The sequence below is a fragment of the Janthinobacterium sp. GW460-12-1-14-LB5 genome (assembly GCF_059423585.1).
In genome coordinates this window covers 1-57,671 of the sequence record NZ_JBWKYD010000024.1, presented here as the reverse complement: position 1 = coordinate 57,671, position 57,671 = coordinate 1, and the positions used below count along the sequence as shown (strand labels likewise).

The following is a 57,671-nucleotide window of genomic DNA, read 5'->3' as shown; positions in this document are numbered from 1 at the left end:
CCTGGGCCCCGGCCTGCGCCGCCACGCACAGCCAGACCGCGGTGACAAGCTTGCAAGCTATTTTCATCGTCATTATCCATGCATGCCAGGTTTGCAATATTTCCTTCAATATAGCAGCATTCGTGCGCGCCGGGGCGTGCGGCGAACGTTGACGGGGTCGGGTACAATACAGCCTCGACAATGTTTGGCCGCGCCCGCGCGCGCATGTTTTATCGGCGCCGCCCGGCTTGCCGCGGCCTGCATCGCCACCCCTGCCATTAACGAACATCAGGCACGCCCGGCGCGCGCCACAGACAAATATAGCCATGAAATCGACCCACTCTCTCGCACTGGCGCTGGCCATGGCCATTACCTGCGGCGGCGCCGCCGCCGCGGACACCAAGCAAAGCATGCTGTTCGATGAAATCCCCATCGGCAGCTGGAGCACTTCCGCCGAACTGGGCGCCATCACCACCTCGGGCAACACTGTCGGCACCTCCGTCACGGGCAAGATCGACGCGCGCCAGGAACTCGACGACTGGAGCAACCAGTACATCTTCAGCGGCTACTTCAAGGAAGACGAAACTACCGACGACGACGGCAAGAAGGTGCGCGAGCGCTCGGCCGAACGCTTTTCCGCCTCCGCCAAGGCCGCCTACAAGCTGATGGCCGACCATGAAAAACTGTTCGTGCTGGCCTCGCACGTGAACGACAAGTTCGGCGCCTACACCAAATACTCGACCCTGGCCGTCGGTCATGGCTCGCGCTGGTACCAGTCGAGCGACAAGAGCGTCGACGTGGAAGTCGGTCCTGGCTATTTCAGCGGCACCAACGACGCGGGCGAATCGGAACACGGCCTGACAGTGCGCGGCGCGGCCGCCATGAAGTGGAAAATCAGCCAGTCGGCCATGTTCACCCAGACGGTCAGCGTGGAACGGGGCACCTCGAACACCCACTCGATCGCCGAAACGGCCCTCAGCACGAAGATCAACGGCACCATGCAGATGAAGGCCGCCTTCAGCGCCCGCAACGACACGCGCGTACCGGACGACAAGAAGAATACGGATACGCAAACGTCGCTGACCCTGGTCTACTCGTTCTAGGCGCGGACCGGCCATGCTGATGCGGCGTCTGCGCGTATGCGCCCTCCTGTGCGCGGCGGCGCTGCTGAGCGGCTGCGCCGCCGTCACCGTCAGCGCCATTTCCCCTGCCGACTACCTGCAGCAACGGCGCGGCGACATCCTCACCACGGGCAAACTCAGCGCCTCGGCCAGCGAGGTGCTGCGCATCATCGGCAGCGACATCGCCGCCTGCGAAGCGAATACGGGCAGCTGCCGTGCCGACCTGGCCCGCTCCGAGCTGCTCAGCGACGAGCAGCGCCTGGCGACGCTCTCCGAATTATGGCTGGAAAGCGCGCTGGCGGAAGAAAAACAGGGCGGCCACCCCAGCGCCGAGCGCCTGGCCGCCTGGCTCGAATCGGCCCGCTATGCCTACGCCTACCTGTTCTACACGACGCGCACGCCGGGCCAGCGCGCCTTCGAGGAGCGCCAGACGCAAATCCGCGACTACTATAACTATGCCGTGCAAAAGGCCGTCGGCAACCTGTTCCGCCACCGCGGCGAATACAGGCCGGACGGCCATGTGATCCGCGTCGCCGGCTGGCACATCGACAGCGAACTGTCGGCCCTGCGCCTGCCCGAAGACGGCACCCTGCCCGAAGAACTGCTGCCGGCCACCTCGCTGTCGTTTTCCGGCCTGCGCAATGTGTACCGGCGCGACGGCTTCGGCGCCGACCTGGTGGCCGTCATGCCCAAGCCCCAGGCGCCGCAAGGCGAGTACGTGCCGTACCAGGAGACGCGCTTCCCCGTCGTCACGGCGCTGATCCGCTTCGACGGCAACAGCCTGCAAGAAGTACTGGCCACGCAGCAGCTGCTGGTGATGCTGGTCGACCCGACGCGCAGCGAATCGACGCGCATGGCGGGCCAGGAACTGCCCGTGGCGGCCAATTTCACGGCCGGCTATGGCCTGTGGCTGGCCCGTTCCGGCTTCGGCGTGCAGGCGCTGCGCACCCTGTTCGGCCGCGCCGACGGCATTTCGCGCCCGCAGGTGCACCTGATGCAGCCGTATGACCCGAACAAGCGCACCATCGTCATGCTGCACGGCCTGGCCAGCAGCCCGGAAGCGTGGATCAACGTGGCGAATGAACTGATGGGCGACGAACAGCTGCGCCGCCGCTACCAGATCTGGCAGGTGTACTACCCGAGCAATGCGCCGCTGGCCGCCAACAATGCCGCCATCCGCAAGGCGCTGGCCGCCACCCTGGCGCAGTTCGACCCGGCTGGCAAGGCGACGGCAGCGAACGAGATGGTCTTGATCGGCCACAGCATGGGCGGCGTGCTGGCGCGCCTGATGGTGTCCGACGCCAGCAACACCCTGCTCGACGCCATCACGGAAGAATACAATTTGAAGGGCAAGAAGGCGGAAAAAGTGCGCGCCGGACTGGCGCCCTACCTCAATTTCACGGCCATGCCGCAGGTGAACCGCGCCATCTTCATCGCCGCGCCGCACCGCGGCACCTCGTTCGCCAACCACAAGGTGGCGCGCTGGATCGCCAACCTGATCACCTTGCCCATCAACATGCTCGAGCAGCTGTCCGACGCGGCCGGCAGCCTGGCGCAGCTCGACACGGGCAGCAGCGAGCCGCTGCGCATCCCCAACAGCATCGATAACCTCAGCGACAAGGACCCGTTCGTGCGCCTGGTGGCCGACCTGCCCATCAGCCCGAAAGTGCGCTACTACTCCATCATGGGCAACGACACGCCGGACCTGCCCCTGGCGGAATCGAGCGACGGCGTGGTGCCCTACGCCAGCGCCCACCTCGACGGCGCGCTGTCGGAAAAAGTCATTCCGTCCTGGCACAGCGTGCAGGAAAGCCCGCAGGCGATTCTGGAGATACGGCGGATTTTGCGGCTGCCGGACAGCTTGCCCTGATCGGCCGCGTATATCTCGCTGTCTGATGCAGGAAACATGCACTTCTCGCTTGATAAAGTTGCGAAACATGATAATCTTGTGTGTAATACGCCTGGCGCATATACCCGAGGAGCGAACATGACAGCGCATCTGCATCACGACACCCTGGCGCCCGAGCGCCAGGAATGGACCGACAACGACCTGCGGGTAGTGGAGCAATTCTCGCAATTGGTGAGCGCACAACTCGACATAGTGGCGCAAGGTCCCGAGCGCGAGCGCCTGATCGACCTGGCCACGCGCGCGCTCGATGCGGCGCGCGCCTCGCTGCGCGCCGCCCCGCCATCGATACCGCTGCAGCTTCCCGTGGCAAAACTCAAGGTTTCCGATGTCATTGGGCAAGGATGGCTGGCACTGTCGCAAGCGTCGCTGTATCGCGCCGTGGAAAGCCAGCGGTTCTATTGCGTGACGCCCAAGGGACGCAGTATCGGCAAGGAGTTTCCGGCGTGGCAATTTGTCCAGCCCGTGCCGGAACTGATCGCGCCCGTGCTGGCCATCCTCGCCGGCCAGCCCGGTAGTGACATCCATGCCTTCTGGGTCAGCAGCGCCGACGAACTCAACGAACTGTCGCCGGCAGAGCTGCTCGCAGGCAAATCGTTCGAAACGCGGGCCGAAGTGCATCCCAGTCAGCAAACGCTGCTGGATTTGCCAGCCAGCGAGAGATTGCGCAAGGTGCTTGCGGCAGCGAAGTGGCAGCATAGGGGCATGGCCGATATCGTAGGCTAGCCCCGCATGACGCTGCAACTGAAAGATACGCCTGTCCCGCCAGAAATGACCGCGCGCCTGCCGGCGCTGGCATCGTTGCGCGCTGAATTACTGAGTCATAGCATCACCCATCCAGCAGGCCAGGTCCTGGTGCGCGCGGCATGGAACACGGCATCGATCTGGCCGTTGAAAGTCCAGCGCACCTACCGCTTCGGCCCGCCCGCCGAGCTGGCAGATGCGGCTGGCTTCCCCTATCACTGGGCGTATCTTGCGGACGATGCCTACACGGCGGCCTGGGAAGCCCAGCTTTGCCAAAACGACGTAACGCGCCCGGGCACGTTTTACATCGCACACCGGGCGGAGCAAGCCCTGATCGCGACCTTGTCATTCAGCGCCCCGCTGCAATTGCTCGACCTGACCGGGCTGGCCGCCAGCCGGCTGGGCATTTACGATCAATTGCACAGCCCCGATCACGGCTGGTGCCAGTGGCTGGGCTGGCAGCTGGACCAGATCATTGCACAGGAGGCAGGCGCGATTCACGGCTTCGTGTATCCATCGCGCCGACAACCCGGCAAACTTGCCTATGCGATTTCTTCTCGCCAGATGACAACATTGGGGACAAGCATGGCGTGCTCACAGCTGCCATTCGGCGACACTGAAGCATATCCGCGCTTGCTGGCCGACCGCCTGCGCGTGGACCCACCCTGAGCTGATGCTCCCTACGCCGGCTCGCGCCACTTGTCCTTGATTTCCAGCATGGCCGGCAAGTGTTCGATGAACAGCGCCAGCAGCAGCGGATCGAAATGCGTGCCGCTGTCGCGCTGCATGGTGGCGATCGCGTCCGGCACCGTCCAGGCGGGCTTGTAGGGGCGCTCGCTGGTGAGGGCGTCGAAGACGTCGGCGATGGCGACGATGCGGCCTTCGTGGGGAATTTCTTCGCCTTTGAGGCCTTGCGGATAGCCGCTGCCGTCCCATTTCTCGTGGTGCGTCAGGGCGATGGTGCGCGCCATTTTCAACAGGCCGCCCGCGTGCTCGCCGATGATGGCCGCACCGATTTCCGCGTGGCGGCGCATGACGTTCCATTCGTCCGCATCGAGCTTGCCCGGCTTTTGCAGGATGGCGTCGGGGATGCCGATCTTGCCCACGTCGTGCATGGGGGCCGCATTCAATAAATCTTCCGCCCTGCCCGCGCTGTAGCCGGCCGCCAGCGCCAGCTGGCGCGCGTAATAGCTCATGCGGATGACGTGCATGCCCGTCTCGTTGTCCTTGTATTCGGCCGCCTGGCCCAGGGTCTGGATCACCTGCAGGCGCGAGCGGCGCAATTCCTCGGCGTCGACCAGCGACAAGTGCGTGCGCACGCGGGCGCGCACGATGGGCGGGCTGACGGGTTTCGTGATGTAGTCGACGGCGCCCGCGTCAAAACCGTCCGCCTCGTCCTTCACGTCGCACAGGGCGGTCACAAAAATGACGGGGATGGAGGCCGTGGCCGGCATGGCTTTGAGCTGGCGGCACACCTCATAGCCCGTCATCGCGGGCATCATGATGTCGAGCAGGATCAGTTCGACGGGATTGTTCTGCGCCAGTTCCAGCGCCTTCTCGCCATCCTTGGCATACAGCAGGCGGTAATCGTCCTGCAAAATCTGGCGCAGCACCTGCAGATTCGTCGCTTCATCGTCGACCAGCAGCAGGATCGGTTTGTCTTCGTGTAAGGTCATCGTCAGTCCAATATCAGGAAAGGTCGGCAGGCGCTGGTGCTTCCAGCCACGCCAGCAGCTGGCGCAGCACGCCCGCGGCACGCGCAAATTCAAAGTCGTCGATGGCGCTGGCCAGCGCCTGCAGGCGCTGCTGCTGGCCATGCGGCGCCAGCATGGCGGCGATCCGCGCCATCAGGGCATCGTCCAGCTGCCCGCCTTCCAGGCTGGCGATGGCTTGCCGCAGCAAGGCGCCAGCGGCAGGCGCATCGAGCGGCGCGCTGGCGGCCGGCGCCTGCATGGCCACGGCGGGCATCCCAACTTCTTCCAGCTCGCCGGCCAGCGCCAGGAAGGCGGCCGCCAGCTGCAGCAGCAATTCGGTGGCCGGCAGCTGGCGCGCAATCGCCTGCTCGATGCGTCCCAGCAGGCTTTCGACCTGCACCAGGCACAAATTGCCCGCCGCGCCCTTGATACGGTGCAGCAGGTGGCCCGCCACGCTGCTGCCGCCGCGCTCCAGTTCCGCCGCCAGCATGGCGGCGCAATCGCCATTGGCCTGCACGAAACGGCCGATAGCCCGCTGCAAGGCTTCGCGGCCGCCCCACAGGGCGATGCCGCGCTGCCAGTCGACCTGGCCGTCGGCCGCACGCGCCGCCGCGCCGGTCGCCGGCGGCGGCTTGGCCACGGCGATATCGAGCAGACGGGCGATTTCCGCCGTCAGCTTGTGCATTTCCAGCGGCTTCGAGGCGAAACCGTTCATGCCGGCCGTCTGCGCGGCGCGCCGGTCCTGTTCCAGCACGCTGGCCGTCAGGGCGATGATGGGCGTCGCCTTCAAACCCTGCTCGCGCTCGAACACGCGGATCAGGCGCGTCGCTTCCAGGCCATCCATGCGCGGCATCTGCACGTCCATCAGGACGATGTCGAAGCTGCCCTTGCTGAACTCGCGCACCGCGCTCTCGCCATCGCTGGCGGCGATCACCTGGTGGCCGGCCGCGCCCAGGCTGATCAGGAGCAGCTCCACGTTCTGCGGCACGTCGTCGGCCGCCAGGATGCGCAGCGGCGGCAAGGCCACCACGGGCTGCTCGCTGCGGCGCGCCACGGCCTTGCCCGGCGCCAGCGGCAGCAGCACGTGGAACACGCTGCCCACGCCCAAGGTGCTTTCCACGGTGATGGTGCCACCCATCAGTTCGACTAGCTGCAGCGAAATCGTCGTGCCCAGGCCCGTGCCGCCAAAACGCCGGCTCATCGAGGAATCGGCTTGCGTGAATGGCGCAAAGATCTTGTCCAGGCGGTCGGCGGGGATACCGATGCCCGTGTCGTGCACGGCGATGTGGACTTGATCTCCCTGCATGTCGACGGCGACGCGCACATGGCCCACTTCCGTGAACTTGACGGCGTTGCCGATCAGATTCGTCAGCACCTGCTGCACGCGGCGCGCGTCGCCCAGGAAGAACTGGCCCATGCCGGGATCGACATCGACATGCAGCACCAGGTCGCGCGCATGCGCCGTGACGCGCAGGGACGCGGCCACGTGGTCGACCAGGTCGGGCAGCGAGAAGTCCACCAGTTCCAGCTCGGTGGCGCCCTTTTCCAGCTTGGCCGTGTCGAGGATGTCGTTGAGCAGTTCGAGCAGGGAACGGGCCGATTGGCGCACCGTGCCCAGATGGCGGCGCTGCAGGCTGTCCAGGGCCGTCCCCAGCAGCACTTCCGTAAAGCCGATGATGGCGTTCATCGGCGTGCGGATCTCATGGCTCATGTTGGCCAGGAAGCTGGTCTTCGATTCGGCGGCCAGCTCGGCGCGGTCTTTCGCCGCGCGCAGGTTTTCCTGCATGGCGCGCCGTTCGCTCACGTCGGTGGCCAGCTTGACCACCTTGAACGGCTTGCCGTCCGTGTTGAAGATCGGGTTGTACGAGGCCTGTATCCACACTTCCCTGCCATCCTTGCCGATGCGCTTGTACTCGCCCGTATTGAATTCGCCGCCCGCCAGGTGCTGCCAGAACGCGATGTAGTCGGGCGAGGTCACGTGGGCAGGTTCGCAGAAGATGCTGTGGTGCAGGCCCAGCACGTCCTCGAGCCGGTAGCCGACCAGGTCGAGGAAGTTCTGGTTCACTTCCAGGATGCGCCCCTGCAGGTCGAACTCCGCGACGGCCGTCGCGCGCGAAATGGCCGTCACCTTGCCTTCGTATTCGGCGTTGCGCAATTCGCTTTCCGTGATGTCGAGGATGACGCCGTCGATCCAGCGCACCACGCCGTCGTTGTCGAGCACGGGGCCGCTGCTTTCGCGCACCCAGCGCTCGCGCCCGTCGCGGTGGAGCATGCGGTAGACGTTCTCGAAGTCGCGCTGTTCGCCGGCCGCCTGCACGCAGGTGTCGTTGACGCGCTGGCGGTCGTCCGGATGCACGAGGTCGAACAGCCTGACCCGCCCTTCGATGAAGTCCTGCGGCATCCAGCCCGTCAGGTTGAAGACGGCGTCGCTGATGAAAATCATCTTCCATTCGGGCGCGAAGCTGCAGTGGAAGGAGACGCCCGGGATATTGCGGATCAGGGTGCGGTACTGGCGCTCGCTGTCCTTCAGCGCCTGCTCCATGCTGCGCGAAGAACGCATGTCCGTGACGAAGGCCACGAACAGGGGCTGGCCCGGCGTGTCGATCTTGCCGATCGCCACGCGCATGGGCAGCACGGCGCCATCCTTGTGGCAGCCATCGAGTTCGCGTCCGCTGTCGAGGATGCGCGAGGCGCCCGTTTCCAGGTAGTCGCGCAGATAACCCTCGTATTCGGCCGCGTCGGCCGGCTGCAGCAGCACGCTGGCGTCGCGCCCGACGATCTCCGCTTCGCGCCAGCCGAACAGGCTTTCCGCGGCGGGATTGAAGGAGCGCACCTTGCCCTGGCCATCGATGGTGATCAAGCCGTCGGCGGCCGTATCGACAATGGCGCGCAGCCGCGATTCGCTGGCACTGGCGTGGCGCAGCAGCTGACGGTAGCGCAGCAAGCCGTTCGCGGCGGCGACAAACACCGTCAGGGTGACGGTGATCAGGGCCACGGCCAGGGCCACGAACGAGGCTTGCACGGTAATCGTATTGTCGCCCGCCGTGGGCGTGCCGGAAAAGCGCGCCGCCAGCATGCCGGTGTAATGCATCCCGGAAATGGCCAGCCCCATGACGACACTGCTGGCAAACAAGGACGCCAGGGGACCCAGGCGCAAACGCATGGCGCTCAGGCCGAAGCGTATCCACAGCGCCAGCATGGCCATGACGACGGCCACCAGCAGCGACAGGGCGAACAGCCAGGGCTGGTAATGCAGGGTCAGCGAAGTCTGCATGGCGGCCATGCCGCTGTAATGCATGGAACCGATGCCCACGCCGACGAGCACGCCGCCCACCACCAGCTGGCGCCAGCTGATGCGCGGGCGCGCCAGCAAGTGCAGCGCCACCCACGAGGCCGCCACGCCTGGCAGCATGGACAGCAGGGTCAGGCCCGGTTCGAAGGACACGCGCGTGCAGATGTCGAAAGCCAGCATGCCGATGAAGTGCATCGACCAGATGCCGCCGCCCAGCGCGATGGCGCCCGTGATGATGGCCGTCTGGCGCTGGAATCCCCGCTCGCTGCTGCGCGCCATGCCGGCGATCTGCAAGGCCATGAACGAGGCGAAGATGGCGATAGCGATGGAAAACAGCACCAGCCAGACATTGTGCGTGCCATAGATATACGGCAAGGTATCGTCCGATACGGCAAAGATGGAACTCAGCATACTGTCGTGAACTCAATAGAGTGAAACGTGACGTCGCAAAACATGACGGCGCACCGCGCGCGCCGGCGCCACGCCTTTTACTAAAGCGGCAACACAGCGGAAATGACAACGGTAGCAGTCGACCAGGGCAAGGCTCGGTCATCACGCCCGCGCCTGCCGCGCGGGGGAAAGGTGCTTTTTACAGAGTGAAAAAGCGGAATGCGTACGAACTCTGGCGCGGATGTCTGGCCGCCAGCGTGACGATGATTTTTTAAAGAGCCATGAGTATAGTTGCTTTGCGAACATATTCATAGGACTTCAGCAATACAGTTATCAAAAATGATAGTTATTGCGGCGGCGATGCGACACTGGCCCGTCTGCGCCTACTCCTGCGGCCAGCGCGCGCGGATGGCCGCGGATTCCTGGCTGATCGGCCCAGCCGTCTCGCGGACAGGGATACCGGCCAGTCTACAGCGGCGGCTCAGTTCCTCCTTGATCTGGCACAGCGTCCAGCGCTGCGGCACAGGCAAGTTCAGGCCCACCACGCGGATCAGCGGACAGTCCGCGAGAGTCGTGTAGAGCAGCAGCTCCATGCGCGCCAGCGGTGCCGGGGTCCGATAGACCTGCAATGCGCCCGCATACGTGACCACGTCCAGCCGCTGCAGCTGCGCCAACTCCAGCTGCACGCTTTTATCCCAGCCGGGCAGGCGCCGCGCATGGCGCCGCAGCAACAGGCCCGCATCGCCAAGTTCCACATGAAAGAGCAAAGCGCGTCCGGGAAACAGCACCAGGCCCGCGATCCAGGCGGCCAGAGCCAGCGGACCGAACAACACTGCCTCGCCCGCGTACGGCACGTCGCGCCAGACGGCTTGCCCGACAAAGGCGAGGATCAGCGCGCAGCCGGCCAGCAGCACGCTGCGCGACAGCACGGGACGCATGTCCGCCATCAGCGCCGCCTGGGCCGCGGCATCGTCGGCTGGCGCAAAGCAGATCCATTCCGCGCGCGCCGGCTTCAGCCTGGGTCCCAGCTCCCCGCTCAAGCGGTCGGCGCCAGCATGCCGCGGAACCACGCCAGTTGCTCGCGCGTCAGGTAATTGGCGCCATCGCCATGCAGGATGACGATTTCGATCTCGGCGGGAATCGAGGCGATCAGCTGTGCGCCCGTGACGGGAATCTTGGGAAAGTTGATGCCGGCCAGGAAGGCCAGGTCTTCCGCCACCGTCACGCAGCGGCGCTCCGGGTTCGGCGACGGCACGAGGAACAGGTCGATCTGCTCGCTTTGCCCGCCGATAACGACGTGCAATTGCGCGGCCAGCAGTTCAGGCAGGATCAGCTCGATGTTATTTTCGGCGCGCGATTGCTGGAAGGCGCTTTTCAGGGGCGTAAGGACAGGGATGGCGGTCATGGCAGAGTGAAAAGATAAAGACGGCGGCAGTGTAGCAGAGGCGCCCGGCCGGGCGCGCTCTGCTGGCGCAGCCGCTACAGCTTGTAGTTCAGCGAAACCAGCACGCTGCGCGGCGCGCCGTAGCGTTCCAGCCCGCCCGACCAGGAATAGCCGAGCGCCTGGTAGTAGCGGCGGTCGAGCACGTTATCGATATTCACGCGCAACTGCAGCTGCTCGCTGATGCGGTAGCCAGCCGTCAGCCCGACGATGGCGTAGCCGCCCTGCTGCGTCAGGTAAGCCTTGTCGCGGCGCTCGATCTTGTCCTGCGCAGTCACGGAGGCGCCCAGGTTCCATTTTTCCAGGCTGCCGCGCAGCTGCACAGTCGTGTACAGCTTGAACAATTGCTTCGGCTCGTCCGTGGCGATGCGCTGGCCGACGTTGGCGGCCACGCTGTCTTTCGTGTACTTGGCCAGCACATAGGTGTAGCCGCCCGCGATCTGCCAGCCCGGCAATGGCGAGCCCGAGAGTTGCAAGTCGACGCCTTCGCTTTGCACCTGCCCGGCCGCGCGGGCGCAATAGATGGCGCCGCCCGTGGGGCAATTGACTTCATCGGTCATGGCGCGGTTGTTCTGTTTGATGCGGAACAAGGCGCCGCTGGCGTTGAGCCTGCCGCCGAAATACTCTCCCTTGACGCCCGCTTCCAGGTTGGTGCCGCTCAACGGCGGCAAGGTATTGCCTTTTACATCGAGCACGCTTTGCGGCTCGAAGATCTGCGTGCCGCTCGCATACACGGAATGGTGCCGGTCCAGGTCGTAGACGAGGCCCGCGTACGGCGTAAACTTCGCGTTTTCCGTCAGGCTGCGGCGCCACGCCGGATTGGTGGCATACCAGCCCGTGACATCCTGCGCATACCAGCCGAAGCGCCCGCCCAGCACCAGGCGCAGCGGATCGGCCAGGCTGAAGTTGCCCGCCGCATAAATCCCCTTCTCGTCCGTCTTGCGGCCCCAGTTAAAGGGCTCGAATGGCGCGCCGCGCATCGGGTAGGCATGGGGATTCCAGTGGCGCAGATCGAACACGCGCGTTTGCGCGCCTTCCCAGCTCTGGGCCGCGTCCGAATCGTCATGACGGTAGCTGGCGCCGACGATGACGTCATGCCGGCGGCCGAACCAGGTGACGGGACCGCTCAGGCGCCAGTCCGCCACCACTTGCTGCGTGTTGTACTTCCAGCCCGTTTCCGACTGTTCCAGCAAAAACGTTTCGCCAGCGACGCGGCTGTTGGTGGTATTGCGCGTGCTCGACGAGGCATCGATATGCGTGATGGCGAAGCGGCTGCGCCAGCCCTTCTCCAGCTGTGTTTCCACATCGGCGAAGACGACGTTGTTGTCGCGCTTCTGGAACGAGTCGGCATTGTTCAGGAAGGTCGAGCGGGGCAAGTCCATGTGGCGGCCATCGGCAAACGTGGGCAAGCCGACGAACACGCCGTCGGTGCGGCTGTGCTGGCGCGAAAAGCCGATGGCGGCCGTGGTCGACGGCGACAGGTCCGCCTCCAGAATCGCATACACGGTGCCGTTCTTGTTGCCCACCACGTCGACGAAGCTGTCGCTGTCGCGCAGACTGGCCGCCACGCGCCCACGCACGCTGCCCGACGCGTTCAGGGCATTGCTGGCGTCCACCGTCAACTGCCGGTCCTGCCAGCTTCCCGCGTGCACGGACGCATTCAGCAGGGGCGTGGCCGTGGGGCGCTTGCGTATCATGTTGATGCTGCCCGACGGCGCGCCCGCCCCTTCCATCAGGCCGGTGGCGCCGCGCACCACTTCCACCCTGTCATACATCAGCATGTCGGCCGAGACGTTGCGCTCATTGAAATCCGTGACATCGAGCGGCAAGCCATCGACATTGATGTGGCTCAAGGCAAAGCCGCGCGCAAAATACCGGGTTTCCTGGTCGGACACGCCCTGCGTCTTGCCATAGATACCGGGCGTGGCGCGCGCCACATCCTGCAAGGTGGTCATATCGAAATCTTCCATCTGCTGGCGCGAAATGACGCTGACCGTTTGCGGCGTGTGGCGCTGCGACAGGTTCAGGCCCGTGGCCGTCGACATATTGCGCGATGTGTACAAGCCCGTGCCTTCCGTGGCGCGATCCGCCTCCGCGCTGACGACCACGGCGGGCATGCTGGCCAGGCCGCCATCGGCCGTGCTGGTCTTGATTTTTCGCAACAGGTAGTTGCCCTTGCCGCCGTCCGCCACTTCGAGTCCGCTGCCTTGCAGCAACGTTTGCAAACCGGCCATGACGCCATGGCGGCCCTGCAAGCCCGGCGTCGCCAGGCCGTCCAGCGCCACGCCCTGCGTGGACAGGTTCACGCCGGCGGCGATGGCAAACGAGGCCAGCGCTTCGCGCAGGTTGCCGGCGGGAATGCTGTACTCGCGCACGGCGGCGGCGGGGCTGGCCTCGGCCGCCAGCGCCATTTGCGGCAAAGTGGCGCCGGCCGCGCCCATGGCGAGGAACACGGCCAGCGCGGCGCGCACGGCGCCGGTGGCGGGATGGAGCGCGGGTGGCGTCCACGGTGAAAATAAGCGGTGCTGCACAGCCATGTAAACCCTTTCGATGGTTCGGATTGTTCGTTCTCTATCTTGTATGACGAAGCAATCCGAAAAAAGGGACAGGGAAAATGCGCATGGCGGCGCTGATCGGCTTACGCCGCCTCGACACTGATCCAGTAGCGCGTGCGGCGCACCAGCCGGATCGGCAAGGCGCGCTGCAGCAAGAGCAGGATGTTGTCCGGGTCGTGCAACTGAAAGATGCCGTCCACGGGCATGGCCGCCAGCGCCGGATCGCAGCGCAGCACGCCATAGCGGTAGCGCGCCACCTGTTCCAGCACCTCGGCCAGCGGCATGCGCTCGGCGATCAGCACGCCCCGCAGCCAGGCATCCGCATGGGGTGACAGCGGCGTCAAGGCGGAAACGGCCACGTCGTCGAAACTGCCCTGCAGGCCCGCATCGACCGTGCGCAAGGCGTCGGGCGCCTGCGATGGCGCGATCTCGACGGCGCCCTCGCTGACGCTCACCTCGGTGCGCGGCGCCAGCACGCTGCCGCCCTGGCGCACGCTGAAGTGCGTGCCCAGCGCGCGCACGGCGCCATTGCTGCTGCGCACGAGGAACGGGCGCGCCGGCACGGCCCCGTCGTGCGCCGTGGCAACATGAAGTTCGCCCGCATGCAAGACCACCAGCCGCGCCGCGCCGTCAAAACGCACGTCGATGGCCGTGTCCGTATTGAGCGCCAGTTGCGTGCCGTCGGGCAAGGTCATGCGGCGGATTTCGCCCCTGGCCGTGCGGATGCCGGCGCGCCACGCTTGCCACGGTGCCGACTGGCTGGCCAGCCACAGGGCCGGTCCGGCCGCGATCAGCCCGGCCAGGCCGTAGAGCACGGCGCGCCGCTGCGGCGACTGCGGCGCCGCCTCCGCCGTCTGGCGCAGCGCGGCCGGCACGCTGGCCAGGGTGCCGCAAACGAGCTCGGCCCGCTGCCAGGCCGCTGCATGCGCGGGATCGCTGGCGCGCCAGTCCTGGAACGCTTGCTGTTCGTCAACGTTCAAGGGGCCCGCGTGCAGGCGCACCAGCCAGTGCGCCGCCGCGCGGGCGGCGCGCGCGTCGATGGCAGTGTTCACAGGATCAAGAGGATGCAGCGTTCGAAGGCCTGCACCATGTAGCGCTTGATGCTGCGCTCGCTCACGGCCAAGCGCCGGGCGATTTCCCCGTACGCCATGCCGTCGACATGGGCCAGCAAAAAAGCGCTGCGCACGAGCGGCGGCAAGCCGTCGAGCATGGCATCGATGCGCTGCAAGGCTTCCAGTACCAGCAAGCGCTCTTCCGGCGACTGCATCAGCAGATCGGGCTGCTGCGCCAGCGTTTCCAGCCACGCCTGCTCCAGCGACAGGCGCCGGTAATGGTCGATCAGCAGGCGCTGCGCCACGGTGGTCAGATAGGCGCGCGGTTCGCGCAGGCTCTGCCGGCCCTCGGGCGGCGCCGTCAGCAGGCGCACGAAGGTATCCTGCGCCAGGTCGGCCGCATGGTCGGCGCACTGCAGCTTGGCGCGCAGCCAGCGCATCAGCCAGCCATGATGATTGCTGTAGATGACTGCGACCGATTCGCCGGATTGCGCAATGTTCACTAGGACTCCGATGCGCGCAAGGCAAGGCGCGACTAATTGATAATAATTCTCATTATCACAAATCCTGGCCGCCGGCGTCAATGCCGGTGCCTGCCTATCGCAGGAAACCGTTGTTTCAGCGCGGCGCCCGGCGCCTGCTTAACGTTTTTGCGCGGGTTTCGCCGGCGCCGGCGCCGGACGCACAATGCTGGGCTTGACATACATGGCGGTATTGTCGCTGCGCATCTCGATATCGAACATGCCGCTCGCGCGCAGGACTTCGCTGAGTTTCTTGTAGCCGTAATTGATGGGTGAAAAGGAACTGGTATTGGAAACGTATTTGCCGACCTTGCTCAGGTGCGACCAGCCGTCGATCTCGGAGGTCTGGCTCACGGCGTTGAGCAACAGCTGCGTCAGGACGGGATCCTCGATCAAGGCGCTGTCACGAACGGCTTCGGCCGTGGCCTGCCCCGTCGCCGCTTGCGCCGCCGGCACCAGGTTTTCGATATAGATGAACTGCGAGCACGCCTGCACGAAGGCCGGCGGCGTTTTGCGCTCGCCGAAGCCGAAGACGGGCAAACCGCTCTCGAGGATGCGCATGGCCAGCGGCGTGAAATCGCTGTCGCTCGTCATCAGGGCGAAGCCGTCGACATTCTTGCTGTACAACAAGTCCATCGCATCGATGATCATCGCGGCGTCCGTCGCGTTCTTGCCGCTCGTGTAGGCGAACTGCTGCAAGGGGCGGATGGCGTTGGGGTGGAGTTTTTCCACCCAGCCGCTCAGATAGCTGCTCTTCCAGTCGCCGTGCGCATGCCGCACATTGACCGTGCCATGTTTGGCCAGCTCGGCAAGGACGCCCTCCACGGCGGTGCTGCTCACGTTATCGCAATCGATCAGCAAGGCGATGCGCATGTCATTGGGTTTCACGGTCACTCCCGACAAATTCATTGGACGGCATGCGCCGCCAGCCTGGCGCGCGCTCAGCGCACGCCAGCGGGCAAAATGGCTGGCGCCCGTTCCGGATTCTCCCCCTTGAGCTGAATCCAGTTATTCGCAATCAAATGGTATTCCAGCGTCTTCCGATCATGCCCCACGCCGCCGTATTCGACCGTCAGCCGGATGCAACGCTGGCCTGCGGCGCCGCCAATCAGCCTGCGCATCGGCACGCTCTGATCGAGGATGACGTCGCTCGGATTGAATTTTCCGCCAACATCGGCGATACCGGCAACACCCGGCCTGGCGCGCCCCAGCAAGTCCTGCACCTGGGCGGGAAGTGCATCGAGCGAGGTCACCGCCGTGCGGTCGTCCGCATCGCATGAAGCGTCCTGCGCCCACGCCTGGGCCGGGCAAGCCAGCATGAGCATTAATACGGCAGCATATCCGGGTTTCATCTTGACGCTTCTTTCAATTGCCAAATGGGAAAGCATCCATATTCTCACGCGGGAGCCGATAACGCCAGCCGGCCGGCCACGGGGTGTGGCAACACCGCCGCGCTGACGGCCATGATGTATGTCAAACAATGAGCAGGAAGGCGCAAGGAGGCCCAGGATGGGCAGGATGGGCAGGATCAGGGCCGGCCGCGTCCGGCAATTCGGAGCGGCCAGCGTGGCGGACGTCCGGCAGGCCGGGCGTCAGCCGGTTATCGGTCAGTGCTGGCCGATCTTCATGATTTTCAGGGCATTCGTGCCGCCGACCTTGCCCATCGGCTCGCCCCAGGTCAGCACGACGGTGTCGCCCTTGGCCACGACTTTATGTTCCAGCAGCAAGTCTTCCGCCTGCTGCAAGACCTTGTCGCGGTCGGTGCCGGACGTCAGTTCCAGCGTGCTGACGTTGCGGTACAGGGCCAGCTTGCGGCGCGTGCCCACGCTGGGGGTCAGCGCGACGATGGGGATGTCGATGTTGCAACGGCTCATCCACAGTGCCGTGGAGCCCGATTCCGTCAGCGTGGCGATCGCTTTCACGCGCAAGTGATGGGCCGTAAACAGCGCGCCGTAGGCGATCGACTGATCGATGCGCGAGAACGTGGCGTTGAGGAAATCGGCGTCCAGCTTGCAGGTATCCCACTTTTCCGCGTCCAGGCAGATGGCGGCCATCGCTTCCACCGTTTCGATCGGGTAGCGGCCCGAGGCCGTTTCCGCCGACGTCATGACGGCGTCTGTGCCGTCGAGCACGGCATTCGCCACGTCGGACACTTCCGCGCGGGTCGGGACGGCGTTGACGATCATCGATTCCATCATCTGCGTGGCCGTGATCGCCAGCTTGTTCGACGCGCGCGCCATCTTGATCATGCGCTTTTGCAAGGCCGGCACGGCCGCGTTGCCCACCTCGACGGCCAGATCGCCGCGCGCCACCATGATGCCGTCGGAAGCATCTAAAATTTCTTGCAGCGCGGGAATGGCTTCCGCGCGCTCGATCTTGGCGATCATCATCGGCTTGTGATCCCATGCTTCGCCCGCGATATTGGCCAGCTGGCGCGCCATGACCATGTCGGTGGCGTTTTTCGGGAACGAGACGGCCACGTAATCGGCCTGGAAGCTCATCGCCGTTTTGACGTCTTCCATGTCTTTCGCCGTCAGGGCCGGGGCCGACAAGCCGCCGCCCTGGCGGTTGATGCCCTTGTTGTTCGACAATTCGCCGCCAATCTTGACGGTCGTGTGGATTTCGCTGCCGACGACCTTGTCGACCGTCAAGACGATGAGGCCGTCGTTGAGCAACAATACGTCAGCGGCGCGCAAATCGCGCGGCAATTCCTTGTAGTCGAGGCCGCAGCGTTCGATGTTGCCCAGTTCGCCGTGTTCGCCCCATTTCGCGTCGAGGATGAACTTGGCGCCGTTTTCCAGGAATATCTTGCCTTCTTCAAACTTGCCGACGCGAATCTTCGGGCCTTGCAAGTCGGCCATGATGGCCACTTCACGGCCGCACAGGGCTGCCGCTTCGCGCACCATGCGGGCGCGGTCGATATGGTCTTGCGCCTTGCCATGCGAGAAGTTCAGGCGCACGACGTCGACGCCGGCCTTGAACATGCGGACCAGGGTATCGATATCGTTCGAAGCGGGGCCGATGGTGGAAACGATCTTGGTGGCGCGTTGCTGTACTTGCATGGTCATGGTGTGCTGCTTTCTATAAGGTTCGTGCTGCTGCAAGGGCCGGCCTTGTGGGCCGGCCGTCCTGGTGCGCTGGATCAGCGCTGGTTCTTCTTACTTGGCCGCCATCAGGGCGACCGTGGTGTCGAGCATGCGGTTCGAGAAGCCCCACTCGTTGTCGTACCACGACGACACTTTCACGAGGCGGCCCGACACCTTGGTCAAGGTCGCATCGAAGTTCGACGAGGCGGGGTTGTGGTTGAAGTCGATGGAAACGAGCGGTTCCGTCTGGTAAGTGAGAATGCCTTTCAGCGCGCCTTCCGACGCCGCTTTCAGCAAGGCGTTGACTTCCTCGACCGTGGTATCGCGCCTGGCGATGAAGGACAGGTCGACCAGCGAGACGTTAATCGTCGGCACGCGCACGGCGAAACCATCGAGCTTGCCATTCAGTTCCGGCAAGACGAGCCCGACGGCGGCGGCCGCACCCGTCTTGGTGGGGATCATCGAATGCGTGGCCGAGCGGGCGCGGCGCAAGTCTTCATGCATCACGTCGGAGAGTACCTGGTCGTTCGTGTAGGCGTGCACGGTGGTCATCAGGCCCGATTCGATGCCGATGGCGTCGTTGAGCGGTTTGACTAATGGCGCGAGGCAATTCGTCGTGCACGAGGCATTCGAGATGACCGTGTCCGTGGCTTTCAGCACGTGCTGGTTGACGCCAAACACGATGGTGGCATCGACATCCTTGCCGCCCGGCGCGGAAATGATGACTTTCTTTGCCCCGCCCTTCAGGTGGGCCGAGGCTTTTTCCTTGGTCGTGAAGAAACCCGTGCATTCGAGCACGACGTCGACGCCCAACTCTCCCCAAGGAATCAGGGCCGGGTCGCGCTGCGCGAAGACGCGGATGCGGTCGCCGTTGACGAGCATGTTCTCGCCATCGATGGTGACGACGCCGGGAAACTTGCCGTGCACCGTGTCGTAGCGCGTCAGATGCGCGTTCGACTTGGCGTCGCCCAGGTCATTGATGGCGACGATCTCGATATCCTGCTGCTTGCCGCCTTCATAAAACGCGCGCAAGACGTTGCGGCCGATGCGGCCATAGCCATTGATGGCAACTTTGATGGTCATGCTGTCTCCTTGATATTGTTTGAATGAATCAATTAACCGCTATTGCGAAGTCCTGCGGCGATGCCATTGATCGACAAATGAATGCCCGTGCGGGCCGCCGCATCCTGCTTGCCTTCACGAAAACGTTTCAGCAGCTCCACCTGCACGTGGTTGAGCGGGTCGATGTACGGGAAGCGGTTGCGTATCGAGCGCTGCATCAGCGGGTTGGCTTGCTGTAACTCTTCCTGGCCCGTGATCAGTTTCAAGGCGTCCAAGGTGGCCGCGTATTCGGCGCGGATGCGCGTAAAGATGGCGTCGCGCAAGGCCTTGTCCTTGACGAGTTCCGCATACTTGCCGGCGATGGCGATGTCGCTCTTGGCCAGCACCATATCCATGTTCGACAGCAATGACGTGAAGAAAGGCCAATCCGTGTACATGCCGCGCAGCACGTCCGCGCCGTCGGCGGGATGGGCGGCCAGGTAGGCTTGCACAGCGGAACCGAAACCGAACCAGCCCGGCAGCATCAAGCGGCATTGGGCCCAGCTCAAGACCCAGGGAATGGCGCGCAGATCCTCGATCGAGGTCGATTTCTTGCGCGAGGCGGGACGGCTGCCGATGTTCAGCGCGGCAATCTCGGCGATCACCGTCGATTCCCAGAAGTATTGTTCGAAACCGTCCGTGCCGTAGACGAGGTCGCGGTAAGCGTTCAGGGCCGTGCCGGACAGCTCTTCCATGGCGGCCAGGTGGCCCGCGCCGGCCGACGCCTTCGGCTGCAGCTGCGCCTGCGGCAGCAGGGTCGACTGGATGGTGGCGGCCACCAGCACTTCCAGGTTGCGGCGCCCGACTTCCGGGTTCGCATACTTGGCCGTGATGACTTCGCCCTGCTCCGTCAGGCGGATCTGGCCCTGCACGGCGCCGGCCGGCTGGGCCAGGATGGCTTCGTAGCTGGGGCCGCCGCCGCGTCCGACGGAACCGCCGCGGCCGTGGAACAGTCGCAGCTTGATCTGATATTCCTTGAACACGGTCACCAGCTCGATTTCGGCCTTGTAAAGTTCCCAGCCGGAGGTCAGAAAGCCGCCGTCCTTGTTGCTGTCGGAATAGCCGAGCATGACTTCCTGCTGGTCCGCGCGCGACGCCAGCAAGCCCCGGTAGAACGGCAAGCCGAACGCGCGCGCCATGATGGCGGGGCCGGCGCGCAAGTCGTCGATGGTTTCGAACAGGGGAATGATGTTGACGTCCACTTCGCGGCTGTCCTGGCGCAGCAAGCCCACTTCTTTCAGCAGCAAGGCCACTTCCAGCAAGTCCGACACGCTGGCCGCCTTGGAAATGATGCAGTTCGGCACCGATTCCTTGCCGTATTTGACGTGGGCTGCGCGCACGGCACGGAAAATGTCGAGTTCGGACGTCGTTTCTTCCGAATATTGCGCATACGGCGACGCCAGCAGGCGCGGCGACTCCAGCTCGGCCAGCAGCGCGGCGATGCGCTGCTCTTCATCGAGGTCGAGGTAGACGAGGCCCGGCTGGGCGCCCGCGAACAGTTCGCCCACGACGCGCTCATGCACGTCGGAATTCTGGCGCAGATCGAGCGGTGCCAGCGAAAAGCCGAACACCTTGACGGCGCGGCGCAGCTGGCGCAGCCGGCCACGCGCCAGCGCGCGCAAGCCATTGCTGACGAGCGAATGCTGGACCACGTCCAGGTCGGCCAGCAGTTCGGCGGCAGTCGCATAGGGCTGCACGCCGTCTGCCTGCTTGCCCTTGCCAGAGAGCACGACGCGCGTGCTTTCCAGGCGCGCATGGATGCCATGCAGGGCGCGGCGGTACGGCTCGTCGACGCGGTGCGGCGACGCGTCGGCCGAACGCTCGGCCAGCGCGCGCAGCGGCTCGCTGCAGGCGTTGAGGATTTGCGCCAGCGACAGTTGCGAAGCGAGCTTGCGCAATTCACCGAGGTAAAAGTCGAGCACCTTGTCCGCTTGCGTCTGCAGGGTGCTGCGCAAGATGTCGGCCGTGACGAAGGGGTTGCCGTCGCGGTCGCCGCCGATCCAGCTGCCGACCTTCATGAAATTGGGCAATTCCGCATCTTCCCAGCGGGCATCGCGCTGGGCCAGCATGGTTTCCAGCGAGGAATACAATTTCGGCAATTCGCGCAAGATCGTGTGGTCGTAGAACGACAGGCCGTTGGCCACTTCATCCATGACGGACAGCTTGCTCGTGCGCAACAAACGCGTCTGCCACAGGGTGACGATGCCGCGGCCCAGCGCTTCTTCGTTCTGCTCCGCCTCTTCCGGCGTCATTTGCACGCGGTCGCGCTCGCTCAACAGGCGGGCGATGGCCATCTGGCAATTCTGGATGCTCTTGCGCTGTACTTCCGTCGGATGCGCCGTAAAGACGGGGCTGACGAAAGCATCTTCAAAGAAAGTTTCCAGCGCATCGGCCTTGCCCGCGTCGAACACATTGCCGACGGCATGGCTGAGGCTACCCTGGCGCGGCGGCGAGCCGGCGATCAAATGGGCGCGCGTGCGGCGGATGTGATGTTGATCTTCCGCAATGTTGGCCAGCAGCGAGAAGTAGCTGAAAGCGCGCGTCAATTGCGTGGTTTCTTCCTGCGACAGCGCTTGCAGCGCATCGGACAGCTGCGCGCGCGCCGCTTCGTCATTGTCGCGGCGGAAACGGATGGCCAGCTGGCGCACGTGCTCGATGCGCTCGAAGGCGGGGTCGCCCAGGTGGTTGCGGATGGCGTCGCCCAGCAGACGGCCCAGCTGGCGGATATCGCTGCTCAGCAGCTCGTCTTTCACTTCATTCATTTGCATGGTATTCATTTCCTGGGGCGGCCACGGCGGCACCGCACAGATTGCGTAGTACGCGCTCCCCGGCCCCGGGAAACGCCCATCATCCGATTTTTGTAGTAAATTTACCTTATTGCTTCACCATCCTCTTGATTTTCATCAATAAAATCCATGCCTAAAGGGTTCAACAGGGGCTTGCGAGCTGTTTGCCAGGGCAACAATATGAAAATTTACTACGCATTTAAGCGAAAGGCAATCAACTTTTGTCTTTCGAGGCTGAAAAGTGACGGCGCCATACACAGGCAACACACAGAGGCAACACACAGGGCCGGCCCTCTCCTGTATGCTGGCGGCTGAAACAAGGATGTAATCCACATCTTATGAACGAACGCCCATGCGACTGACTGCCTACACTGACTACACCCTGCGCACCCTGATGTATCTGGGCGTGCACCGCGACCGCCTCGTCACCATCCAGGATATCGCCGACCTGCACGCGATTTCGAAGAATCATCTGATGAAGGTGGTGCACCAGCTGGGCCTGTCGGGCATCGTGGAAACCGTGCGTGGACGCAACGGCGGCCTGCGCCTGGCGCGCGACCCGGCCGAGATCAATATCGGCACCGTCGTGCGCGAAACGGAAAACGATTTTTTCATGGCGGAATGTTTTAACAAGGAAAACAATACCTGCCCGCTGACGCCCGATTGCCTGCTGAAAGCCAAGCTGGGCCAGGCCACGGCCGCCTTCCTGGCCGTGCTCGACACGGTGACCCTGGCCTCGATACTCGAAGCGACGCCGGGCGTGCCGGCGCTGGCGGCGGGCGTGATTCCCCTGCGCGTAGCCAAATAAGCGCGCGCCAAAAACAACAATGCCCGGCGAACCGGGCATTGTTTCCTGCAGTAATTACCTAAAACATCAATGCGCGCTGGCGCCTGCCGCGCCGATGCCCGTTTCCGAACGCATTTGCTGCGCTTCGTAGCCGGCACGGTCGATGCGCGCGCGCGGGCTCTTGTCGAGCACCGAGAACAGCCAGATGCCGACGAAGCCCGCCGTCATCGAGAACAGCGCCGGCGAAGCGTACGGGAACAGCGCTTCGCCATGGCCCAGCACGTCGACCCACACGGACTTCGACACCACCGTCAGCGCGACGGCCGTGGTCAAGCCCAGGAAGCCGCCGATGGTGGCGCCCCGCGTGGTGCAGTCTTTCCACAGCACCGACATGAACAGCACGGGGAAGTTGGCCGAGGCGGCAATGGCGAAAGCCAGCGAGACCATGAAGGCGATGTTCTGCTTCTCGAACGCAATACCCAGCACCACGGCGATGATGCCCAGCACGATGGTCGTCACGCGCGACACCTTCAATTCATTGGCGCCCGTGGCCTTGCCTTTCTTGATGACGGTGGCATACAGATCGTGCGACACGGCCGACGCGCCCGACAGGGTCAAGCCGGCCACAACGGCCAGGATGGTGGCAAACGCGACCGCCGACATGAAGCCGAGGAACACATTGCCGCCCACGGCCTTGGCCAGATGCACGGCCGCCATGTTGTTACCGCCCAGCAATTTACCAGCCGCATCCTTGAACTCGGGATTGGTGCTCACCAGCACGATGGCGCCAAAGCCGATGATGAAGGTCAAAATATAGAAATAGGCGATCCAGGTGGTGGCCCAGAACACGGATTTGCGCGCTTCCTTGGCGCTCGGCACCGTGAAGAAACGCATCAGGATGTGCGGCAGGCCGGCCGTGCCGAACATCAGCGCCATGCCGAAGGAGATGGCCGAAATCGGGTCCTTGATGAAGGAACCGGGGCCCATGATGGCTTCCTTGGTGGCATGCACGTCCACGGACTTGGCGAACAGCGCTTCCGGGCTGAAGTTGAATTGCGCCAGCACGGCCACGGCCATGAAGGTGGCGCCGCCCAGCAGCATCACGGCCTTGATGATCTGCACCCAGGTGGTGGCCGTCATGCCGCCGAACAGCACGTAGATCATCATCAATGTGCCGACCAGGACGACGGCGATCCAGTATTCGAGGCCGAACAGCAGCTTGATCAGCTGGCCCGCGCCCACCATCTGCGCGATCAGGTAAAAGGCCACGACGACGAGGGTGCCGGAGGCCGAGAAAATGCGGATCGGCGCCTGCTTGAAGCGGTAGGCGGCCACGTCGGCAAAGGTGTAGCGGCCCAGGTTGCGCAGGCGCTCGGCCATCAGAAAGGTGATGACGGGCCAGCCGACGAGAAAGCCGATGGCGTAGATCAGGCCATCATAGCCGTTCAAAAAGACGGCGGCGGAAATGCCGAGGAACGAGGCGGCCGACATATAGTCGCCCGCGATGGCCAGGCCGTTCTGGAAGCCCGTGATGCCGCCGCCCGCCGTGTAGAAATCGGAGGCCGACTTGGTCTTCTTGGCCGCCCACTTGGTGACGAACAGGGTGAAGATGACGAAGACGGCGAACATGATGATGGCCGTCCAGTTGGTGGGCTGCTTGACGGCCTGGCCCAGGTCGGCGCCGGCCGCCAGCACGCTGCCGCTGGCGCCCGCCAGCAAGGCCAGCGCTGCCAGGCAGGGAAGTTTGCGTTGCGTCAATACGGCGCCGTTCATGCTTGCACCCGTGCCTGGATGGCGCTGGTCAGGTCGTCGAATTGCTTGTTGGCGCGGCGCACGTAGATGCCGGTGATCAGCACGGTAAACACGATGACGAACAGACCGATCGGCATGCCCCAGGTCATCACGCCGGCGCCGGTTTTGGCGGCAAGAAATTCCTTGTCGAACGCGATCAGCAGGATGTAGCCGTAATACACCAGCATCATCAGGCCCGTCAGGGCCCAGCCGAAGCGCGAGCGCACCTTGACCAGCTGATGATAATTGGGGTCGCGCTTGATTTGTTGCACAAGATCGTCATGCATGGTGTTGCCTCCGTTATGTAAAAAACTGCTCTTTTCTTGTCGAGCTTGGCTTCACAATACGGGGCGAGCCTTACCCGCCCCTTACGGCGGCGTTTTTTTCTCGCAGGGGCAATACAAGGAGCAACACCAGGCAGACAAGGTCAGTTCAGCGCGGCTGCCGGGCCGAAGAATTCATGGTGCGTCTGCCGTTCCGGTACGCCCAGTTCACGCAGGTATTGCTTGACGGCCCGCATGAACGGCTGCGGCCCCAGGAAATACGCATCGACGTCGCGCGAGGCTGGCAGCCAGCTATTCAACTGCTCTTTATTCAGCAAGCCGACGGCGTCGGGCGCATCTTGCGCGCCGGCGTGTTCCGCGTAGCAGTAATAACGTTTCAATTGCGGGTGCTGCGCGGCCAGTTCGTCGATCTGCGCGCGGAACGCATGCACGCCGTGGTGGCGCGCCGCGTGAATGAAATGCACGGGACGCTTGCCGCGCAGGGCCGCCGCCAGCATGGCCAGGGTCGGCGTGATGCCCACGCCGCCGCTGATCAGCACCAGCGGCTTGTCGCTCTGCGTCAGCACGAAGTCGCCCGATGGCGGCGTCAGCTGCACGGTGTCGCCCGCCTGCACGTGGTCGTGGAAGAAATTCGACACCTTGCCGCCCTCTTCGCGCTTGATGCTGATGCGGTAGGTCTGGCCATTGCTGGCGGCCGACAAGGAGTACTGGCGGCGCATGGGCACGCCATCGACGGTGGCCAGCACGCCGATATACTGGCCCGGCGCAAAGTCGAGCACGGGCTGGCCATCGGCGGGCGCCATCAGGAAGGACGTGATCTCGCCGCTTTCCACGACCTTGCTCTGCACCAGAAAATCGCGCGCGCCGCTCCAGCCGCCCGGTGCGGCAGCCTGCGCCTTGTAGATGCGCCCTTCTTCGCCAGCCAAAATATCGGCCAGCTGGCCGTAGGCCGCGCCCCAGGCATCGATGACGGCGTCGCTGGCGATCTCTTCGCCCAGCACTTCGCGGATCGCTTGCAGCAGGCTGGCGCCCACCAGCGGATAGTGCTCAGCGCGGATCTGCAAGGCCACGTGCTTGTTGACGATGGTGGCCACCAGGTCGCCCAGCGCTGCAAGTTGATCGATATGTTTGGCATACATCAGCACGCCATTGGCCAGCGCGCGCTGCTGGTCACCGCTGTGCTGGTGCGCCTGGTTAAAGTACGGCAGCACTTCCGGATGGTCGCGGAACAGGTTCTTGTAGAAATGACGGGTCAGCGCCTCGCCGCCTTGCTCGAGGATGGGGACGGTGGCCGTGATGATGGCGCGTTGTTCTTGGGTCAGCATGTGGAATTCCTTTAGATATATGGGCAGGCGGTTTTCAGGCCAGTGATTCAATGGCGGGATAAAGATCGTGGTCTTCGCGCCGCATGCGCTGGAACAGCGCGTGCAGCACGGTATTGGCTTCGCTGCGGAAGGCTTCCGGCTCGGCCGCCAGGCGCACGGGCGTATTCCAGCGGCCGGCGAAATCGAGGTAGGCGCCGGCGATGCCGTGCATCTCGTTTTCGTACTGGCGGCCCAGCTGGGCCACCCTGGCCACGCCGGACGCTTGCGCGGCCGGATACAGGTAGCGCTGCTCGACGGCCAGGTGCAGCTTGATCAAGCCGCTCATGGCGATGATCTGTTCGGCGATGGCCTGCGCCTGCGCGGCGACACCGCCGCGCGCCAGCCGGCGCAAGTCATCGATGGCGGCCAGGATGGCCAGGTGCTGCTGTTTGAATTTGTCGATATTCATGGCGTGTTTCTCTTGTTGAGTGTTGCCAGTGTAGCGGAATCCGTTTAAACATGCAAATTACATGCATCTTTAAGTCAAGCATGAATGTTTCCTGCGGGAATCTTGATCGACATGCGCCACTATGTGCGGCACAGAACACAAGCTACGGCCATGCCTGCCTATAATTTATCCATCACAGCGCGTGCCCGTTTGCGGCCGTGCCGCACCCTCCACTCCAGCCAAGGATGAGCATGAAAAACAAAACGGGCACGGGCCAGGCGCAGCAACTGGCCGCCATCATCAACGAGCACCACACGGAACTGCTGGACGGCTGGATGGCCGGCCTGATCGCCCGCCTGGTGCGGCGCGACAAGATCGCCGAAAACGAGCTGCGCCAGCAGGCATCGCAATTTCTGCCGCTGCTGGCGGGCGCGCTGGAAAGCGGCGATTCGTTCGACCTCGAAGGCGGCGCCTGGGACGACACGCGCCAGCTGCTCGCGGAAATATCGCAGTCGCGCGTGCGCCAGGGCTATTCGCCGATCGACACGGCCAGCTTCATGTTCGCCCTCAAGGAACCGCTGTTCGCCTACCTGCGCAAGCAAATCACGGCGCAGCCGGAGCAGTTGGGCGACGCCATCGTCAGCACCAGCAAACTGTTCGACGAGCTGGGCCTGCTGACCATCGCCATCTACCAGAAGGCGCGCGAACAGGTGATATTGCGCCAGCAGCAGGAATTGCTGGAACTGTCCACGCCCGTGGTGCAGCTGTGGCAAAACGTGCTGGCCCTGCCCCTGATCGGCACCCTCGACAGCGCCCGCACGCAGGTGGTGATGGAAAGCCTGCTGCAAAAGATCGTCGACACGGGCGCCCTGATCGCCATCATCGACATCACGGGCGTGCCCACCGTCGACACGCTGGTGGCGCAGCATCTGCTGAAAACCATCGCCGCCGCGCGCCTGATGGGCGCCGACTGCATCATCAGCGGCATCCGCCCGCAGATCGCGCAAACCATCGTGCACCTGGGCGTCAACCTGGAAGACGTGATGACCAAGGCCACGCTGGCCGACGCCTTCGTCGTGGCCCTGAAACGCACGGGCTCCAGCATCACCTACCAGCAGCAACAACACTGAGGCGCCTATGGAAAGAATCCCCATTTTACGCATGGGCCGGCTGCTGCTGGTGACGATCCAGGTGGACATGCACGACCGCCTGGCCATGACCCTGCAGGACGACCTGACCTCCCGCATCGTGACGGACCGCGCCACGGGCGTGCTGATCGACATTTCCGCGCTCGACATCGTCGATTCCTTCATCGGCCGCATGATCAGCAACACGGCGGCGATGGCGAAAATCCTCGACGCGCGCACGGTGGTCGTCGGCATGCAGCCGGCCGTCGCCATCACCCTGGTGGAGTTGGGCCTGACCCTGGAAGGCGTGAGCACGGCGCTCAACGTGGAACGGGGGATCAAGCTGCTGGAACGGGGCGGCGCATGCGCATGACGGGGGCGCCGTGCTAGGCGCGCAGGCCCAGGAGCGGGCGCAGGCGGCGGTGCAGCAGATCCTGCCCCTGCACAGCGATGAAGACGTCGTGCGGCTGCGCAAGCAGGTGCGCGACAGTATGGTCGCCATGGGGTTTGGCCTGATCGAACAGACCAAGATCATCACGGCGGCCAGCGAACTGGCGCGCAACACCTTGCGCTACGGCGGCGGCGGCGAAGCGCGCATCGCGCGCGTCAGCGATGGCGCGCGCCAGGGCCTGGAACTGCGCTTTATCGACGCGGGACCGGGCATCGAGGATATTCCCCTGGCGCTGACCGATGGCTATACCAGCGGCGGCGGGCTGGGACTGGGGCTGGGCGGCGCCAAGCGCCTGGCCGACGCTTTTCACATCGACACGGCGCCCGGCGCGGGCACCACCGTCACCATCGCGAAATGGAAGCTGTTTTGAACCACCATGCACCACAGCCTGACATTCTCAGGCAACGCAGTTTTCCCATCGGCGAACCGAGCGAGATCGCCGCGGCCCGCCGCGCCGGCAACGAGCTGGCGCGCCGCATCGGCTTCGACGACGTGCGCACGGGCCAGCTGGCCATCCTCATCAGCGAAGCGGCCACCAACATCGTCAAGCACGCGCAGCGGGGCGAAATCCTGCTGCGCAAGGTACTGCGCGGCGGCACCAGCGGCATCGAGGTGCTGGCCATCGACAGCGGCCCCGGCATGGCCAACGTGCGCCAGCACATGCAGGATGGCCATTCCACCACGGGCACCTACGGCGTGGGGCTGGGCGCGATACGCCGCCTGAGCCAGGAATTCGACCTGTACACGGCGCCGGACAAGGGCACGGTGCTGATGATGGTGGTGTGGGGCCAGCACGCCAGCAGCGCCATCCCCGCCCGCCCGAACTGGCAGATCGGCGCCGTATGCCTGCCGCTGGCGTCGGAGCAGGTCTGCGGCGACGCCTGGAACGTGGTCTGCGAAGGCCATGAACTGAGCCTGATGGTGGCCGACGGCCTGGGCCACGGCCCGCTGGCGGCCCGGGCGTCGGAAACGGCCAGCGCGCTGCTGGAACACGATACGCCCGGCCTGCCGCCCCTGCCCGCCCCCTTCATCGAACTGGCCCACGGCGCCCTGCGCGCCACGCGCGGCGCGGCCCTGGCCGTGGCGCACATCGACAGCGCGCGCCACGAACTGCGCTATGCGGGCGTGGGCAACATCGCCGCCTGCGCCTTCGATGCGCAGCAGCGCCGGCATCTGCTGTCGCATAACGGCATCGTCGGCAGCAATCTGCGCAAGGTGCAGGAATTCTGCTATCCGTGGCAGCCGGGAACGACACTGATCATGCACAGCGACGGCCTGCATACGCGCTGGGACCTGGAACGGTATCCGGGCCTGGCGCATTGCCACCCGAGCCTGGTCGCCGCCGTGCTGTACCGCGATTTTGCGCGCGGGCGCGACGACGTCACGGTGGTGGTGCTGCGCGAGCATGAGGAGCACCGGCATGCCGGTGCGGAAAGGAACGACACGCCATGACACAACGCATATTGACGGCGCATATCGGCAGCGAACTCGATGTGGTGGGAGCGCGCCAGCGCGCGCGCCAGATCGCCGCCCTGTGCGGCTTCGGCGTGCAGGACCAGGTGCGCATCGCCACGGCCGTGTCGGAACTGGCGCGCAACGTCTACAACTACGCCGGCAGCGGCAAGGTGCATTTCGCCATCGATGGCCTGACGGCGCCGCAGGTGCTCAGCATCCGCATCGAAGACCGGGGCCCCGGCATCGCGCAGCTCGACCGCATCCTGGCCGGCACCTACCGCTCGCCCACGGGCATGGGCCTGGGCATCCTGGGCGCGCAGCGCCTGATGGACCGCTGCCATATCGACAGTGCACCGGGCGACGGCACGCGCATTACGCTGCACAAGCTGTTCCCGCGCGACGCGCCGCTGCTCGACGGGCAAAGCATCGGCACCCTGTCCGGCAGCCTGCAGGCGCTGCCGTCGGATATCACACTGTCCGAAGTGCAGCAGCAGAACCGCGAACTGCTCGCCACCCTGGCCGAACTGAAGACGCGCCAGGACGATTTATTGCAGCTGACGCGCGAGCTGGAAGACACCAACCGGGGCGTGGTGGCGCTGTTCGCGGAACTCGATGAAAAAGCCGACCACCTGCGCCGCGCCGACCAGATGAAATCGCGCTTCCTGTCGAACATGAGCCATGAATTCCGCACGCCGCTCAGCTCCATCCGCGCCCTGTCCAAGCTGCTGCTCGACCGCATCGACGGCGAGCTGTCGGAGGAGCAGGAAAAGCAGGTGCTGTTCATCCTGCAAAGCGCCGTCAGCCTGAGCGACCTGGTGAACGACTTGCTGGACCTGGCCAAGATCGAGGCGGGCAAGGTCGACGTGCACGCCAACAGTTTTCAAATAGCCGACCTGTTCAGCGCCCTGCGCGGCATGCTGCGCCCGCTGCTGGTGTCCGAATCGCTCACGCTCACCTTCATCGACCCCGACCCAGCCCTGCAGATACACACGGATGAAGGCAAGCTGTCGCAAATCCTGCGCAACTTCATCGCCAACGCCCTCAAATTCACGGAAGCGGGAGAAATCGTCGTCAGCGCCACACCCTTGCCGGAGCAGGACGCCATCCGCTTTTCCGTCTCCGACACGGGCCTGGGCATCGCCGCCGAGGACGTGCAACTGATCTTCGAGGAATTCAGCCAGGTGGAAAACCACATGCAGCGAAAGGTCAAGGGCACGGGCCTGGGACTGCCCCTGTGCCGCAACCTGGCCACCCTGCTCAATGGCACGGTGGCCGTGGAAAGCACGCCGGGCCAGGGCTCGCTGTTTTCCGTCGTCCTGCCCGCCAGCTACCATGCGCCGGAAGGCAGCCTGCCGCCGAGCGCGCCGGCCAACGACAATGGCAACGACCAGCGCATCGGCGTGCTGGTGGTGGAAGACAATCCGCCCATCCGCCTGCTGTATGAAAAATTCTTGGCCGGCAGCGAATTTCGCGTGGTTCCCGCTCGCAGCGTGCGCGAGGCGCAGGAGCGCTGGGAACAGCAGCGCCCCGCCGCCGTCATCCTCGACATCCTGCTGCACGGCGAAACGGCCTGGCACTGGCTGGCCGAGCTGAAAAACGACACGCTGCGGCGCCAGGTGCCCGTCATCGTCGCCACCGAGATCGACGACGTGCGCAAGGGCCTGGCCCTGGGCGCCGACGCCTACTACGTCAAGCCGCTGTCGCGCCAGCAATTGCTGGCGACCCTGCGCGCGCTGATCGGCAACCAACACCACCGGCAAGAGCCGGCTCCGCCGCAAGGCACAACCAACTGGGACAATGCGCATGCTACCGGATAACAACAGCGATGCTCTGATCCTGAACGTCGATGACAGCGACGGCGCCCGCTACGCCAAGTCGCGCATCCTCCAACGCGCCGGCTTCAAGGTCATCGAAGCGTCGAACGGCGGCGACGCGCTGCTGCGCGCCCGCCAGGACCGGCCCAACCTGATCCTGCTCGACGTCAAGCTGCCCGACATCAACGGCCTGGAAGTGTGCCGCCAGCTGAAGGGCGGCGCCGAAACGAACACCATCCTGGTGCTGCAGACGTCCGCTTCCTGCATCGGCACGGCCGACAAGATCCGCGCCCTCGATGGCGGCGCCGACAATTACCTGGTCGAGCCGATCGAGGCCGATGAACTGATCGCCAACGTCAAGGCGCTGCTGCGCCTGGGCCGGGTCGAGCGCGCGCTGCGCGACGTGGACCGCCGCAAGGATGAATTCCTGGCCACCCTGGCGCACGAACTGCGCAATCCGCTGGGCCCCATCCGCACGGCGCTGGCCCTGCTGTGCAAGCTCGACCCCGTCGTGCCGGCCGTGCAGGACAATGCGCGCCGCACCATCGGCCGCCACACGGACCACCTGGTGCGCCTGGTGGACGACCTGCTCGACGTGTCGCGCATTTCGCAGGGCAAGATCTCGCTGCAATGGGAAAGCGTGGGCCTGGCCAGCGTCATCCGCAGCGCGCTGGAAACGAGTTCGCACAGCATCGAGGCGCGCGGCCATGCGCTCGACGTGCATCTGCCCAAGGAAGAACTGCGGGTCTGCGGCGACGCCGTGCGCCTGTCGCAGATAGTCGCCAACCTGCTGCTCAACGCGGCCAAGTTCACGGCGCCGGGCGGGCGCATCGCCATTTCCGCCGCGCGCGAGGGCGACAATGTGCGCATCCGCCTGAGCGACAACGGCATCGGCATCGCCGCCGCCAGCATCGACAGCATCTTCGGCCTGTTCGAGCAAAGCGGGCATTCGCCCGACCGGGTGCAGGATGGCCTGGGCATCGGCCTATCGCTGGTGCGCAACCTGGTGAGCCTGCACGGCGGCCAGGTCAGCGTGCACAGCCCCGGCGTGGGGCTGGGCAGCACCTTCGAAGTCATCCTGCCCCTCGACGCCAACGTGCCCGTGCCGGCCGCCGGGCCGGCGCCACAGCCGGCCGCCAGCGGCAGCCGGCGCATCCTCGTCGTCGACGACAACTGCGATGCGGCCGACACCCTGGCCGAACTGCTGGAAATGTACGGCCACACGGTGCGCACGGCCTACACGGGCGCGCAAGCGACCGAACGCGCGCTGGAATTCAAGCCCGACATCGTCTTTCTCGACATCGGCCTGCCCGACATGAGCGGCTACGAAGTGGCCGGCAAACTGCGCCAGTTGCCGATACCGCAGCAATTCCAGCTCGTGGCGCTGACCGGCTACGGCCAGGAACACGACCGCCAGGCGGCGCTGCAGGCCGGGTTCAACGAGCACTTCGCCAAGCCTGTCGATTTTGGCAAGCTGGCCATGCTGGGGCTGCAGATCGCCCAATGAACGGGGTGGCGCCTGCCGGTTGACCCGGCCTCGGCTATAATCGGCGGCCGCCCCCACTGGAAGCATCACATGACAAGCCGCACGCCGCTGCTGCGCATCACCATGATACTGGGCGCCCTGCACGCCCTGCTGGGCTGGCTGCTGCTGCCCGCGCTGCCCGTCGGCCTGGCCGGCTGGCTGCTGGGCGGCGCCGTCTTGCTGGCATCGACCATGCTCATGCCGATGACCATCTTCGCCCGCGCCGTCACGCATGACGCGCGCCTGGCCGACCGCTTGAGCTGGGCCGGCTCGCTGTGCATGGGCTTTTTTTCTTCATTATTCGTGCTCACCGCGCTGCGCGCGCTGCTGATGCTGATTCCCGCCACCCGCCCGCACGCCCAGGCATCCGCCGTGGCGGCGCTGGCCCTGGCGCTGCTGGCCACCGTCGTCGGTTTCATCAACGCCCGCCGGGTGGCGCGCGTGCGTGAAGTCACCGTGCCGATTGCCGGCCTGCCGGCCGCCCTGCACGGTTACAGCATCGTGCAGCTGAGCGACATCCACGTGGGCGCCACCATCAAGCGCGCCTACGTGGAAGCCATCGTGGCGCGCGCCAATGGCCTGCAGGCGGACCTTATCGCCATCACGGGCGACGTCGTCGACGGCACGGTGACCCAATTGGGCGCGCATACGGCGCCGCTGGGCGAGCTGCGGGCGCGCCACGGCGTATTTCTCGTGACGGGCAACCACGAATACTATTCGGGCGCCGCGCCGTGGGTGGCGGAGTTCCGCCGCCTGGGCTTGCGCGTGCTGATGAACGAACATGCGGTGCTCGAACACGGCGGCGCGCGCCTGGCGATCGCCGGCGTCACCGATTTCAATGCCGGCGCCTTTGATCCGGATCAACGCAGCGACCCGCAGGGCGCCATCGCCGGCGCACCGGCCGACATCCCCCGCATCCTGCTGGCGCACCAGCCGCGCAGCGCGCCCGAGGCCGAAGCGGCCGGCTACGACCTGCAATTGTCGGGCCACACGCACGGCGGCCAGTTCTGGCCCTGGAATCTGTTCGTGCCGCTGCAGCAGCCCTACGTGGCGGGCCTGCACCGGCGCGGCCGCCTGTGGATTTACGTCAGCCGCGGCACGGGGTACTGGGGGCCGCCGAAACGCATCGGGGCGCCGGCGGAGATTACGAGGCTCAGGCTGGTGGCGGCGTAGAACCTAGTCGGCCCAGCTGGCCATCCATGCCTCGAAACGCGCCACCACGGCTGGCGGATTCAAACGCGCCATGGCGCCTTCCAGCGGCTCGCTGTCGCTGACCTCGAACAGCAGCACGGCTTGATCGCGCTGCGCGCCCGTGCCGAATACCCGTTCGGCGTCAAGCTGCGCCAGCGCCGCGATGCAGGTGTCGAACACGCCGGCGCGGAAGGTGGCGAAATCAACGTCGAACGGCAACTCGCGGTGCGCCTGCAGCAGCAAGCGATAGGCGCTGTCGAAGTAGGCGCCACCGTCGTCAAACGCCCATTCGGCCGGATTCCACAGCATCTCTTCGCCGTATTCCGACGCGGCCAGCGCTTCGCGGCTGTTCGCCATGGGACCGATGGTCATCGCGCTGTCGTCGCTCACCAGCGCGAAAGCGTCGATGTGCTGCTCCGGATGCGCACGGCGCACGCAGTCAACAGCCAGGCGCGCGGCGTGCGCCACCAGGGTTTGCAGCAGCGCGAAATCGAAGACGGCCGGGTCGATGACGCTCGCGCGCGCCAAAGTGTAGCCATCGGCCAGCGCCGCCTGGCAATGGGTGGAGTACGCGGCCTGCGCTTCGGCTTCGCTGGCGTAGTCCTTGCGCGTCTCTTCTCCCCAGGTCATGGCCGCGCCGGCGGCCGTCCACACGGTGCTGCCGAATACGCGCGCTTCCCGAAAACGGGCCGGTTGATCGCCGTCAAAGGTGTAAAACAGGCTGTAATTGCTATGCATGGGAATTTTTCTTTGTTTAATCGGCCCGCATCTGCGCGGCGAAGTCGCGCTGGCGGAACTGCTCCAGCAAAAAATCGACGAAGACGCGCGTCTTCGCGGGCAGGAGTTTCTTGCTGGGATAGTACACGGACAGGGGGCCGGAATCGGCATGCCAGCCGGGCAGCAGGCGAATCAACGCACCGCTGCGCAAATGGACCAGCGCGTGCGGCATGGGCAGCAGCGCCACGCCGACGCCCATGACGGCCGCCTGCGCCATCGCGTCCGGGTCGTCGAAGATGGCGCGCGGCCGGCATTCGGCCACGCCTTCGCCGCCCTGCCCGTCGCGCAGTATCCAGCTGCGCAGGCGTCCGCTGCCGGCCGAGCGGCGCGCCACGCCGTCGAATTGCGCCAGCTCAAGCGGATGCACGGGCATGCGTTTCCCCTGCATGAAGGCGGGCGACGCCGTGGCCACGACGTGGGCGTGGCCCAGTTCCCGGGCCACCACGCCCGGTGTCAATTCGATGCCGCCGCCGATGGCGACATCGAAACCTTCGCCGATCAAGTCCACTTGCCGGTTGTCGAAATGGCAGTCGGGGATGACGCCCGGGTAGCGCGCGATGAACTCGCCCAGCAGCGGCACCACGTAACTGCGCCCGAACGACGGCGCCATGCTGATTTTCAGGATGCCGGCCGGCTGGCCGCCCTCCTCGGCCACGCCGGCGATCGCCTCGCGCAGGGTCGTCAGGGCGCCGCCTATCTGCTGCAGGAAGCGTTCGCCCCCTTCCGTCAGGGTCAGACGGCGCGTGCTGCGCTGGAACAGGCGCAGTCCCAGGCTCGCTTCCAGCCGCGCCACGTTCTTGCTGACGGCGGCCGGCGTCAGCCCCAGGCGGCGCGCGGCCGCCGAAAAACTGCCCAGTTCGGCGGACAGCACAAACGATTGCAAGTGATTGAGGGCGTCCATGCGCCTATTCTACCCGCTCATTTGATAGTTTTAGTTGAAATTGATTGTAGCGATTCACGGCTACCGCGCAGGCAATCCATGGCGGATACTGGCTGCATCTTCTCCACCACACAGAAAGCCCATCATGCAAACCCAAGCCACCACCTCCTCCCAGCCACTGCTGAACAAGATCGCGTTTGTGACGGGCGGCTCGCGCGGCATCGGCGCGGCCATCGTCCGCCGCCTGGCCAGCCAGGGCGCCAACGTCGTCTTCACCTATCAAAGCTCGGCCGCCGAGGCGCAGGCGCTGGCCGCCAAGGTGGAGGCAAGCGGCGGCAAGGCGCTGGGCGTGCAGGCCGATGCGGCCGACGCCAGCGCCCTGACGGCCGCTATCGACAAGGTGGCGGCGCAGTTTGGCCGCATCGATATCCTCGTCAACAACGCGGGCGTGTTCCTGCCCGGCGCCATCGACGACTTTTCGCTGGCGGACTTCGACAAGACGATTGCCGTCAACGTGCGCGCCGTGTTCGTGGCCATCAAGGCGGCCGTGGCGCACATGCAGACGGGCGGGCGCATCATCAACATCGGCAGCACGAATGCGCACCGCATGCCGTTCGGCGGCGCGGCCGCCTACGCGATGAGCAAATCGGCGCTGAGCGGCCTGACGCAAGGCCTGTCGCGCGACCTGGGCCCGCGCGGCATCACCATCAACAACGTGGAACCGGGCCCCGTCGCCACGGACATGAACCCGCCCACGGGCGACTTCGCGGACCTGATGCACGGCCTGATGGCGCTGCCCCGCCACGGCACGGCCGATGAAATCGCCGGCATGGTGGCTTACCTGGCCAGCGCGGAAGCGGCCTTCGTCACGGGCGCGGGGCTGAAGATCGACGGCGGCTTCGCGGCGTAAAAAAAGGGGCCAGACTCTCCAGTCTGGCCCCAGCCTTTGCCATCGCTTGCGGTTATGCGTCCCTGCGCCGGCGTCCGCGCCACCACAGCAGCAAGGCCAGCAGCACCAGCACGCCGACGATGATGCCCGCGCGGGCCAGGCCGATCAGGTTCGATGGCGCGCCGCCGTTGCGCAGGATCGTCACCTGTTCCGCCGTCACCTTGACGTCGGGATTGCCGTACATCTTCTGCACGTAATTGCCGAGGGTGACGATCTGCTCGTCCGACAGGGTCTGGCGGAAGGCTGGCATCAGGTGTCCCGCAGTATGATTACCCTTGCCGTCCTGCCGTTCCACGCCATCGAGTATCGCCATCACCAGGTTGTTGCTGTTGCTGCGGCCCGTCACCGAGTTGTGGAACAAAGGCGGCAAGCTGCCGTCGAAACTGCCCTCGCCCCTGGCCTGGTGGCAGCTGGCACACTGCGCATCGTACAGCTGCGCACCCGACATCCTGTTCAGGTTTTGCGGCAGCGGCACGCCGCGTATGCTGCCCAACTCGTCGCCCGCCTTGCCCCATTGCGTCACCGGTTGCGTATCCGCCTTGTCGCGGATGGCGGGTACGCTCTTGACGTAGTGCGCGATGGCGTTCAGGTCCGCGTCGCTCAAGTGCTTCAGGCTATGGTCGATGGCTTCGGCCATCGGTCCCGCCGCCTGTGCCTTGCCAGCCGCGCGGCCCGTGCGCAGGTAGCCGGCCAGCTCCTGCTGGCTCCAGCCGCCCACGCCGCTGTTCACGTCCGAGCTGATGTTCGGCGCAAACCAGGTACCCAGATCAAAGCCCCCCAGCTCCTTCGACAGCTGCTCGGCCATCAGCGCGTTGCGCGGCGTATGGCAGGTGCTGCAGTGGGCCAGGCCCTGCGCCAGGTAGGCGCCGCGGTTCCACTCCATGCTCTTGGCTGGGTCGGCCACGAACGGCTTTGTGTCGAGGAATAGCCAATTCCAGCCCGCCATCGACAGGCGGATGTAGAACGGGAACGGCAAGTCCGTCTTGTGCGCCGGCGCCGTATCGACCGCCGCCACGCCATGCATGAAGTAGGCGTACAGGGCCGCCGTGTCGTCATCCGTCACCTTGGCGTAGGCCGTGTACGGCATGGCTGGGTACAGGTACGCGCCGTCGGCCCGCACGCCGTGGCGCACGGCGTCGGAAAACTGCTTGAGCGTGTACTTGCCGATGCCGTGCGTTGTCGACGGCGTGATGTTGGTGGCGACAATGGCCCCCAACGGCGTGGCCAGGGCCAGGCCGCCCGCCATCGGCTTGCCGCCAGGCACGCTATGGCAGGCGATGCAGTCGCCCGCCGTCGCCAGGTAGCGGCCACGTTCGATGGCCTGCACGTCGGCGCCAGGGGCGTTCGCCGCCAGCACGGGCAAGGCCAGTGCCAGCAAGGCGGCGCCGGCCGCCATTCTGAAGGTCGCCATCATGCCGTGCCTCCCTGTTGTTCGTCGAGGATATGCTTGACGGTGCGCAAGGCCACGGCCAGGCCGTTTTCCGTCGAATTGCAGGTACCGGACGTGGGCAGCACGCCCGTGCTGCACAGGAACAGGTTGGCGTGGTCAAACGTGCGGCCCCACTGGTCGCACACGGCCCTGGCCGGGTCGGAACCCATCGACAGGGTGCCGCAGATGTGCTGGTTGTTGGCGAATACGCCTTCCTTGCTGTGGCGCAGATTGGTGCCGCCCATCAGTCTGGCGATCTGCTCGAAATCCTGCTTCGAGCGCTCGTGGCCCCGTTTCGTGTACTCGTCGATCGCATAATGCGCCTGCGGCTTGGGGATGCCCATGGCGTCTTTTTCGCTGCTGAGGGCGATGCGGTTTTCCGGGTTCGGCAGCACTTCCAGCACGTTTTTCAGGCTCATTTCGCGCGCCGAGCGGAAACGCAGCTGCTGTTCGAATTCCGCGCCAAAGACACCCTTGCCGATCAACTCCCTGGTCGCGCCATCGACGCGCGAGATGTTCGTGAAGTCCAGGCGGTATGGCGAGTGTTCGCTGCGGAAATCGCCGTCGCGCATGGTGTTGATGGAATTGGGGCTTTGCGGCCCCCGGCCCAGCCACAGGTCTTCATCGGCGTCGAAGGTGATCGAGGTGCTCGGGTGGTCCATCAGGTTGCGGCCCACCATGTCGCTGCTGTTGGCCAGGCCGTTCGGGTATTTGTCCGAGGCGGAAACGAGCAGCAAACGGGGGCTTTCGATGCCGTTGGCGGCCAAAATGAACGTCTTGGCCGTGACCCGGTGGCTTTTTTTGTCCACGTCGTAGTACAGGGCGGCCGTGATGCGGCCCTGCGCATCGTGTTCCAGCTTGTAGACGTTGGCATTGCAGACGATCTTCACGCCCGCGTCTTCCGCCTGCTGCGCGGCGATGCCGCCGTGGTATTGCGCGTCGATGGGGCAGATCGGCTGGCAGCTGTTGTTGCCGCAGCAGGCCGGGCGGCCATCGTAGCTGACGCTGTTGCGCGCCACCGTGTTGCCGACCACCTTGAACGAGGGGTCGAGGCGCTCGCGGATGCGGCGCATGGCGTACGGCTCCGTCACGGCATCCATCGGGAAGGCCTGCTTGCGCGGCGAACCCGTGTTGTCCGCGCCCGAGACGCCCATGATCTCTTCCGCTTCCTGGTAAAACGGTTCCAGGTCTTCATAGCTGATGGGCCAGTCGACGCCCACGCCATACAAGGTATGGATGCGGAAATCGTTCGGCACGTTGCGCCAGGCCTGCGCGGCCCAGTGCCACGAGGTGCCGCCGAACTGGCGGATGTATTCGGCCGGATACGGGTACGGGCCCGCCTGCACCAGATAGCCGTTATCGGTCGGCTGGTAGATCGGGTGCGGCGCCGTGGCGACGGACGGATACGGCGACATCCAGTCGCTGCGGCGCGTCGTGTTGCGGAAACGGGCGACGATTTCGCCGCGCGACACGCGCGGGCCCGCTTCCAGGATCAGCACCGAGGCGCCGGCCAGCGCCAGTTTGCGCGCAGCCAGGGAACCGATGATGCCGGAGCCGATGACGAGGTAATCGGCGGAGAGTGCTTCAGCCATGATGGCTCCTTAAATGGGTTTTCTCGCCCAGCTGCCGTAGGCGCCGTAGGAATACGTGGGGGGCTTGAGGACGTCGGCCACGACGGCCGCGTTCAGCGCCTGCTCGTAGGCGACGCAGACGGCCGCCTCGCCCGTGCCGACGATGCCCAGGTACCAGGCGCTGGCGATCTGGCGCGGCAGGGCCGCCAGCGGCGACTGGGCGGAGTCAAGCGCATCGAGCGCATCGAGCGCTTCCTGCAGGCCGGCTGCCTGCAAGCCCTGCGCATTGATCAGGGCCAGCAGCGCGCGCACATTCGCGGGGAAGGCGGCGTCCTGCGCCACCAGTGCGTCATACAGGCGCCGGGCCAGCACGGGATCGAGCACCTGGCGCCCCACCAGCATGGCGGACACGCCCAGGAAGGCGCCCTGCTCCGCACTGGCGACCGGTTCGGCCAGCGCCCAGGGAATCAGCGCCGCGGCCGAAGCCGACAGCAAGCCGGCCAGCACCATGCGGCGGCCGGGATTCAGGGGGCCGCGGCCCTCCTTGTGATGTGTAGCGTCCAATTGAAGCTCCCGTGAGTTCAGCAACCGTTCAGAAAGAATGCTTGAGACCGACCATCACCACCGTCTGGCCGCCGTTCGAAGACGGCGTGCCGTTTTGCGAATCGCCGACCGAGGCGACGGCGTCGACGATGGCGCCGTTCTGGCCGAGGGTCTGGCCGCGCGCCACTTGGCGCGCTTCGATCAGGTAGATCGCCGTGCGCTTCGACAGCGCATAATTCTGTTCGAACGACAGCTGGCGGTAGCGTGCGCGGTCCGACACGCCGTTGGCGCGGCTGGCGAAGGTGTCGCTGTAGCCGGCGGACAGGAACCACTGCGGCGTCCACTGGTAGCTGGCGATCAGGCCGGCCGTATTGAAGATGGCCGTGTCGCGGAACGTGGAATGGCTGCCCGCCTGGTATTGCACGTTGCTGGCATTGGCGCCCACCATCCACTTGCCCATGGTGTAGCGCGCGCTGGCGGCGATGAATTCGATGCTGTCGGCCGAGGCGTAGCCCTGGTTGAGGGCCGAAATGCCGAAGCTGGCCGAGGCCTTGTCGCTCCAGCCCATGGCATTTTCGCCATTTTTCAGTTTCAGGTAGCCGAGCGCGAATTCCGCCGGCGCCGTGCTGTACTTGACGGCGGCGCTGAAGCTGCTGCCCACGGCATTGCCGTCGGCCGCTTCGCCGAAGCCGTATTGCGCGCTGGCCTGCAGGCCGCGCCAGGCGGGCATGCTGTAGGTGACGGAATTGCTGATGCGCACGGTCGTATCGAGGCCGTCGATATCGCCCGGGTGCGCGCCCGTGGCGCCCGTCAAGACGTTGCTCGACGCCAGCGAGCCCACCAGCAGGTAGTACGGCGTGTACTGGCGGCCCGCCGTCACGCTGCCGTAGGCTGTCGATTGCAGGCCCACGTAAGCCTGGCGGTTGAACAGGGCGCTGGCCGAACTTTGCGCGCCCGTATCGCTTTCAAAGCCGTTTTCCAGCAGGAACAGCGCCTTCAGGTCGCCGCCCAGGTCTTCCACGCCCTGGAAACCGATCTTGCTGGCGGACAAGCTGCCGCTGCGCATGTAGGTGTTCGACTTGCCGCCCTGGTTGCTCGCGTAGGCGGTGGCCGCGTCGACCACGCCATAGATGGTGACATTGCTTTGGGCGCAAACGTTTGCGCCGACGAGCGTGGAGACGGCCAGCGCCGCGGCGCGCATGCATAGTGTGTTCATTTTTTTCCTGACTTTCCTGTTTTATCTGGCGAAATACGGGCGTGGCGCCGCGCTGCAGCCCTCCATTGAGAGCGGCATCCGCTGTTCTTCTTGATTTGGATCAAGTGAGGCAAATTATACGCTTATTTACTCACATGTAAGTGATCGACTGTAAGGCGTAGTCTTATAGCAAAACCGGCAGGCGCGCGGACGCATGCCCGGCAGGATGCGGCAATGCGTGGAACAGGCATGGCAAAAGCAGCGGCGGCGCGTGTAGAAAAACACGCGCCCGATGGGTGCTCAGGCAAGGAGAAGTTTGGGGTTCAGCGCAGGATGGCGGGCGCCACCGGCAAGGTTTCCAGGGCAATGAAGGCTTCCAGCGCGCGGCGCATGTCTTCGAACACCTGCTTGCCGTAGGCCGCTTCCAGGTGAGCATACTGCAGGTCGATCAGCTTACCCATCTGCATCAGCAGGCTGGCGCCCGCTTCCGACAGGTGCACCTTGCGGCGGCGCTGGTCGCCTTCGAACTTGCTGCGTCCGATCAGGCCGATCTCTTCCATGCGCGCCAGGATGCCGCTCATGCTGGGACTGGAAATCTGGCAGATCTCGCACAGTTCGCGCGGTTCCAGCGTCGGGCTTTCATTCAGGGCGCGCATGATGCGCCACTGCTGCTCCGTCACGCCGAAGTGATTGAGGATGGGACGGAAATGCTGGAGCAGGCTGTCGCGCGCCTTCAGCAACAGTTGCGGCATGTTCGGATAACGGATCGGTAACTGCAAGCGGAACTCCCTGAAATGAGATGAAAGCCTGGCAATTATACGGGGCCGCGCAGGCAGATGGAGACGCCTGCTTTATTTTTCTCCATTTATATCGCGTGATAATGTGTGACTACATGCTTGATATTTAATCCATCCATTAATTTGCGCCCGCCCATGCATATGGCGAGGACCATTTCCCCTATAAATCATTGCGCAACAATTAATACTATGTTGCGCGCTCTTTTATTATTTAAAGAAATAAAGAAAATACGGCAAAAACAGTCTTAAAATCGCCATTACCCACGCAGACAAGCGCCGACAAGGCGTGGCTGCCGATATTTTTCTGACAGCGAAAATCATGAAAAATTGCGATCGCCTCATTATCAGCCTATTGCTCAGTTCGATTAATGCAGCTTATGCCCAGGTGCCTCCCGATGCGGGCGCCTTATTGCAGCAGATAGAAAAAGGCCGGGCGCCCGCATTACCGAAAAAATCACCCCAGGAATTAATGCCGGCGCCGCCCCCCATGCAGGACGTGCCCGGCATGGCGGTGACGGTCAAGCATTTCCGCTTCCAGGGCAACACCCTGCTGGGCGATGCCGTGCTGCAGCAGGCCGTAGCGCCCTTCCTGGACCGGCCCCTCGCCTTCCAGGACTTGCAGAACGCGGCGCTGGCCGTGGCGGCCGCCTACCGCCAGGCGGGCTGGATCGTGCGCGCCTACCTGCCGCGCCAGGAAATCGATGGCGGCATCGTCACCATTCAGGTCGTCGAAGCCGTGTTCGGCGGCGTGCATACGCAGCCGGGCACCGCCCCCACGGTGCGCATGCCGCTCGAACGCATCGTGCCCTACGTCACGCGCGCCCAGCCCATCGGCGCGCCGCTGAATGCCGACGCCCTCGACCGCGCCCTGCTCGTCATCGACGACTTGCCGGGCGTGACGGCGGCCGGCAACCTGGCCGCCGGCCAGCGCGAGACGGAAACCGACCTGGTCATGAAGCTGGGCGACGAGCCGCTGCTGACGGGCGACGCCGGCATCGACAATACGGGCAACCGTTCCACGGGCGCGGCGCGGGCGGCACTCAACCTGGCAGTCAACAGCCCCTTGCACCTGGGCGACCAGGCAGTCGCCAACCTGATCCACTCCGAAGGCAGCGACTATGTCCGCCTCGCCTACAGCCTGCCGCTGGGCAGCGGCGGCTGGCGCGCGGGCGTCAGCGGCTCCCACCTGTCCTACCGGCTGACCGCCGATGAATTTGCCGCCCTGCACGCCAAGGGCAGTTCCAACACCGCCGGCATTGACGCCAGCTATCCGCTGCTGCGTTCGCGCCTGCGCAACCTGTATCTGCAACTCAATTACGACGACAAGCGCTTCGACAACGCCGCCAACGGCGCCACCAGCAGCAATTACAAGATCCGCGCTTTCTCGGCCGGCCTGACCGGCAACCTGTTCGACAGCCTGGGCGGGGGCGGCGCAAACGCGGCCAGCCTCAGCATCATGCATGGCAAGCTGGACCTGGACGGCTCGCCGAACCAGCTGGCCGATGCGGCCACCACGCGCGCGGCCGGCAACTTCACCAAAGTGCGCTACTACGCCAGCCGCCAGCAGGCACTGACGGAGACGCTGTCGCTGTATAGCGCCCTGAGCGGCCAGCAGGCGAGCAAGAACCTCGATTCCTCGGAAAAATTCTATTTGGGCGGCAATTACGGCGTGCGCGCCTATCCGGCCAGCGAAGCGGGCGGCAGCGATGGCCAGCTGGTGAATCTGGAATTGCGCTGGCGCCTGCCGGCCGACGTCAACCTGACGGGCTTTTTTGACTGGGGCCACGTCAAGGTCAACCACGACAACGACATCAACGGCGCCGCCCGCGTCAACGGCTACAGCCTGAAGGGCGCGGGCCTGGCCGTCAGCTGGACCAGCAGCTTCCGCCTGAACCTCAAGGCGGCCTGGGCGCGGCGCATCGGCAACAATCCCAACCCGAACCTGAACGGCAGCGACCAGGACGGTTCGCTGCGCAAGAACCGCTTCTGGCTGCAAGCATCGCTGCCCTTCTGAACCCACCACCCCTCTGCCTGAACCGAACCGGAGAATGTCATCATGAGCGGACATGCCACCATCAATCGCTTCTATCGCCTGATCTGGAGCGAGGCGCAAGGCGCCTGGATCGCCGTCGCGGAACATACGCGTGGACGTGGCAAGCGCAGCGGGCGCGGCGCCTTCATGGCCGCCCTGTTCGCCGGCCTGGGCCTGGCGCCGGCCGCCTGGGCCGCGCCGCCCGCGCCAGGCCAGCTGCCGACGGGCGGCCAGGTGACGGGAGGCACGCTGAGCATCGGCCAGGCGGGCGCGCAGATGACCATCAACCAGGCCAGCCAGCGCGGCGCCATCGACTGGCAGACCTTCAACGTGGGCGCCCAGGCCCAGGTCAGCTTCCAGCAGCCCAACAGCGCAGCCGTGACCCTGAACCGCGTGCAGGACAGCCAAGCCAGCCAGATCTTCGGCCGCATCACGGCCAACGGCCAGGTCTTCCTCAGCAACCCGAATGGCGTGTATTTCAGCCCCACCGCATCGGTCAGCGTGGGCGGCCTGGTGGCCACCACGCACACGATGAATACGGCGGACTTCATGGCCGGCAGCAGCACCTTCACGCGCAACGGCGCCACGGGCGCGGTCGTCAACGACGGCAGCCTGCAGGCGGGACTGGGCGGCTACATCGCCATGCTGGCGCCGCAAGTGCGCAACAACGGCATCGTCATCGCCCAGGCCGGCACGGTGGCCATGGCGGCCGGCGAGCAGATCGCGCTGCAGTTTTCCGACAGCCGCACCCTGGCCGGCGTGCTGGTGTCGCCCTCGGCCATCGCCGCGCTGGTGGAAAACGGCGCGGCCGTGCATGCGCCAGGCGGCCTCATCATCATGTCGGCCCAGGCCGCCAACCAGCTGCAGGGCGGCGTGGTGCGCAATAGCGGCGCGCTGGAAGCGACGGGCCTGGCCGCGCGCGGCGGCAAGATCGTGCTCGACAGTTCAGGCCTGGTCGACAATGGCGGCAACCTCGACGTTTCGGGCACCCAGGGCGGCGCCATCGCCATCGCGGGCGACCGCATGCTCAATGCGGGCAGCCTGCGCGCCGATGGCGGCGGCACCATCACGAGCACGCTGGCCAACGGCTTGGTGGAAACAGCCAGCGCCACCGTCTCTGCGCAAGGGGGCGGCAGCATCGCCGTCGACGGCGGCGCCGGCAAGGTTTACACGTCCGGCCGCTACCAGGCCGACGGCGAGCATGGCGGCAAGGTCGTCATCACGGCCCGCGACGTGGCCCTGATGGGCGCCAGGGTCAGCGCCACGGGCGTATCCGGCGGCGGCACCATCCTCGTCGGCGGCGATTACCAGGGCAGGAATGCGGCCATCCGGAATGCCGTCAACACCACCGTCGGCAAGGGCGTGACCCTGAATGCGGACGCCACCGGCGCGGGCAACGGCGGCAAGGTGGTCGTCTGGTCGGAAGAGAAAACCGTCTTCGGCGGCGACATCGGCGCGCGCGGCGGCGCCTGGGGCGGCGACGGCGGCATCATGGAAGTGTCCGGCAAGCAAACCCTGCATTTCGGCGGCACGGCCAACGGCTACGCGCGCTACGGCAAGTCGGGCACCCTGCTGCTGGATCCGAAAGACATCTACATCGACAGCCAGCTGTCGGGCCAGCTGGAATTCGTCGACCCCCACCCCACGGCCGGCGGCAGCTTCGGCAAGACCACCACGGCGCTGACCACGACGGCGGGCGCCACCATCACGCGCACCGGCTATGTCGTCATCACGAATCCGGACGACAACCTGGGCGCCACCGGCGCCGGCGCCGCCTACCTGTTCCGCCAGAGCGACCAGGCGCTGATCTCTACCCTGTACGGCACGCATGCGGGCGACAAGGTGGGCAGCTATGCCGTCACGGCGCTGGCCAACGGCAATTTCGTCGTCAGCAGCAATCTGTGGAACGCGGGCCGCGGCGCCGTCACCTGGGGCAACGGCACGACGGGCTGGGGCGCGGGCGCGCTGGCCGTGTCGTCAGCCAACAGCCTGGTGGGCAGCACGGGCACGCACATGAGCAGCCAGGGCTATGCCACCTCGGACAATGTGGGCGGCAGCGCCATCAAGACCTTGTCGAACGGCAACTATTTGGTCGGCACGGGAAGCTGGTCCGATTCGCGCGGCGCGCTCACCTTCGGCGACGGCAGCACGGGCGTGTCCGGCGTCGTCAGTGCCGGCAACAGCCTGGTGGGCAGCACGCCGATGACCATCGTGCTCGCCGATGGCTACAAACAGTACAAATTCGGCGATCAGGTGGGCGGCAGCATCAACCTTTTGCCCAACGACAACTATGTGCTGGTGAACTCGGGCTGGAACAAGGGCGTGGGCGCCGTCACCTTCGGTTCCGGCAGCAGCGCGCTGACGGGCGTAGTGGGCGCGGCCAACAGCCTGGTGGGCGACAGCACGCGCTTCGACGCCTCGGGTCAAGGGAACGGCACGGACAAGGTCGGCAAATACTTCCAGGCGCTCAGCGGTTCCCGCTTCCTCATCTACGGTTCGGACTGGAACAACAATGCCGGCATGCTGGCCACGTTTGATGGCGTCAACGCCGTCACGGGCCTCGTCTCGTCCGCCAACAGCCTCGTTGGCGGCGCCTTCGACTCGCTGTCGTCCGGCGGCGTCACCTTACTGGGCAGCAATAACGCCTATGTGATCAGCAGCCCGGGCTGGAACAGCTCGCGCGGCGCCGCCACCTGGGTGGCTTACGCCACGAACGTCAAGGATGTCATCGTCGCCAACGGCCTGGTCGGCTCTACCACGGGCGACAGCATCGGCAGCAAGGCCATTACCGTACTGGGCAACAACGATTACGTGGTGTCGAGCCCGAACTGGAACGGCACGCGGGGCGCGTCCACCCTCGTCGACGGCACCTCGGGCTTGAGCAAGGCCAGCCAGGATGGCACGGTCGGCGCCGGCAACAGCCTGGTCGGCAGCCAGGTCAATGACCGGGTGGGCGCGGGGGGCATCCTGGCCCTCGTCGGCAATGGCAATTACCTGGCCCTGAGTCCGTATTGGGCCAATGGCGGCAACGCCAGCGCCGGCGCCGTGACGTGGAACAGTGGCAGCAGCCCCACGCTGGGCGCCGTCTCGGCCGTCAACAGCCTGGTCGGCAGCTTCAGCGGCGACCGTATCGGCTCCTACCAGTACAACAGTTACCAGACCAACAATCCCGTACCCGTGCTGCAGGAAGGCACGTCGATTACCGTGCTATCGAACGGCAACTACGCCGTGGCCAGCCCCATGTGGAACGGCACGCGCGGCGCCGTCACCTGGAGCAACGGCGCCACCGGCGCCACGGTCGATGGCGGCCACACGATCAGCGCTGCCAATAGCCTGATCGGCAGCAATGTCAGCGACTTCATCGGCGGCTTCGTCGTGCCGTCCGACATCATCACCAATCCCGCGACCAGCGCCACCAGCCACCAGGATGCCATCGGCAACGGCATTACCGGGCTATCGAACGGCAATTTCGTCACGGCCAGCAGCTACTGGCGCAATGGCGCCGCGCTGCGCGCCGGTGCCGTCACCTGGAGCGATGGGGGCGGCGCGCCGGCCGTCGGTGCAGTGTCGGCCGCCAACAGCCTGGTCGGCAGCGTCACGGACGACCGGGTCGGCACGGGCAAGAACAATGTGAGCGGCGTGACGGCCCTGCAGGCCGGCTACGACGGCGACGGCAAGCAGTTGTACAGCGGCAACTATGTCGTCTCCAGCATCCTTTGGAATAATGGCGCGCTGGCCGATGCGGGCGCCGTCACCTGGGGCAGCGGCACGGGGCCCCTGACGGGCACGATTTCCGACAGCAACAGCGTGCTGGGCTTGAAGGCGAACGACAGCAAGGACTGGACCGTCGCGCCGCTGGCCGTGGCCGGCAGTTACCTGATCCAGAACCAGTACTGGGACAATGGCGCCGCCACGGGCGCTGGCGCGTTGACGTGGATCAATGGCAGCACGGGCCGCCTGTCCGACTATGCGGCGCAGGGCAACCGCAACATCATCTCCTCCGCCAACAGCCTCGTGGGCACCCAGGCCGGCGACAATATCGGCTCTTATGTCGACTATCTGTACAATTACGATGCCGTCAACAATGTCAACCGCTATACGGGCAATTATGTTGCCCTGAGCACCAGCTGGGCCAATGGCGCCAACGCGGCGGCCGGGGCCGTCACCTGGGGCAGCGGCGTGGCCGGCGTCAGCGGCGTGGTCGGCCGGGACAACAGCATCGTGGGAGAAAAGGCCGGCGATTACCTGGGTTCCTACTACGCAGCACTGATCAACGGCCACTATGTGGTGTCCAACCCCACCCGCGACATCAACGGCATCGTCAACGCCGGCGCCGTCAGCTGGGTCGATGGCAACACGGGCAGGCTGAACGACTATGCGGCGCAGGGCAACCAGAACATCATGTCGGCCGCCAACGCCATGGTCGGCAGCCACGTCAACGATTACCTGGGCACCAGCATCCAGCTGGCCACGTACTACGGCACCACGGCCGATTATGCGAATGCCGGCTATTTCATCATCTCGCCGGACTGGAACTGCGGCGCCGGCGCCGTCAATTTCATCAGCAATGCGGGCGCCCCCCTGAGCGGCACGACGGGCCCCGCCAATGCCGGGGTCGGCAATCCGAACGGCCGCTTCTGGGGCGGGCTCGGCTATTCCCCGAACATGTCGCTGGCCGGCACTGGCACCGCTTTCGTCACCTTCGCGGGCGACAACGGCCACGTGATCCTCGTCTCGTCCAGCATGCCGGCCGCCAATTCCATGTGGTTGCCAGGCGCCACCGGCTTCGGCGACGCCGAAGGCGCGACGCAGGCCATGACGCCCGATTACATCGCCGGCGTCTTGCGCACCGGTACCAGCGTGACCTTGCAGGCAAATAATGATATTTTCGTCAAGAGCGGCATCGACGCGAGCGGCGGCGTGGCCGGCGGCGCACTGACCATGCAGGCCGGACGCAGCATCGCCGTGCTGGGCGACATCATCACGGGCAACCGCGACCTGAACCTGATCGCCAACGACAGCCTGGCCAACGGCGTCAAGGATGCCTACCGCGACGCGGGCATCGCCACCATCAGCATGGGCAGCAACGGTCTAGGCACGCCTGCCGTGATCGACGCGGGCACGGGCCATGTCTCGATGCTGATGGCCGACGGCAGCGACAAGAGCAACGCCATGGCCGGCTCGATCAGCGTCAACAGCATCACGGCGGCCAGCATCAAGCTGGTCAACCAGGGCAATGGCGCCGGCACCGTGGCCGACCTGCCCGACATGAGCGCCAATTGCTGCGGTTTCGACGTCGGCTACCGCGGCATCGGCGCCGACGTGACATTGAACGCCGGCGCCGTCCTGAACGCCAGCGGCGCCGGCACGGCCGTGACCCTGGCGGCGAAAGGCAATTTCAACAATAATTCAGGCAATGGCGCGGCGAGCATCGCCCTGTCCGACCCGGGCGCGCGCTGGCTCGTGTACGCGAGCGCCCCTGGCGCCAGCACGTTCGGCAACCTCGACAGCAACAATACGGCCGTCTGGAACAGCAGCTACACGGGCAGCGATGCCACGCAGACGGGCAACCGCTACCTGTTCGCCTACCAGCCCACCATCACCGTCAACACGCAAAACGTCAGCAAGACTTATGGCGACGACCTCGCCACGGGCACGGCCCTGGTGGACCAGGTCATCAGCCTGTCCGGCGCACAGGGCGCCGTGGCGGGCGCGTATCTCGGCGATACGGTTTCTACCGCCCTGTCCGGCGCCATCACGGCCACGTCCGCCGGCGCGGCCGCCAACGCCGGCGCGGCGGGCAGCCCCTACGCCATCACCGTCGACCTGTCCGGCGCCAGCGGCAACAACGGCTATGCCGTGATGCTGGGGAGCAATACGCCGCGTACCCTGACGGTGCAAAAGAAAACGCTGACGGCTTCGCTCAATCCCGTCAGCAAGACCTACGACGGCGGCAGCCTGATGGCCCTGTCGACCGGCGACTATGTATTGAGCGGCCTGGTTGGCAGCGAATCGTTCGGCATCATTTCCTCCTTTGGCCTGTACGGCGGCGTCAACGTGGGCAGCTATGCCGTCACCGCAACCTTGTCAGCAGGCAATTTCACGGCCGGCGCGGGCACCCTGGCCAGCAACTACAACCTGCCCACCTCGGCCAGCGGCACGGGCGCCATCACGCCAAAGGCGCTGACGGCCGTGGTGATCGGCACGCCGACCAAGACTTACGACGGCAACGCCAACGCTATCCTTTCCGCCGGCAACTACCAGTTGCTAGGCTTTGCAGGCGGACAGTCGGCCAGCGTCGGCCAGGTGGCGGGCCTGTACAATTCCAGCGACGTGGCCGGCGCCAGCAGCGTCAGCGCCCTGCTCTCGGCCGGCGACTTCACGGCCGGCAGCGGCACCCTGTTCAGCAATTACATCCTGCCGACGAGCGCCAGCGGCGCGGCCGCCATCACGGCCAAGGCCCTGACGGCCAGCCTGACCGGCAGCATCGTCAAGACCTACGACGGCACGACCGCAGCGCTGCTGGGCAGCGCCAACTATAACCTGGCCGGTTTCATCGGCAGCCAGTCCGCCAGCATCGCGCAAACGGCAGGCAGCTACAATGCCGCCAATGTGGCCAGCGCGAACAGCGTGACGGCCAGCCTGTCGGCCGGCGACTTCACGGCCGGTTCCGGCACCACCCTATCGAACTACGCTCTGCCCGCCTCGGCGAGCGGCGCCGCCAGCATCACGGCCAAGGCCTTGACGGCCAGCCTCGCGGGCAGCATAGGCCGCGCCTACGACGGCACGACCACGGCCAGCCTGGCAAGCACCAACTACACGCTTGATGGTCTGGTTTCGGGCGAATCGTTCAGCGTCACCAGGATCACCGGCACCTTCGACAGCCGCAACGCGGGCAGCCGCACGGTCAGCACGACGCTGTCGTCCGAGGATTTCACGGCCGGCATGGGCACCTCGTATGCCAATTACCTCCTGCCCACCAGCGCCACGGGCACGGGGACCATCACGCCGAAGGCCGTCGTGCTCACCGCGCCGTCCATCAGCAAGGTGTATGACGGCACTCTGGCCTATACCACCGGCAGCGGCGACCTGTCCGCCCTGTCGGCCGCCCTGGTGGCCGGCGACACGGTGACGAATGCCGCGTTCAGCTATGCCGGCAAGAACGCCGGCAACGGCAACAAGGCGGTCAATTTCAACAGCGCCACGCTCAGCGACGGCAATGGCGGCGGCAATTACAGCGTCACCCTGGCCGGCAACGCCAGCAGCACGATCACGCCGCGCATCCTCACCGTGCAGGCGACGGGCGTCAGCCGCGCGTACGACGCCACCACCGATGCCAGCGTCACCCTGGGCGACGACCGCGTGGCCGGCGACGTGCTGGACGTCACCAAGGCCGCCGCCAGCTTCGCCAACAAGAACGCGGGCGTCAATAAAACCGTCACCGTCACCGGCATCGCCGCCGGCGGCGCGGATGCCGGCAACTACGTCGTGGAAAACACCAGCGCCCTGACGACGGCCACGATCACGCCCGCCCGGCTGCAGGTGACGGGCCTCACGGCGCAGAGCCGCAGCTACGACACGACGCGCAACGCCCTGATCACGGGCACGCCCACCGTGCAGGCGCTCGGCAGCGACGTGGTCACCATCATGGGCACGGGCACGGGCCTGTTCGCCGACAAGAACGCGGGCGTCAACAAGGCCGTCAGCGTCAGCGGCTACACGACGGAAGACGGCAACTACCTGCTGCTGCAGCCGGCAGGCCTGACGGCCACCATCACGCCGGCCGTGCTGGAACTGTTCGGCCTGAACTCGGGCGTGAGCAAGGCCTACGACGGCACGACGGGCATCGCGCTGACGGGCGCGCCCATCGTCTTTGGCCTGGGCAGCGACAGCGTCACCGTGCTGGGCACGGGCACGGGCCAGTTCGCCGACAAGAACGCGGGCATGGGCAAGGCCATCACGGTGAGCGGTTTGACTTCCAGCGACAGCAACTACACGATAGGCCAGGCGCCAGAACTGACGGGCAGCATCACGCCCGCCCAGCTGACCCTCGGCCCCGTGTCGGCCATCACGCGCGCCTACGATGGCGGCACCAATGCGCAAATCGCCATCGGCAGCTACACCCTCAACGGCCTGGTGGCAGGCGAATCGTTCAGCGTCACCAGGGCCACCGGCACCTTCGACAGCCGCAACGCGGGCAGCCGCAGCGTCAATGTGTCGCTGTCGTCCGAGGATTTCACGGCCGGCATGGGCACCTCGTATGCCAATTACCTCCTGCCCACCAGCGCCACGGGCACGGGGACCATCACGCCGAAGGCCATCGTGCTCACCGCGCCGTCCATCAGCAAGGTGTATGACGGCACTCTGGCCTATACCACCGGCAGCGGCGACCTGTCCGCCCTGTCGGCTGCCCTGGTGGCCGGCGACACGGTGACGAATGCCTCGTTCAGCTATGCCGGCAAGAACGCCGGCAACGGCAACAAGGCGGTCAATTTCAACAGCGCCACGCTCAGCGACGGCAATGGCGGCGGCAATTACAGCGTCACGCTGGCCGGCAACGCCAGCAGCACGATCACCCCGCGCATCCTCACCGTGCAGGCGACGGGCGTCAGCCGCGCGTACGACGCCACCACCGATGCCAGCGTCACCCTGGGCGACGACCGCGTGGCCGGCGACGTGCTGGACGTCACCAAGGCCGCCGCCAGCTTCGCCAACAAGAACGCGGGCGTCAATAAAACCGTCACCGTCACCGGCATCGCCGCCGGGGGCGCGGATGCCGGCAACTACGTCGTGGAAAACACCAGCGCCCTGACGACGGCCACGATCACGCCCGCCCTGCTGCAGGTAACGGGCGTCACGGCGCAGAGCCGCAGCTACGACACGACGCGCAACGCCCTGATCACGGGCACGCCCACCGTGCAGGCGCTCGGCAGCGACGTGGTCACCATCATGGGCACGGGCACGGGCTTGTTCGCCGACAAGAACGCGGGCATCAACAAGGCCGTCAGCGTCAGCGGCTACACGACGGAAGACGGCAACTACCTGCTGCTGCAGCCGGCGGGCCTGACGGCCACCATCACGCCGGCCGTGCTGGAACTGTTCGGACTGAACTCGGGCGTGAGCAAGGCCTACGACGGCACGACGGGCATCGCGCTGACGGGCGCGCCCATCGTCTTTGGCCTGGGCAGCGACAGCGTCGCCGTGCTGGGCACGGGCACGGGCCAGTTCGCCGACAAGAACGCGGGCATGGGCAAGGCCATCACGGTGAGCGGCTTCACCTCCAGCGACAGCAACTACACGATAGGCCAGGCGCCAGAACTGACGGGCAGCATCACGCCCGCCCAGCTGACCCTCGGCCCCGTGTCGGCCATCACGCGCGCCTACGATGGCGGCACCAATGCGCAAATCGCCATCGGCAGCTACGCCCTCAACGGCCTGGTGGCAGGCGAATCGTTCAGCGTCACCAAAACCACCGGCACCTTCGACAGCCGCAACGCGGGCAGCCGCAGCGTCAATGTGTCGCTGTCGTCCGAGGATTTCACGGCCGGCATGGGCACTTCGTATGCCAATTACCTCCTGCCCACCAGCGCCACGGGCACGGGGACCATCACGCCGAAGGCCATCGTGCTCACCGCGCCGTCCATCAGCAAGGTGTATGACGGCACTCTGGCCTATACCACCGGCAGCGGCGACCTGTCCGCCCTGTCGGCTGCCCTGGTGGCCGGCGACACGGTGACGAATGCCTCGTTCAGCTATGCCGACAAGAACGCCGGCAACGGCAACAAGGCGGTCAATTTCTACAGCGCCACGCTCAGCGACGGCAATGGCGGCGGCAATTACAGCGTCACGCTGGCCGGCAACACCAGCAGCACGATCACCCCGCGCATCCTCACCGTGCAGGCGACGGGCGTCAGCCGCGCGTACGACGCCACCACCGATGCCAGCGTCACCCTGGGCGACGACCGCGTGGCCGGCGACGTGCTGGACGTCACCAAGGCCGCCGCCAGCTTCGCCAACAAGAACGCGGGCGTGAATAAAACCGTTACTGTCACCGGCATCGCCGCCGGCGGCGCGGATGCCGGCAACTACGTCGTGGAAAACACCAGCGCCCTGACGACGGCCACGATCACGCCCGCCCTGCTGCAGGTAACGGGCGTCACGGCGCAGAGCCGCAGCTACGACACGACGCGCAACGCCCTGATCACGGGCACGCCCACCGTGCAGGCGCTCGGCAGCGACGTGGTCACCATCATGGGCACGGGCACGGGCCTGTTCGCCGACAAGAACGCGGGCGTCAACAAGGCCGTCACCGTCAGCGGCTACACGACGGAAGACGGCAACTACCTGCTGCTGCAGCCGGCAGGCCTGACGGCCACCATCACGCCGGCCGTGCTGCAGGTGAGCGGCTTGAGCCTGGCGGCGCCCAAGACCTACGACGGCACGCGCGGCGTGGCGCTATCCGGCACCCCGGTGGTGTCGGGCTTCGAGGGTGAAACCGTCACCGTGGGCGGGAATGGCAGCGGCCAGTTCGCCGACAAGAATGTGGGCAAGGGCAAGGCCATCACCCTGGCCGGCTATACCTCCAGCGACAGCAACTACGCCATCGGCCAGCAAACTGGCCTGGCGGGCGATATCACGCCGGCCCAGGTCGCTGTGACAGGCGTTCACGCCAACAACAAGACGTTCGACGGCAATGCCGTGGCCAGCCTGGGCGGCACGGCGGTCATCAATGTCTTCGGCGAGGACGACGTCGCCCTCGCCGGCACGCCTGGCGCCAGCTTTGCCGATGCCACTGCCGGCAAGGCCAAGCCGGTCAGCGTCAACGGCTATGCGCTGGCGGGGGCGGATGCGGCCAACTACACCCTGAGCCAGCCGCAGGGCCTCAGCGCGGACATCCTCGATGCCGCCGTCCAGGTGCCGCCGCCCGTCGTCGTGCCCGTGCCACCGCTGCCGGCCTTGCCGCTGGCGCAGCAGCGCGTGGCGCCCGGCCTGAGCATGCCGCCGCTGGGGGACCTGCCGTCCGCGGACGCCGGCTTGAGCAGCACGCCACCGGCCCTTCCCGCCCTGGCAGCCGGCACGGCGCTCAAGCTGACCAGCACACCCGGCATCAGCGTGTCGCTGGTAAGGCCAGCGTCGCTGCAGCAGAATGGCGCAATCGCCGTCTCGATACCGAAGGAGATCGCCGATGCAGGCAATGGTTTCGGCTTCCCGCTGCCGGCGCAGATCGTCGAAGCGGCCGCTGTCAACCGCGTGCCCGTGCAGGCGACCCTGGCCGATGGCGCGCCGCTGCCGGCGTGGATCAGCTACAACGCCGACAGCAAGACCTTTGCCGTCACCCGCCTGCCGGACGGCGCGCTGCCACTGCAAGTCTTGCTGATCCTGGGCAGCCAGCGCGCGATGATGGTGATCGCGGAAGTCCAGTAAGACTCAGCGCGCCGGAGGGCGGCGCTGGCCGCCCTCGCGTCCGTCAAGCCCCGGCCTCCTGCCGTGCATGCGCATGCACGGACCACAGCACGCCCGCCGTCAGCAAGAACATCGCCGCCCACTCCAGCAGGCGCGGCATGCGCTGCGCGTAGACGAAGCCGTACAGCAGCGCGAACAGGGTCTCCGACAGGATCAGCTGCCCCGACAAGGTCACCGGCACCAGGCGCGACGCCAGGTTCCACAGGTAGTTGCCGATCACGGAAGCGCCCAGCGCCAGCAGCAGGCACACAAGCCAGAAGCGGGGCCAGTCGCGCGCCGGCGCGTCATCGGCGCCACTTGCCTGCTGCAGCGCCAGCATCACGGCGCCCACGGCCAGCGCGATGACGCCGCTGGCCAGGCCATACAGCATGGCCCACTCCACGGAGCTGACATGCGCGTGGCGCTTGAGGAAGCGGGCGTTGTCGAGCGCATACCAGGTCCAGCAGGCGAGCGCGCCGATGGCGCACAGCACGCCGGCCAGCTTGCGCGCCAGGCTGGCGCCGTCCGCGCCGCCCGCATGGCTGAAGATATCGCCATTGATGCAGGCGATGCCCGCGGCCACCGCCAGCAGCGGCCAGGCCAGGCGGCGCAGCGGCAGCGCGCCGTGGTCCTTGCTGCCGACAATCGTCACGCTCAGGGGCAGTAAACCAATGATCAGCGACGTGGGCGCCACGCCGGCCAGCTTGACGCCATACGCCAGCAGCAGGTAGTACACGACGTTGCCGGCCAGCGCCTGGCGCAGCATGGCCAGCCAGTCATCGCGCCGCAAGCGCCGCAGCAGGGGCAAGAGGCGCGGCAGCATCAGCCCGGCCGCCAGCGCGCCATAGCAGGCGTAGCGGCCCACCATCAGCTCGACCGGAGAAAAATCCGGCAGCAAGACGGGCACAATGAAAACGGCGCCCCAGAAGGCGCCGGCCAGCAAACCAGATACGATCCCACGCCACATGCCGCCATACCCTCGTCATCGTTCAGGGACGCCAGTATGGCATGCGGCGCGCACTGCCGTCAGCCGCTGCCGGGCGGCCGTCAATTCAGGGCCGGCAAATTCCACGGCGTGACGACCTGGATGGCGGACAGCGGCTGCGGCTGCGCCAGGGCCGGCAGCGCGCCCTGCGCCCGCAGCACCTCCTGGCAGGCGCGCCGCATGTCCTGGCCCAGGTCGTGGTGCAGCACCGCGTGGATGGCGCCCGCGCGCAGCAGCGCCACATTGTCCGCGTCGAGGTCGTGGCCGATGAAGACCTGGCAAGGCCGGCCCGCCTGCGCGAACGCCTGCACGATGGCGGCATTGCCGCCGCCGATCGAATACACGGCGGCGATGCCCGGGTGCGCGGCCAGGGCTTCGCGCACCAGCGCTCCCGTGGCGCCGTCGATGCCGTGGCCTTCGCTCACCTCGACGATGGACAAGTGGCGGTGCCGTTCGCGCAGGGCGCGGCGAAAGCCGATTTCGCGCTCTTCCTCGCCATGAAAGCGGTTGCTGCTCAGGGTCACCAGCACCTGCTGTCTTTTCCGGCTGCCCAGCCACTGGCCGACCAGGTAGGCGGCCGTCTCGCCCGCCGCGCGGTTGTCCATGCCCACATAGCTGCGGCGCGCGGAGGACGGCAAGTCCGTCACCAGCGTCACCACGGGGATGCCGGCCGCCGCCAGCCGGTTCACCGCTTCCGCCACCGCTGGCAAGTCCGGTGCTTTCAGCAGCACGCCGTGGCTGCCGTTCTTGCGGATGCGCTCGAGCAGGCCGACGATGCCGCCCACGTCCAGCGTTTCATGCAGGTGAAAGCGCGAACGCAGCACGGCCGGATGCAGCGACGGCAACTCGCCCTCCAGCGCGGCGCGCACGGCGTCCGTAAAGCGGCGCGGCGCCACCATCAGCACGTCAAGCATGAATTTTCTGCCGGACAGGCCCACCTGCGTGCTTTGCCGCGCCAGCTCGTCGAGCGCCTGCATCACGCGGCGCACCGTATTGGCGTGCACGCCCCCGCGCTGCTTGATCACGCGGTCGACCGTGGCCACGCTGACGCCGGCCTGCAGCGCCACGACCTTGACGGGGAAAGGATGCGTCATGCCATATCCATTTTAAGGAATTGATGGTTTTTTGATGGATTTCTTGATGATAAATGCGGATTTTCATCCCTATACTGATTCTACAACTTATTTTTACAACATCAGGAGACACCGCATGCCCACCACCGCCAC

General features: G+C 65.6%; 41 protein-coding genes (1 of these 41 running past the window's edge). 15 read left to right on the top strand and 26 right to left on the bottom strand.

Features of this window, described 5'->3' with window-relative positions; genetic code table 11:
* Nucleotides 1-67, bottom strand: the 5' portion of a protein-coding gene (locus AC07X6_RS22555; protein ID WP_494792460.1) for a hypothetical protein. The gene continues 335 nt to the left of window position 1, outside the view; 67 of the gene's 402 nt are visible here — the first part of the coding sequence; the start codon lies at nt 65-67; the stop codon falls past the left edge of the window.
* A 238-nt stretch (nt 68-305) separates the two neighbouring features.
* On the opposite strand from AC07X6_RS22555, the gene AC07X6_RS22550 reads away from it, so the two are divergent.
* The 4 genes from AC07X6_RS22550 to AC07X6_RS22535 all read left to right on the top strand — a co-directional run bounded on the left by AC07X6_RS22550 (nt 306) and on the right by AC07X6_RS22535 (nt 4,419).
* Nucleotides 306-1,082, top strand: a complete 777-nt coding sequence (locus AC07X6_RS22550; protein WP_474291561.1) for a DUF481 domain-containing protein — start codon at nt 306-308, stop codon at nt 1,080-1,082.
* 13 nt (nt 1,083-1,095) lie between these two features.
* Entirely contained in the window at nt 1,096-2,970 is a 1,875-nt protein-coding gene (locus AC07X6_RS22545; RefSeq protein WP_494792459.1) for an esterase/lipase family protein, read from the top strand.
* A gap of 117 nt (nt 2,971-3,087) precedes the next feature.
* Nucleotides 3,088-3,732: a hypothetical protein gene (locus AC07X6_RS22540; protein WP_494792458.1), complete on the top strand. Its 645-nt coding sequence runs from the start codon at nt 3,088-3,090 to the stop codon at nt 3,730-3,732.
* Between the two features lie 6 nt (nt 3,733-3,738).
* Nucleotides 3,739-4,419, top strand: a complete 681-nt coding sequence (locus AC07X6_RS22535; protein WP_494792457.1) for an RES family NAD+ phosphorylase — start codon at nt 3,739-3,741, stop codon at nt 4,417-4,419.
* 11 nt (nt 4,420-4,430) lie between these two features.
* Here AC07X6_RS22535 and AC07X6_RS22530 read toward each other — a convergent pair whose 3' ends face one another.
* The 12 genes from AC07X6_RS22530 to ppc all read right to left on the bottom strand — a co-directional run bounded on the left by AC07X6_RS22530 (nt 4,431) and on the right by ppc (nt 21,650).
* On the bottom strand, nt 4,431-5,426 hold the full coding sequence (locus AC07X6_RS22530) for a response regulator (RefSeq protein WP_494792456.1): 996 nt from the start codon (nt 5,424-5,426) through the stop codon (nt 4,431-4,433).
* 13 nt (nt 5,427-5,439) lie between these two features.
* The gene (locus AC07X6_RS22525; RefSeq protein WP_494792455.1) at nt 5,440-9,147 is read right to left on the bottom strand and encodes a PAS domain S-box protein; all 3,708 of its coding nucleotides are present in this window, start codon (nt 9,145-9,147) and stop codon (nt 5,440-5,442) included.
* A gap of 362 nt (nt 9,148-9,509) precedes the next feature.
* Nucleotides 9,510-10,196, bottom strand: coding sequence for a hypothetical protein (locus AC07X6_RS22520; RefSeq protein WP_494792454.1), 687 nt, complete (start codon nt 10,194-10,196; stop codon nt 9,510-9,512).
* Nucleotides 10,163-10,531, bottom strand: coding sequence for a hypothetical protein (locus AC07X6_RS22515; RefSeq protein ID WP_494792453.1), 369 nt, complete (start codon nt 10,529-10,531; stop codon nt 10,163-10,165). Before AC07X6_RS22515 ends, AC07X6_RS22520 begins: the two co-directional genes overlap by 34 nt.
* A 74-nt stretch (nt 10,532-10,605) precedes the next feature.
* Nucleotides 10,606-13,104 (bottom strand): TonB-dependent siderophore receptor, encoded by a 2,499-nt coding sequence (locus AC07X6_RS22510; RefSeq protein ID WP_494792452.1) that lies wholly within the window; start codon nt 13,102-13,104, stop codon nt 10,606-10,608.
* A 101-nt stretch (nt 13,105-13,205) separates the two neighbouring features.
* Nucleotides 13,206-14,174, bottom strand: coding sequence for a FecR domain-containing protein (locus AC07X6_RS22505; RefSeq protein ID WP_494792451.1), 969 nt, complete (start codon nt 14,172-14,174; stop codon nt 13,206-13,208).
* Nucleotides 14,171-14,677: a sigma-70 family RNA polymerase sigma factor gene (locus AC07X6_RS22500; protein ID WP_230537468.1), complete on the bottom strand. Its 507-nt coding sequence runs from the start codon at nt 14,675-14,677 to the stop codon at nt 14,171-14,173. Before AC07X6_RS22500 ends, AC07X6_RS22505 begins: the two co-directional genes overlap by 4 nt.
* A gap of 138 nt (nt 14,678-14,815) precedes the next feature.
* Nucleotides 14,816-15,583, bottom strand: a complete 768-nt coding sequence (locus tag AC07X6_RS22495) for an NYN domain-containing protein (protein ID WP_494792450.1) — start codon at nt 15,581-15,583, stop codon at nt 14,816-14,818.
* A 53-nt stretch (nt 15,584-15,636) separates the two neighbouring features.
* On the bottom strand, nt 15,637-16,083 hold the full coding sequence (locus AC07X6_RS22490; protein WP_494792449.1) for a hypothetical protein: 447 nt from the start codon (nt 16,081-16,083) through the stop codon (nt 15,637-15,639).
* A gap of 219 nt (nt 16,084-16,302) precedes the next feature.
* Complete coding sequence (gene pyk, locus AC07X6_RS22485; protein WP_494792448.1) at nt 16,303-17,763, bottom strand: pyruvate kinase; 1,461 nt, start codon at nt 17,761-17,763, stop codon at nt 16,303-16,305.
* Nucleotides 17,764-17,853: 90 nt separating this feature from the next.
* A complete protein-coding gene (gap, locus tag AC07X6_RS22480) occupies nt 17,854-18,864 on the bottom strand; it encodes a type I glyceraldehyde-3-phosphate dehydrogenase (RefSeq protein ID WP_494792447.1) in 1,011 nt (336 codons plus the stop codon).
* A 32-nt stretch (nt 18,865-18,896) separates the two neighbouring features.
* The gene (gene ppc / locus AC07X6_RS22475) at nt 18,897-21,650 is read right to left on the bottom strand and encodes a phosphoenolpyruvate carboxylase (RefSeq protein WP_494792446.1); all 2,754 of its coding nucleotides are present in this window, start codon (nt 21,648-21,650) and stop codon (nt 18,897-18,899) included.
* Nucleotides 21,651-22,020: 370 nt separating this feature from the next.
* Between ppc and AC07X6_RS22470 the strand changes: the two genes are divergently transcribed.
* A complete protein-coding gene (locus AC07X6_RS22470; RefSeq protein WP_071077110.1) occupies nt 22,021-22,476 on the top strand; it encodes an RrF2 family transcriptional regulator in 456 nt (151 codons plus the stop codon).
* A 66-nt stretch (nt 22,477-22,542) separates the two neighbouring features.
* Here the strand turns inward: AC07X6_RS22470 and AC07X6_RS22465 are convergent, their stop codons facing one another.
* The 4 genes from AC07X6_RS22465 to AC07X6_RS22450 form a co-directional block, all read right to left on the bottom strand.
* Entirely contained in the window at nt 22,543-24,228 is a 1,686-nt protein-coding gene (locus tag AC07X6_RS22465; protein WP_230537462.1) for a cation acetate symporter, read from the bottom strand.
* Nucleotides 24,225-24,533 (bottom strand): DUF485 domain-containing protein, encoded by a 309-nt coding sequence (locus tag AC07X6_RS22460; protein WP_494792445.1) that lies wholly within the window; start codon nt 24,531-24,533, stop codon nt 24,225-24,227. Before AC07X6_RS22460 ends, AC07X6_RS22465 begins: the two co-directional genes overlap by 4 nt.
* A gap of 140 nt (nt 24,534-24,673) precedes the next feature.
* Nucleotides 24,674-25,855, bottom strand: a complete 1,182-nt coding sequence (gene hmpA, locus AC07X6_RS22455; protein WP_494792444.1) for an NO-inducible flavohemoprotein — start codon at nt 25,853-25,855, stop codon at nt 24,674-24,676.
* A gap of 34 nt (nt 25,856-25,889) precedes the next feature.
* The gene (locus tag AC07X6_RS22450) at nt 25,890-26,303 is read right to left on the bottom strand and encodes a hemerythrin domain-containing protein (protein WP_474291575.1); all 414 of its coding nucleotides are present in this window, start codon (nt 26,301-26,303) and stop codon (nt 25,890-25,892) included.
* 224 nt (nt 26,304-26,527) lie between these two features.
* On the opposite strand from AC07X6_RS22450, the gene AC07X6_RS22445 reads away from it, so the two are divergent.
* The 7 genes from AC07X6_RS22445 to AC07X6_RS22415 all read left to right on the top strand — a co-directional run bounded on the left by AC07X6_RS22445 (nt 26,528) and on the right by AC07X6_RS22415 (nt 33,827).
* Nucleotides 26,528-27,412 (top strand): STAS domain-containing protein, encoded by an 885-nt coding sequence (locus tag AC07X6_RS22445; protein ID WP_442908010.1) that lies wholly within the window; start codon nt 26,528-26,530, stop codon nt 27,410-27,412.
* A gap of 7 nt (nt 27,413-27,419) precedes the next feature.
* A complete protein-coding gene (locus AC07X6_RS22440; protein ID WP_077405156.1) occupies nt 27,420-27,782 on the top strand; it encodes an STAS domain-containing protein in 363 nt (120 codons plus the stop codon).
* A 10-nt stretch (nt 27,783-27,792) separates the two neighbouring features.
* Entirely contained in the window at nt 27,793-28,230 is a 438-nt protein-coding gene (locus AC07X6_RS22435) for an ATP-binding protein (RefSeq protein WP_494792443.1), read from the top strand.
* Nucleotides 28,227-29,312, top strand: a complete 1,086-nt coding sequence (locus AC07X6_RS22430; protein ID WP_230537456.1) for an ATP-binding SpoIIE family protein phosphatase — start codon at nt 28,227-28,229, stop codon at nt 29,310-29,312. The genes AC07X6_RS22435 and AC07X6_RS22430 overlap by 4 nt, the downstream gene beginning before the upstream one ends.
* A complete protein-coding gene (locus AC07X6_RS22425) occupies nt 29,309-31,132 on the top strand; it encodes an ATP-binding protein (protein WP_494792442.1) in 1,824 nt (607 codons plus the stop codon). The genes AC07X6_RS22430 and AC07X6_RS22425 overlap by 4 nt, the downstream gene beginning before the upstream one ends.
* Nucleotides 31,119-32,636: an ATP-binding response regulator gene (locus AC07X6_RS22420; RefSeq protein WP_230537454.1), complete on the top strand. Its 1,518-nt coding sequence runs from the start codon at nt 31,119-31,121 to the stop codon at nt 32,634-32,636. Before AC07X6_RS22425 ends, AC07X6_RS22420 begins: the two co-directional genes overlap by 14 nt.
* Nucleotides 32,637-32,705: 69 nt before the next feature.
* Entirely contained in the window at nt 32,706-33,827 is a 1,122-nt protein-coding gene (locus AC07X6_RS22415; protein WP_494792441.1) for a metallophosphoesterase, read from the top strand.
* A 3-nt stretch (nt 33,828-33,830) separates the two neighbouring features.
* On the opposite strand, the gene AC07X6_RS22410 is transcribed toward AC07X6_RS22415, so the two are convergent.
* The gene (locus AC07X6_RS22410) at nt 33,831-34,583 is read right to left on the bottom strand and encodes a DUF4303 domain-containing protein (protein ID WP_494792440.1); all 753 of its coding nucleotides are present in this window, start codon (nt 34,581-34,583) and stop codon (nt 33,831-33,833) included.
* A 16-nt stretch (nt 34,584-34,599) separates the two neighbouring features.
* On the bottom strand, nt 34,600-35,523 hold the full coding sequence (locus tag AC07X6_RS22405; RefSeq protein WP_494792439.1) for a LysR family transcriptional regulator: 924 nt from the start codon (nt 35,521-35,523) through the stop codon (nt 34,600-34,602).
* A gap of 124 nt (nt 35,524-35,647) precedes the next feature.
* Here AC07X6_RS22405 and AC07X6_RS22400 point away from each other — a divergent pair, with 124 nt between their 5' ends.
* Nucleotides 35,648-36,412 (top strand): SDR family oxidoreductase, encoded by a 765-nt coding sequence (locus tag AC07X6_RS22400; RefSeq protein WP_494792438.1) that lies wholly within the window; start codon nt 35,648-35,650, stop codon nt 36,410-36,412.
* 52 nt (nt 36,413-36,464) lie between these two features.
* Here AC07X6_RS22400 and AC07X6_RS22395 read toward each other — a convergent pair whose 3' ends face one another.
* From AC07X6_RS22395 to hpaR, 5 genes are all read right to left on the bottom strand, one after another.
* Nucleotides 36,465-37,865 (bottom strand): c-type cytochrome, encoded by a 1,401-nt coding sequence (locus AC07X6_RS22395; RefSeq protein ID WP_494792437.1) that lies wholly within the window; start codon nt 37,863-37,865, stop codon nt 36,465-36,467.
* Nucleotides 37,862-39,472 (bottom strand): GMC family oxidoreductase, encoded by a 1,611-nt coding sequence (locus AC07X6_RS22390; RefSeq protein ID WP_494792436.1) that lies wholly within the window; start codon nt 39,470-39,472, stop codon nt 37,862-37,864. Before AC07X6_RS22390 ends, AC07X6_RS22395 begins: the two co-directional genes overlap by 4 nt.
* Before the next feature lie 9 nt (nt 39,473-39,481).
* Entirely contained in the window at nt 39,482-40,015 is a 534-nt protein-coding gene (locus tag AC07X6_RS22385; protein ID WP_494792435.1) for a sugar dehydrogenase complex small subunit, read from the bottom strand.
* Between the two features lie 28 nt (nt 40,016-40,043).
* Nucleotides 40,044-41,210, bottom strand: a complete 1,167-nt coding sequence (locus tag AC07X6_RS22380) for a porin (RefSeq protein WP_494792434.1) — start codon at nt 41,208-41,210, stop codon at nt 40,044-40,046.
* 302 nt (nt 41,211-41,512) lie between these two features.
* On the bottom strand, nt 41,513-41,968 hold the full coding sequence (hpaR, locus tag AC07X6_RS22375; protein ID WP_223278727.1) for a homoprotocatechuate degradation operon regulator HpaR: 456 nt from the start codon (nt 41,966-41,968) through the stop codon (nt 41,513-41,515).
* Between the two features lie 487 nt (nt 41,969-42,455).
* Between hpaR and AC07X6_RS22370 the strand changes: the two genes are divergently transcribed.
* Both AC07X6_RS22370 and AC07X6_RS22365 read left to right on the top strand, forming a co-directional pair.
* Complete coding sequence (locus AC07X6_RS22370) at nt 42,456-44,000, top strand: ShlB/FhaC/HecB family hemolysin secretion/activation protein (RefSeq protein WP_494792433.1); 1,545 nt, start codon at nt 42,456-42,458, stop codon at nt 43,998-44,000.
* Nucleotides 44,001-44,042: 42 nt separating this feature from the next.
* The gene (locus tag AC07X6_RS22365; RefSeq protein WP_494792432.1) at nt 44,043-55,442 is read left to right on the top strand and encodes a YDG domain-containing protein; all 11,400 of its coding nucleotides are present in this window, start codon (nt 44,043-44,045) and stop codon (nt 55,440-55,442) included.
* A gap of 43 nt (nt 55,443-55,485) precedes the next feature.
* Here AC07X6_RS22365 and AC07X6_RS22360 read toward each other — a convergent pair whose 3' ends face one another.
* Nucleotides 55,486-56,427 (bottom strand): DMT family transporter, encoded by a 942-nt coding sequence (locus AC07X6_RS22360; RefSeq protein WP_494792431.1) that lies wholly within the window; start codon nt 56,425-56,427, stop codon nt 55,486-55,488.
* A gap of 80 nt (nt 56,428-56,507) precedes the next feature.
* A complete protein-coding gene (locus AC07X6_RS22355) occupies nt 56,508-57,539 on the bottom strand; it encodes a LacI family DNA-binding transcriptional regulator (protein WP_494792430.1) in 1,032 nt (343 codons plus the stop codon).
* Nucleotides 57,540-57,671 lie beyond the last annotated feature (132 nt).

What these genes read in the sequence shown, in the direction of transcription:
- AC07X6_RS22370 (WP_494792433.1), top strand. Translation starts at nt 42,456, where the DNA reads ATGCCGGCGCCGCCCCCCATGCAGGACGTGCCCGGCATGGCGGTGACG.
- AC07X6_RS22410 (WP_494792440.1), bottom strand. Translation starts at nt 34,583, where the DNA reads ATGCATAGCAATTACAGCCTGTTTTACACCTTTGACGGCGATCAACCG.
- AC07X6_RS22545 (WP_494792459.1), top strand. Translation starts at nt 1,096, where the DNA reads ATGCTGATGCGGCGTCTGCGCGTATGCGCCCTCCTGTGCGCGGCGGCG.
- AC07X6_RS22525 (WP_494792455.1), bottom strand. Translation starts at nt 9,147, where the DNA reads ATGCTGAGTTCCATCTTTGCCGTATCGGACGATACCTTGCCGTATATC.
- AC07X6_RS22540 (WP_494792458.1), top strand. Translation starts at nt 3,088, where the DNA reads ATGACAGCGCATCTGCATCACGACACCCTGGCGCCCGAGCGCCAGGAA.
- pyk (WP_494792448.1), bottom strand. Translation starts at nt 17,763, where the DNA reads ATGACCATGCAAGTACAGCAACGCGCCACCAAGATCGTTTCCACCATC.
- AC07X6_RS22360 (WP_494792431.1), bottom strand. Translation starts at nt 56,427, where the DNA reads ATGTGGCGTGGGATCGTATCTGGTTTGCTGGCCGGCGCCTTCTGGGGC.
- AC07X6_RS22510 (WP_494792452.1), bottom strand. Translation starts at nt 13,104, where the DNA reads ATGGCTGTGCAGCACCGCTTATTTTCACCGTGGACGCCACCCGCGCTC.
- AC07X6_RS22390 (WP_494792436.1), bottom strand. Translation starts at nt 39,472, where the DNA reads ATGGCTGAAGCACTCTCCGCCGATTACCTCGTCATCGGCTCCGGCATC.
- AC07X6_RS22395 (WP_494792437.1), bottom strand. Translation starts at nt 37,865, where the DNA reads ATGATGGCGACCTTCAGAATGGCGGCCGGCGCCGCCTTGCTGGCACTG.
- AC07X6_RS22400 (WP_494792438.1), top strand. Translation starts at nt 35,648, where the DNA reads ATGCAAACCCAAGCCACCACCTCCTCCCAGCCACTGCTGAACAAGATC.
- AC07X6_RS22445 (WP_442908010.1), top strand. Translation starts at nt 26,528, where the DNA reads ATGAGCATGAAAAACAAAACGGGCACGGGCCAGGCGCAGCAACTGGCC.
- AC07X6_RS22425 (WP_494792442.1), top strand. Translation starts at nt 29,309, where the DNA reads ATGACACAACGCATATTGACGGCGCATATCGGCAGCGAACTCGATGTG.
- AC07X6_RS22515 (WP_494792453.1), bottom strand. Translation starts at nt 10,531, where the DNA reads ATGACCGCCATCCCTGTCCTTACGCCCCTGAAAAGCGCCTTCCAGCAA.
- AC07X6_RS22535 (WP_494792457.1), top strand. Translation starts at nt 3,739, where the DNA reads ATGACGCTGCAACTGAAAGATACGCCTGTCCCGCCAGAAATGACCGCG.
- AC07X6_RS22415 (WP_494792441.1), top strand. Translation starts at nt 32,706, where the DNA reads ATGACAAGCCGCACGCCGCTGCTGCGCATCACCATGATACTGGGCGCC.
- AC07X6_RS22405 (WP_494792439.1), bottom strand. Translation starts at nt 35,523, where the DNA reads ATGGACGCCCTCAATCACTTGCAATCGTTTGTGCTGTCCGCCGAACTG.
- AC07X6_RS22460 (WP_494792445.1), bottom strand. Translation starts at nt 24,533, where the DNA reads ATGCATGACGATCTTGTGCAACAAATCAAGCGCGACCCCAATTATCAT.
- AC07X6_RS22420 (WP_230537454.1), top strand. Translation starts at nt 31,119, where the DNA reads ATGCTACCGGATAACAACAGCGATGCTCTGATCCTGAACGTCGATGAC.
- AC07X6_RS22530 (WP_494792456.1), bottom strand. Translation starts at nt 5,426, where the DNA reads ATGACCTTACACGAAGACAAACCGATCCTGCTGCTGGTCGACGATGAA.
- AC07X6_RS22380 (WP_494792434.1), bottom strand. Translation starts at nt 41,210, where the DNA reads ATGAACACACTATGCATGCGCGCCGCGGCGCTGGCCGTCTCCACGCTC.
- ppc (WP_494792446.1), bottom strand. Translation starts at nt 21,650, where the DNA reads ATGCAAATGAATGAAGTGAAAGACGAGCTGCTGAGCAGCGATATCCGC.
- AC07X6_RS22490 (WP_494792449.1), bottom strand. Translation starts at nt 16,083, where the DNA reads ATGCTTTCCCATTTGGCAATTGAAAGAAGCGTCAAGATGAAACCCGGA.
- AC07X6_RS22450 (WP_474291575.1), bottom strand. Translation starts at nt 26,303, where the DNA reads ATGAATATCGACAAATTCAAACAGCAGCACCTGGCCATCCTGGCCGCC.
- AC07X6_RS22465 (WP_230537462.1), bottom strand. Translation starts at nt 24,228, where the DNA reads ATGAACGGCGCCGTATTGACGCAACGCAAACTTCCCTGCCTGGCAGCG.
- AC07X6_RS22440 (WP_077405156.1), top strand. Translation starts at nt 27,420, where the DNA reads ATGGAAAGAATCCCCATTTTACGCATGGGCCGGCTGCTGCTGGTGACG.
- AC07X6_RS22470 (WP_071077110.1), top strand. Translation starts at nt 22,021, where the DNA reads ATGCGACTGACTGCCTACACTGACTACACCCTGCGCACCCTGATGTAT.
- AC07X6_RS22550 (WP_474291561.1), top strand. Translation starts at nt 306, where the DNA reads ATGAAATCGACCCACTCTCTCGCACTGGCGCTGGCCATGGCCATTACC.
- AC07X6_RS22355 (WP_494792430.1), bottom strand. Translation starts at nt 57,539, where the DNA reads ATGACGCATCCTTTCCCCGTCAAGGTCGTGGCGCTGCAGGCCGGCGTC.
- gap (WP_494792447.1), bottom strand. Translation starts at nt 18,864, where the DNA reads ATGACCATCAAAGTTGCCATCAATGGCTATGGCCGCATCGGCCGCAAC.
- AC07X6_RS22365 (WP_494792432.1), top strand. Translation starts at nt 44,043, where the DNA reads ATGAGCGGACATGCCACCATCAATCGCTTCTATCGCCTGATCTGGAGC.
- hmpA (WP_494792444.1), bottom strand. Translation starts at nt 25,855, where the DNA reads ATGCTGACCCAAGAACAACGCGCCATCATCACGGCCACCGTCCCCATC.